Source organism: Pseudomonas sp. IT-93MI4 (genome assembly GCF_949767635.1).
GTDB classification, from domain to species: Bacteria; Pseudomonadota; Gammaproteobacteria; order Pseudomonadales; family Pseudomonadaceae; genus Aquipseudomonas; species Aquipseudomonas putida_A.
Window position 1 is genome coordinate 1 of sequence record NZ_CATKPP010000012.1, and the last position, 57,113, is coordinate 57,113.

At 60.7% G+C, this 57,113-nt stretch carries 53 protein-coding genes (1 of these 53 running past the window's edge); 32 read left to right on the plus strand and 21 right to left on the minus strand.

The genetic code is table 11. From position 1 onward, the window contains the following. Window positions 1–135: 135 nt before the first annotated feature. The 6 genes from ACM6I7_RS10740 to ACM6I7_RS10765 form a co-directional block, all read right to left on the minus strand. On the minus strand, window positions 136–357 hold the full coding sequence (locus ACM6I7_RS10740; protein WP_045122399.1) for a hypothetical protein: 222 nt from the start codon (window positions 355–357) through the stop codon (window positions 136–138). 753 nt (window positions 358–1,110) lie between these two features. Then, entirely contained in the window at window positions 1,111–1,368 is a 258-nt protein-coding gene (locus ACM6I7_RS10745) for a DUF1652 domain-containing protein (RefSeq protein ID WP_096795930.1), read from the minus strand. A 135-nt stretch (window positions 1,369–1,503) separates the two neighbouring features. Beyond that, window positions 1,504–3,000, minus strand: coding sequence for a helix-turn-helix transcriptional regulator (locus ACM6I7_RS10750; protein WP_096795929.1), 1,497 nt, complete (start codon window positions 2,998–3,000; stop codon window positions 1,504–1,506). Window positions 3,001–3,181: 181 nt separating this feature from the next. Further along, window positions 3,182–4,075 carry a LysR substrate-binding domain-containing protein gene (locus ACM6I7_RS10755; RefSeq protein ID WP_115990108.1) on the minus strand — a complete coding sequence of 298 codons (894 nt, stop codon included), beginning with the start codon at window positions 4,073–4,075 and terminating at the stop codon, window positions 3,182–3,184. A gap of 5 nt (window positions 4,076–4,080) precedes the next feature. Further along, the gene (locus tag ACM6I7_RS10760; protein ID WP_414888541.1) at window positions 4,081–6,294 is read right to left on the minus strand and encodes a molybdopterin cofactor-binding domain-containing protein; all 2,214 of its coding nucleotides are present in this window, start codon (window positions 6,292–6,294) and stop codon (window positions 4,081–4,083) included. Further along, a complete protein-coding gene (locus tag ACM6I7_RS10765; RefSeq protein ID WP_103369144.1) occupies window positions 6,294–6,758 on the minus strand; it encodes a (2Fe-2S)-binding protein in 465 nt (154 codons plus the stop codon). The genes ACM6I7_RS10760 and ACM6I7_RS10765 overlap by 1 nt, the downstream gene beginning before the upstream one ends. Window positions 6,759–6,876: 118 nt before the next feature. On the opposite strand from ACM6I7_RS10765, the gene ACM6I7_RS10770 reads away from it, so the two are divergent. The 9 genes from ACM6I7_RS10770 (at window position 6,877) to ACM6I7_RS10810 (ending at window position 16,783) form a co-directional block, all read left to right on the plus strand. After that, a complete protein-coding gene (locus tag ACM6I7_RS10770) occupies window positions 6,877–7,767 on the plus strand; it encodes a LysR substrate-binding domain-containing protein (protein WP_414888542.1) in 891 nt (296 codons plus the stop codon). Between the two features lie 337 nt (window positions 7,768–8,104). After that, complete coding sequence (locus tag ACM6I7_RS10775; protein ID WP_007965237.1) at window positions 8,105–9,034, plus strand: amidohydrolase family protein; 930 nt, start codon at window positions 8,105–8,107, stop codon at window positions 9,032–9,034. A gap of 4 nt (window positions 9,035–9,038) precedes the next feature. Beyond that, entirely contained in the window at window positions 9,039–9,944 is a 906-nt protein-coding gene (locus ACM6I7_RS10780; protein ID WP_003224037.1) for an amidohydrolase family protein, read from the plus strand. A gap of 285 nt (window positions 9,945–10,229) precedes the next feature. Continuing rightward, entirely contained in the window at window positions 10,230–11,615 is a 1,386-nt protein-coding gene (locus ACM6I7_RS10785) for a UbiD family decarboxylase (RefSeq protein ID WP_414888543.1), read from the plus strand. Beyond that, window positions 11,612–12,241: a UbiX family flavin prenyltransferase gene (locus ACM6I7_RS10790; protein ID WP_414888544.1), complete on the plus strand. Its 630-nt coding sequence runs from the start codon at window positions 11,612–11,614 to the stop codon at window positions 12,239–12,241. Before ACM6I7_RS10785 ends, ACM6I7_RS10790 begins: the two co-directional genes overlap by 4 nt. Window positions 12,242–12,307: 66 nt before the next feature. After that, window positions 12,308–13,348, plus strand: coding sequence for a CobW family GTP-binding protein (locus ACM6I7_RS10795; RefSeq protein ID WP_414888545.1), 1,041 nt, complete (start codon window positions 12,308–12,310; stop codon window positions 13,346–13,348). 245 nt (window positions 13,349–13,593) lie between these two features. Further along, window positions 13,594–14,949 (plus strand): nucleobase:cation symporter-2 family protein, encoded by a 1,356-nt coding sequence (locus ACM6I7_RS10800; RefSeq protein ID WP_414888546.1) that lies wholly within the window; start codon window positions 13,594–13,596, stop codon window positions 14,947–14,949. 13 nt (window positions 14,950–14,962) lie between these two features. Further along, on the plus strand, window positions 14,963–16,351 hold the full coding sequence (locus ACM6I7_RS10805) for an amidohydrolase family protein (RefSeq protein WP_096795920.1): 1,389 nt from the start codon (window positions 14,963–14,965) through the stop codon (window positions 16,349–16,351). A gap of 222 nt (window positions 16,352–16,573) precedes the next feature. Further along, window positions 16,574–16,783, plus strand: a complete 210-nt coding sequence (locus ACM6I7_RS10810; protein ID WP_027613195.1) for a hypothetical protein — start codon at window positions 16,574–16,576, stop codon at window positions 16,781–16,783. A gap of 49 nt (window positions 16,784–16,832) precedes the next feature. On the opposite strand, the gene ACM6I7_RS10815 is transcribed toward ACM6I7_RS10810, so the two are convergent. After that, window positions 16,833–18,116, minus strand: a complete 1,284-nt coding sequence (locus ACM6I7_RS10815; protein ID WP_336840232.1) for a Zn-dependent hydrolase — start codon at window positions 18,114–18,116, stop codon at window positions 16,833–16,835. 154 nt (window positions 18,117–18,270) lie between these two features. Then, window positions 18,271–19,755: an NCS1 family nucleobase:cation symporter-1 gene (locus ACM6I7_RS10820; protein ID WP_414888547.1), complete on the minus strand. Its 1,485-nt coding sequence runs from the start codon at window positions 19,753–19,755 to the stop codon at window positions 18,271–18,273. Between the two features lie 623 nt (window positions 19,756–20,378). On the opposite strand from ACM6I7_RS10820, the gene hydA reads away from it, so the two are divergent. From hydA to preA, 3 genes are all read left to right on the plus strand, one after another. After that, window positions 20,379–21,818, plus strand: coding sequence for a dihydropyrimidinase (gene hydA / locus ACM6I7_RS10825; protein WP_204894748.1), 1,440 nt, complete (start codon window positions 20,379–20,381; stop codon window positions 21,816–21,818). Between the two features lie 158 nt (window positions 21,819–21,976). Further along, window positions 21,977–23,344, plus strand: a complete 1,368-nt coding sequence (locus ACM6I7_RS10830; protein WP_414888548.1) for an NAD(P)-dependent oxidoreductase — start codon at window positions 21,977–21,979, stop codon at window positions 23,342–23,344. After that, window positions 23,345–24,619: an NAD-dependent dihydropyrimidine dehydrogenase subunit PreA gene (gene preA / locus ACM6I7_RS10835; protein ID WP_183782773.1), complete on the plus strand. Its 1,275-nt coding sequence runs from the start codon at window positions 23,345–23,347 to the stop codon at window positions 24,617–24,619. It begins immediately after the preceding gene. Between the two features lie 117 nt (window positions 24,620–24,736). On the opposite strand, the gene ACM6I7_RS10840 is transcribed toward preA, so the two are convergent. After that, window positions 24,737–25,357, minus strand: a complete 621-nt coding sequence (locus ACM6I7_RS10840; protein ID WP_027613201.1) for a TetR/AcrR family transcriptional regulator — start codon at window positions 25,355–25,357, stop codon at window positions 24,737–24,739. A 138-nt stretch (window positions 25,358–25,495) separates the two neighbouring features. On the opposite strand from ACM6I7_RS10840, the gene copC reads away from it, so the two are divergent. Further along, on the plus strand, window positions 25,496–25,858 hold the full coding sequence (gene copC / locus ACM6I7_RS10845) for a copper homeostasis periplasmic binding protein CopC (RefSeq protein ID WP_414888549.1): 363 nt from the start codon (window positions 25,496–25,498) through the stop codon (window positions 25,856–25,858). A 3-nt stretch (window positions 25,859–25,861) separates the two neighbouring features. Continuing rightward, window positions 25,862–26,719: a copper homeostasis membrane protein CopD gene (copD, locus tag ACM6I7_RS10850; RefSeq protein ID WP_414888550.1), complete on the plus strand. Its 858-nt coding sequence runs from the start codon at window positions 25,862–25,864 to the stop codon at window positions 26,717–26,719. Between the two features lie 118 nt (window positions 26,720–26,837). Here copD and ACM6I7_RS10855 read toward each other — a convergent pair whose 3' ends face one another. Further along, a complete protein-coding gene (locus tag ACM6I7_RS10855) occupies window positions 26,838–27,980 on the minus strand; it encodes an HlyD family secretion protein (protein WP_027613204.1) in 1,143 nt (380 codons plus the stop codon). Then, window positions 27,977–29,632 carry an MFS transporter gene (locus tag ACM6I7_RS10860; RefSeq protein ID WP_183782766.1) on the minus strand — a complete coding sequence of 552 codons (1,656 nt, stop codon included), beginning with the start codon at window positions 29,630–29,632 and terminating at the stop codon, window positions 27,977–27,979. Before ACM6I7_RS10860 ends, ACM6I7_RS10855 begins: the two co-directional genes overlap by 4 nt. A gap of 267 nt (window positions 29,633–29,899) precedes the next feature. Between ACM6I7_RS10860 and ACM6I7_RS10865 the strand changes: the two genes are divergently transcribed. The 7 genes from ACM6I7_RS10865 to ACM6I7_RS10895 all read left to right on the plus strand — a co-directional run bounded on the left by ACM6I7_RS10865 (window position 29,900) and on the right by ACM6I7_RS10895 (window position 37,262). Then, window positions 29,900–30,850 carry a polysaccharide deacetylase family protein gene (locus ACM6I7_RS10865; protein ID WP_414888551.1) on the plus strand — a complete coding sequence of 317 codons (951 nt, stop codon included), beginning with the start codon at window positions 29,900–29,902 and terminating at the stop codon, window positions 30,848–30,850. 165 nt (window positions 30,851–31,015) lie between these two features. Beyond that, window positions 31,016–32,311: an OprD family porin gene (locus tag ACM6I7_RS10870; protein ID WP_414888552.1), complete on the plus strand. Its 1,296-nt coding sequence runs from the start codon at window positions 31,016–31,018 to the stop codon at window positions 32,309–32,311. A 282-nt stretch (window positions 32,312–32,593) separates the two neighbouring features. Next, window positions 32,594–33,418, plus strand: a complete 825-nt coding sequence (locus tag ACM6I7_RS10875) for an NAD-dependent epimerase/dehydratase family protein (RefSeq protein WP_414888553.1) — start codon at window positions 32,594–32,596, stop codon at window positions 33,416–33,418. A 30-nt stretch (window positions 33,419–33,448) separates the two neighbouring features. Next, on the plus strand, window positions 33,449–34,342 hold the full coding sequence (locus ACM6I7_RS10880; protein WP_414888554.1) for an SMP-30/gluconolactonase/LRE family protein: 894 nt from the start codon (window positions 33,449–33,451) through the stop codon (window positions 34,340–34,342). Between the two features lie 64 nt (window positions 34,343–34,406). Further along, window positions 34,407–35,378 (plus strand): TRAP transporter substrate-binding protein, encoded by a 972-nt coding sequence (locus tag ACM6I7_RS10885; RefSeq protein ID WP_135295485.1) that lies wholly within the window; start codon window positions 34,407–34,409, stop codon window positions 35,376–35,378. A gap of 76 nt (window positions 35,379–35,454) precedes the next feature. Beyond that, window positions 35,455–35,982, plus strand: coding sequence for a TRAP transporter small permease (locus tag ACM6I7_RS10890; RefSeq protein ID WP_098968224.1), 528 nt, complete (start codon window positions 35,455–35,457; stop codon window positions 35,980–35,982). Continuing rightward, complete coding sequence (locus ACM6I7_RS10895; RefSeq protein ID WP_027613212.1) at window positions 35,982–37,262, plus strand: TRAP transporter large permease; 1,281 nt, start codon at window positions 35,982–35,984, stop codon at window positions 37,260–37,262. The genes ACM6I7_RS10890 and ACM6I7_RS10895 overlap by 1 nt, the downstream gene beginning before the upstream one ends. 102 nt (window positions 37,263–37,364) lie before the next feature. Here the strand turns inward: ACM6I7_RS10895 and ACM6I7_RS10900 are convergent, their stop codons facing one another. From ACM6I7_RS10900 to ACM6I7_RS10910, 3 genes are all read right to left on the minus strand, one after another. Continuing rightward, window positions 37,365–38,165 carry a sulfite exporter TauE/SafE family protein gene (locus ACM6I7_RS10900; protein WP_139055931.1) on the minus strand — a complete coding sequence of 267 codons (801 nt, stop codon included), beginning with the start codon at window positions 38,163–38,165 and terminating at the stop codon, window positions 37,365–37,367. A gap of 9 nt (window positions 38,166–38,174) precedes the next feature. Then, on the minus strand, window positions 38,175–39,419 hold the full coding sequence (locus ACM6I7_RS10905; RefSeq protein ID WP_414888555.1) for an FAD-dependent oxidoreductase: 1,245 nt from the start codon (window positions 39,417–39,419) through the stop codon (window positions 38,175–38,177). A 168-nt stretch (window positions 39,420–39,587) separates the two neighbouring features. Then, a complete protein-coding gene (locus ACM6I7_RS10910) occupies window positions 39,588–39,929 on the minus strand; it encodes an ArsR/SmtB family transcription factor (RefSeq protein WP_003224002.1) in 342 nt (113 codons plus the stop codon). Window positions 39,930–40,020: 91 nt separating this feature from the next. On the opposite strand from ACM6I7_RS10910, the gene ACM6I7_RS10915 reads away from it, so the two are divergent. Next, the gene (locus ACM6I7_RS10915; protein ID WP_414888556.1) at window positions 40,021–40,884 is read left to right on the plus strand and encodes an MBL fold metallo-hydrolase; all 864 of its coding nucleotides are present in this window, start codon (window positions 40,021–40,023) and stop codon (window positions 40,882–40,884) included. Window positions 40,885–40,976: 92 nt separating this feature from the next. On the opposite strand, the gene bkdR is transcribed toward ACM6I7_RS10915, so the two are convergent. Continuing rightward, a complete protein-coding gene (gene bkdR / locus ACM6I7_RS10920; protein ID WP_027613216.1) occupies window positions 40,977–41,465 on the minus strand; it encodes a Bkd operon transcriptional regulator BkdR in 489 nt (162 codons plus the stop codon). Window positions 41,466–41,650: 185 nt separating this feature from the next. Here bkdR and ACM6I7_RS10925 point away from each other — a divergent pair, with 185 nt between their 5' ends. The 6 genes from ACM6I7_RS10925 to ACM6I7_RS10950 all read left to right on the plus strand — a co-directional run bounded on the left by ACM6I7_RS10925 (window position 41,651) and on the right by ACM6I7_RS10950 (window position 49,054). Beyond that, window positions 41,651–42,886 carry a 3-methyl-2-oxobutanoate dehydrogenase (2-methylpropanoyl-transferring) subunit alpha gene (locus tag ACM6I7_RS10925; RefSeq protein ID WP_003224001.1) on the plus strand — a complete coding sequence of 412 codons (1,236 nt, stop codon included), beginning with the start codon at window positions 41,651–41,653 and terminating at the stop codon, window positions 42,884–42,886. Window position 42,887: 1 nt separating this feature from the next. Then, window positions 42,888–43,946 (plus strand): alpha-ketoacid dehydrogenase subunit beta, encoded by a 1,059-nt coding sequence (locus ACM6I7_RS10930; RefSeq protein ID WP_003224000.1) that lies wholly within the window; start codon window positions 42,888–42,890, stop codon window positions 43,944–43,946. Then, the gene (locus tag ACM6I7_RS10935; protein ID WP_414888557.1) at window positions 43,947–45,227 is read left to right on the plus strand and encodes a dihydrolipoamide acetyltransferase family protein; all 1,281 of its coding nucleotides are present in this window, start codon (window positions 43,947–43,949) and stop codon (window positions 45,225–45,227) included. Window positions 45,228–45,231: 4 nt separating this feature from the next. Beyond that, window positions 45,232–46,605: a dihydrolipoyl dehydrogenase gene (gene lpdA / locus ACM6I7_RS10940; RefSeq protein ID WP_414888558.1), complete on the plus strand. Its 1,374-nt coding sequence runs from the start codon at window positions 45,232–45,234 to the stop codon at window positions 46,603–46,605. A gap of 234 nt (window positions 46,606–46,839) precedes the next feature. Beyond that, complete coding sequence (locus ACM6I7_RS10945; RefSeq protein ID WP_027613221.1) at window positions 46,840–47,859, plus strand: branched-chain amino acid aminotransferase; 1,020 nt, start codon at window positions 46,840–46,842, stop codon at window positions 47,857–47,859. Window positions 47,860–47,977: 118 nt separating this feature from the next. After that, window positions 47,978–49,054 (plus strand): hypothetical protein, encoded by a 1,077-nt coding sequence (locus tag ACM6I7_RS10950; RefSeq protein WP_143503082.1) that lies wholly within the window; start codon window positions 47,978–47,980, stop codon window positions 49,052–49,054. A 66-nt stretch (window positions 49,055–49,120) separates the two neighbouring features. Here the strand turns inward: ACM6I7_RS10950 and ACM6I7_RS10955 are convergent, their stop codons facing one another. The 3 genes from ACM6I7_RS10955 to ACM6I7_RS10965 form a co-directional block, all read right to left on the minus strand. Then, window positions 49,121–49,984, minus strand: coding sequence for a TIGR03915 family putative DNA repair protein (locus ACM6I7_RS10955; RefSeq protein ID WP_096795900.1), 864 nt, complete (start codon window positions 49,982–49,984; stop codon window positions 49,121–49,123). After that, window positions 49,981–51,201, minus strand: a complete 1,221-nt coding sequence (locus ACM6I7_RS10960) for a putative DNA modification/repair radical SAM protein (protein ID WP_027613224.1) — start codon at window positions 51,199–51,201, stop codon at window positions 49,981–49,983. Before ACM6I7_RS10960 ends, ACM6I7_RS10955 begins: the two co-directional genes overlap by 4 nt. A 150-nt stretch (window positions 51,202–51,351) precedes the next feature. Further along, complete coding sequence (locus ACM6I7_RS10965) at window positions 51,352–52,107, minus strand: ArsR/SmtB family transcription factor (RefSeq protein ID WP_097088022.1); 756 nt, start codon at window positions 52,105–52,107, stop codon at window positions 51,352–51,354. A 78-nt stretch (window positions 52,108–52,185) separates the two neighbouring features. Here ACM6I7_RS10965 and ACM6I7_RS10970 point away from each other — a divergent pair, with 78 nt between their 5' ends. From ACM6I7_RS10970 to ACM6I7_RS10980, 3 genes are all read left to right on the plus strand, one after another. Further along, window positions 52,186–53,289 (plus strand): cytochrome P450, encoded by a 1,104-nt coding sequence (locus ACM6I7_RS10970; protein WP_097088025.1) that lies wholly within the window; start codon window positions 52,186–52,188, stop codon window positions 53,287–53,289. 237 nt (window positions 53,290–53,526) lie between these two features. Further along, window positions 53,527–53,850, plus strand: coding sequence for a type II toxin-antitoxin system RelE/ParE family toxin (locus tag ACM6I7_RS10975; protein WP_027613227.1), 324 nt, complete (start codon window positions 53,527–53,529; stop codon window positions 53,848–53,850). Window positions 53,851–53,853: 3 nt separating this feature from the next. Further along, window positions 53,854–54,165 carry a helix-turn-helix domain-containing protein gene (locus tag ACM6I7_RS10980; protein ID WP_095139682.1) on the plus strand — a complete coding sequence of 104 codons (312 nt, stop codon included), beginning with the start codon at window positions 53,854–53,856 and terminating at the stop codon, window positions 54,163–54,165. Between the two features lie 50 nt (window positions 54,166–54,215). Here the strand turns inward: ACM6I7_RS10980 and ACM6I7_RS10985 are convergent, their stop codons facing one another. The 3 genes from ACM6I7_RS10985 to ACM6I7_RS10995 all read right to left on the minus strand — a co-directional run bounded on the left by ACM6I7_RS10985 (window position 54,216) and on the right by ACM6I7_RS10995 (window position 55,528). Beyond that, window positions 54,216–54,554 (minus strand): FKBP-type peptidyl-prolyl cis-trans isomerase, encoded by a 339-nt coding sequence (locus ACM6I7_RS10985; RefSeq protein WP_247268555.1) that lies wholly within the window; start codon window positions 54,552–54,554, stop codon window positions 54,216–54,218. A gap of 99 nt (window positions 54,555–54,653) precedes the next feature. Continuing rightward, window positions 54,654–55,118, minus strand: coding sequence for a hypothetical protein (locus ACM6I7_RS10990; RefSeq protein WP_115990137.1), 465 nt, complete (start codon window positions 55,116–55,118; stop codon window positions 54,654–54,656). 101 nt (window positions 55,119–55,219) lie between these two features. After that, window positions 55,220–55,528 (minus strand): RcnB family protein, encoded by a 309-nt coding sequence (locus ACM6I7_RS10995; protein ID WP_414888559.1) that lies wholly within the window; start codon window positions 55,526–55,528, stop codon window positions 55,220–55,222. A gap of 423 nt (window positions 55,529–55,951) precedes the next feature. On the opposite strand from ACM6I7_RS10995, the gene ACM6I7_RS11000 reads away from it, so the two are divergent. After that, on the plus strand, window positions 55,952–57,113 hold the 5' portion of the coding sequence (locus ACM6I7_RS11000) for an MFS transporter (protein ID WP_027613231.1). 131 nt of this gene lie beyond the right edge of the window; only the first 1,162 of its 1,293 coding nucleotides appear in the window; it begins with the start codon at window positions 55,952–55,954; its stop codon lies off the right edge, out of view.

Below are 57,113 nucleotides of genomic sequence, written 5' to 3' on the forward strand. Positions count from 1 at the left end.
GTCGGAGTGTCAGGCAGCATTGCCTTGAATGACACACCGCATTCGCGAGCAAGCCCGCTCCCACAGGGGTTATCCGTAAGACAGTGACTTTGGGTAATTGCCTGACAAAGTGCACCGGCAAGCACCCCTACAGCACTACTGCGTGACACACCGGGTGGTGGTGATATGCCGGGTGACCTGCTCGTCAACATACATATCGCCCGACACCTGAGTGTTTTCCAGGGTCTGACAGGTACGCACCGGCGGTGGTGGCGGTGCAGCAGGAGGCGGTGGCGGAGGACTGGCGCAGCCGCTCAATAGCGCGACAGAGAAAGCCAGCGACAACGGCAGATACACGCGTTTCCCAGGATTATTCATAGGACGACCCGCGATGAATGGAAGAGCCACTTCCGCTATCGCGCACGAATACCGCGGATGACGGAAGACCTGACCACTCATTCTTTATAGCCGACTACCCTGCAAGCGCCAGTGAAATGGAGGGAGATGGAGGAATTGGCTGTCGATTTTGCGGGGAGGAAAATCTGTGTGGGAGGGGTACATCAACAAGAGTTTTTTGACTGGAAGGCCGCCATCGCTGGCAAGCCAGCTCCCACAGGGGTTGAGTATTCCTGACTGAAATGGGTCAGCTGTCAGGCCGCCTTCGCGAGCAAGCCCGCTCCCACAGTTGGAATGGGTGTGTTCAGTTGTAAATGGGTCGGCTGTCAGGCCGCCATCGCCAGCAGGCTGACTCCTGCAATTCAGAGAGCGAGCCCCCCATGCGGCGAAGCCGCCCCACTCAACACAATGAGCGTTAGCTCGAGTACCGCTTTTGATCTGAGGGCCTGTCGGCAGGCTGAGTGGAGGGATTTGTCCGGGGGTGGGAGCGCAGCGACCGTTTGGCGCAGCCAAACACAGCGAGAGGAGGTGCAGCGAAGCAAACCGTAGGCGCTGCCCCCCGGATGAATCCCGCAGCGAAGGAACCCGAGCCCAGGCGAGGGCCGAACGTCAGGGTAAAGCCTTTTTGGTTACTTTTTCGGCGTCTGGAAAAAGTGACCCGCCGTAAGGGCGGAACCCTAAGCAGCCATAACCGCAGCAACGGATATACACCCAAAACAAACCAACACCAAAACCCTAGGCCATATCCGGATCCCGAGCAGCCCGCAAAGAATTGCTCTCCAACTCATAGCGCAACTCATCAACCAACGCCGCCACCGACTCCGGCGTACGCAACGCATTGAGCTTCAACCCGCTGATCACCAGATCCACCTGCCCCGAATCCGGGTGATACAACTTCACCGTCAGCGAATGATCCCCATCCACTGAACACTCGCACGCCAATGGCGAAAAACTCTGTTCGAGGCTGGCGCGCAACTGCGCAAGATTCATCATGGAGCCTGTTCCTTTAGCTGTTTCGAAGGGAGACGATCCCAAGCCAAACAGGCTCGTATCGCACCCCAACAGACTAAGAACTGCCCTATCTCACCAGAACCTGCATTTGCACCGCATCAGCTAGTGCATTTGCACCTACCGCTGACCCTTCGCGCCGCGCTCGCCAGAAAACAGACCACGCTCCCGCGCCCAGACAATCGCCTCGCTGCGACTGTGTACATCCAGCTTGGAATACACGGTCGCCACATGATTGCGCACGGTATTCGGCGCCAGCTTCAGGCGGGCGGCGATCTCCTTGTCGGCCAGGCCTTCGCAGATCAGCCCCAGCACGTCGCGCTCACGCGCCGTCAGGTCAGTGAACGACACGCTCGGCAGTTGCGGCGAGTTGACCTTCTTCACATTGGCCAGTTTTTCGATCAGCGTTCGGCTGAACCACGAAGCGTCTTTCATCACCTCTTCAATCGCCGCCACCAGCTCCAGCTCGGTGCGCTTGCGTTCGGTGATGTCCATCAGCACCAGCAGATAGCACGGCGTGTCCTGAATATTCACGGTGTCGGCAGACACCGCGCACTCCAGCAGATCCGCGTCCTTCTTGCGCACCCGCACATCGACCCGATCCACTCGTCCGCTTTTCGCCAAGGCGGTCAGCAGTCGGGTCCGCGCACCATCGTCGTCAATGAAATTCAGCTGCGTCACGGTTTTGCCGACGACGTCGTCACTCTCGTACGCCAGGGTGTCGAGGAACGCCTGATTGACATCGATCACCTGCTGTTCGTCGGCGGTACAGATCAGAATCGGCACCGGAGTCAGGCGGAACGCCTTGGCAAAGCGCTCTTCACTCTGACGCAGCGCGACTTCGGCCTTGTGGCGCAGCTCCATGTCGACGAAGGAAAACAGCATGCAATCCTCATCATTGAGCACCAACGGTTGCCCGGCAACGATCACTTGCTTGCTGCCGCCATCGGGCAGGCGCAGTTGAGCCTGCATCTGCGGAATGGTCGCCACATCGCGCAGGCGCTGGATCGCCAGATCCTTTTTTTCGGCCTGTTCGAAGATGTCGATTTCATAGGCCGAGGTGCCGATCACCTGCTCGCGGGTGTAACCGGTCATCTCCAGAAACCCCGGATTGACCTTGATGTAGCGCAAATCACTGAGGCGGCAGATCACCGCCGGCGCAGGGTTGGCATTGAAGGTCTTTTCGAAACGCTGCTCGGCGTTCGCCCAATCGGTAACATCGCTCATGATCAGCACCAGCGACTCCGGCTGTCCTTCGCGGTCAGTCAGGATCATGCTGCGCACGCTGTGCACCCAAACGTGCTCGGGATCGTTTACGGCAGACACTTCGATCAGCACGTCGTTGAACGCTTCGCAGCGTGCAGCGCGGCTGATCGGGTAGTGCTCCGGGGGCACCGTATGATTGTTGCGATAGCGCAGGCTGAAGCGCTTGGCATACTCGTCGGCATTAGTGCCCAGCTCACCGATCCGGCTGACACCGTGCATCGCCAGCGCCGCCTCGTTGGCCCAGAGAATACTCTGATCGAGCTCCAGCAGAATCACCCCGTCGGACAGCCCGGCAATGATCTGCTGCAGCTGGCGACGGTTGGTTTCAGTGGTCAGGACTTCCTGGCTCATTGGATCTCCACAGGGAATTCGCGTGTGAAGATTACGACCGCAGGCGTTCGTGATCGTGCCGAACTCTTCAACAACACCACAAATCCCTGTAGGAGTGAGCCTGCTCGCGATAGCGGTCTGTCAGCCACATCAACTCTGACTGACACACTGCTATCGCGAGCAGGCTCACTCCTACAGGGGATCAATGGTGATCTGAGGTTTCCACCAACTCCCGCAACGTATCGAGAAACAGCTTGAGCACCGGCGAGGCATCATCCGCCCGGTAAGTCGCATACAACGGCACCTCCGGCAGCGCCGGTGTCAGCTTGCGAAACACCAGCCCTGCCGGCGCCAACTGCTCGATAGAAGCAGGCAACAGCGCCACCCCGAAACCGGCGCGCACCAGACTGAGCAAGGTCTGCACCTCGATCACCTGCTGGCGGATCTGCGGGGTGAATCCGGCCTGAATGCAGCACTGATAAAGGAAGTTGGCGAACCGCGACTGCTTCAGTTCCAGCGCGACAAACGGTTCCTGCGCCAGATCTGCCGGCGCCAATATCTCGCGCCTGGCCAGCGGATGATCGGCCGGCATCACCACATGAATCGGCTCGTAGATCAACAACTCGTTGCGCAGCAACGGATCGTCATAACCCACGCGGAACACGCAGGCATCGATACGTTTTTCCTTCAACGCCTTGACCTGCGCCGCCGGGGTCATTTCATGCAGGCGCCAGTTCACCTGCGGATAGCGCTCACGAAACAGGTGCAGGGCCTTGGGCAGCACGCCGACCATCACCGAGCTGATCATGCCGATTTCCAGCTCGCCAAGCTGCCCGCGCCCGGTCTGGCGCGTCAGGTCCAGCGCCCGTTCAAGTTGTTCGAACACCAGCGGTGCCTGCTCCTTGAGCATCTGCCCCGCCGCTGTCAGTTCGACCCGGTGGTGACTGCGCTCGAACAACGGCGTGCCCAGCTCCTCCTCCAGCAGGCGAATCTGCTGGCTCAGCGGCGGCTGGCAGATGTGCAAACGCTCCGCCGCCCGACCGAAATGCAGCTCATCGGCCAGGGCCATGAAATACCGCAGCAGACGCAGGTCCATGGCGCTTACCCCAGACTCAGCGGCGTTGAGCGCTGGCGCACGCCGGTCAGCGCAAACAAGGCGTTGGCAATCGCCGGCGCCACCGACGGACTGCCCAACTCGCCTACGCCACCGGGCTTGCCCGGCTCGCCATCCAGCAACACGATGTCGGTGGCCGGCATGTCCGACATGCGGGTCACGCGGTAGTCGTGGAAATTGCTCTGCACCACCCTGCCCTGTTGAATGTCGAGGCGATCAAACAACGCATGACCAAGACCCCACATCAAGCCGCCGTAGATCTGCTCCTCGACCCCGCCGGGCGAAACCGCCAGACCGCAATCGACCACGCAGGTCAGCTTCTCCACTTTCGGCTTGCCATCGACCATCGCGACCCGCGCCACCACCGCGATAAAACTGGTGTAACCCTGATGGGTCGCAATGCCCAACGCAGTGCCGGGCGGTAACGGCTGGCCCCATCCGGCGCGTTCGGCAGCCTGTTTGAGCACCGCCACATGCCGTGGCCGCTCCTGCATGTTGGCCAGACGGAACGCCAGCGGATCCGCGCCTGCCGCATGGGCCAGTTCGTCCATGAAACTCTCGACGGCAAACACATTGGGAATAAAGCTCACCGAGCGATACCAGCCGCTGGGCACATGGCTTTCGTGCTTGACCCAGTTCAACTGCAGGTGCGGCGGATGGTAGGCGAAGTCCCACGCGGTGATCGCTTCGGTAGTGCTGTAATCCATGTGATCCGGGCGTTCGAAATAGCCCGGCTCCCACTGCTCCGGCGAGGCCGGTGACACCGCGTGCAGTTGCAGTGCGTTGAGTTTGCCTTGGGCATCCAGCGCGCCTCTGACCCGGTGCAGCGTCGCCGGGTGATTGAACAGTGCGTGCATTTCGTCTTCGCGGCTGTTGAGCAACTTCACCGGCACACCCGTCTGTTGCGCCAGATAAGCCACTTCGAACAACCAGTATTTGGCTTCCCGCGCGCCGAAGCTGCCGCCGGACACCAGCTCATTGATGGTGACCTTGTCCTTGGCGATCCCGCACACGGTTTGCGCCGCTTCCAGCGCCGAGGACGGCACCTGCACGCCGCCCCAATAGGTGATCGCCTTATCCTGCACGTGCGCGGTGATGCAGATCGGCTCGAGCGGGTTCTGCACCTTGTACGGCATGCGGTAATCGGCTTCGATCAGTTGCGCCGCGTGCGGCCATTGCGCGCCGACATCGCCATGCGTCATGGCTTTGATGGTTTGGCTGTTCGGGTCGGAAATAGCGGCCGCTTGCGCCATGCCCAGTTCCGCGCTGTCGAACCCGGCCAGCGGCGAATCGCTCCATTTGATCTCCAGCACTTTGCGCCCCTGCTGCGCCGCCCAGAACGTCTTGGCCAGCACCGCGACGCCTTCCAGATTGCCGCCGAGCACGTCCGGGCGCCCGGGGACTGCAAGCACCTGGCGCACGCCCGGCACCTGCAATGCCGCCGCCGAATTCACGCTGACGACTTTCGCCCCGACCACCGGCGCGCGCTGAATCACTGCCACCAGCATCCCCGGCAACTGCACGTCGATGCTGTACTTGAAGCGCCCGCAGACCTTGGCCGCGGCATCGCGCTTGTGCCGCAGTTTGCCGATGTATTTGAACTGCGTCGGATCCTTCAGCGTGACACTGGCCGGCGCCGGCAAATGCGCCGCCACGCCGACCAGTTCGCCGTAGCCGAGGCTGCGTTTGCTGGGCAGATGAACCACCCGACCTTCTTCGGTGCTGCAGCTGTCGGGGCTGACTTTCCATTGCTGCGCTGCCGCTGCGATCAACAACGCACGGGCCGTGGCCCCAGCCATGCGCAAGCGCTCGTATTCCAGCGACACACTGGTGCTGCCGCCGGTGGAGAACACTTTCCAGATCGGGTGAATGTAGGTGTCGAAGAACGGATCTTCCGGGGTGATCACCTGCACGGTCATCGGGTTCACATCCAGCTCTTCGGCCACACACGCGGCCAACGCCGTTTGCGTGCCGGTGCCGGAATCGTGTTTGTGCACCACCAGTTTCACTGTGCCGTCGGGGAAGATCCGCACCCAGGCGTTGGGCTCGAATTCGGTGGCCGGCGCCGGAGATTTCGGGTCGCTGGCGGCGCTGCCGGAGGGCAGATACAAGGCAATCGCCAGGCCCGAAGCCACCGTCGCCGCTTGCTTGAGAAACACCCGCCGTGACGGTTCGAGCAAGGTGTCGTCGCGCAGGCTCATCACGCCTCCTTCGGCGCGTTCGCCGCACGTTTGATCGCTTTATTGATCCGCCCGTAAGTGCCGCAACGGCAGATATTCCCCGACATCGCATTGCGGATCGAATCGTCAGTCACCGCCGCGCCGGTGTTGAGCAGCGCGGCGGCGGACATGATCTGCCCGGATTGACAGTAGCCGCATTGCGGCACATCTTCGGCGACCCAGGCCAGTTGCAGCGGATGGCTTTCGTTCGGCGACAGACCTTCGATGGTGGTGATGCTGTGGCCCGCGACGGCGGCCAGCGGCAACTGGCAGGAACGCACCGCGACACCGTCCAGATGCACGGTGCAGGCACCGCACAGGCCCATGCCGCAGCCGAATTTGGTGCCGGTGAGTTTCAGTTGATCACGCAGTACCCATAACAAGGGCATGGAGGGGGACGCCTCATCCAGCTCGCGTCGTTCGCCGTTAACCGTGAATGCGATCATTGTCAGGCTCCAAAAGAGCGGCCCGTCTTTGTGCGGGCCTGGTGACCGATTATTGGAAGCCCACGCAACACGCGGCCAGCGACGATTTCTGCCAACCGGTGTAAGCAGGACTAACAACATGTACAAGCGATACCCGTCGGTGCAGTCCATGAGCGCGTTCATCCAAGCGGCGCGCAGCGGCAGTTTCTCCAGTGCCGCGCGCAAACTTGATCTGACTCACAGCGCGATCAGCCAGCAGATCCGCGCCCTCGAAGACTTCATCGGCCAACCGCTGTTCGTGCGTGAAGGCGGCGGCAGCAACCTGACCGACGCCGGGCAACTATTTGCCAGCGTGCTGTCGGATGGGCTGGCGCAGATCGACCGCGCACTGTCCTCGGTAAAAAACCGCTGCGTGGCGCAACGCCTGACCCTGGATATCGACAGTGAACTGGCGCAGAGCTGGCTCAATCCGCGCCTGCCGGAGTTGCTCGACGGACTGCCGGATTACGAGGTGACGCTGCTGTCGATGCCGCGCAGTGATCGCAGCACGTTTGAGCGGGTCGATCTGGCGTTGCGTTACGGCTATGGCGATTGGGATGACTGCGAGATGACGCAGATCTGCGGCGACCGGGTGCTGGCGGTGGCTTCACCGGCACTGCTTGAGCGCTATGGTTTGCAGTTGCCGCTGAGCCCGGCGCAGATTCTTGAATTGCCGTTGTTGGGTTATACGCGGCGCTCGTGGATACCGTGGCTGGATGCGGCCGGAATGCCCCCGGTAGAGCCAGCGGCGCGGGTGATTTTCGATAATGCGGCGAACCTGATTGCGGCTGCCGAAGCCGGGGTTGGTGCCGGGCTGGTACGCGGCTTACTCGCCGCCGATGCGTTGCGCAATGGGCGGCTGGTGGCGTTGAACGAGGCGCAGATTGCTGCGCATTACAACCTGTATGCGGTTTGGCCGCATGGGCAGGCCGAGCGTGTGGCGCCGGTGGTTGAAGCAATCAAACAGTTGGCGCTGCGTACACAGTCCTGACGCCATCGCTGGCAAGCCAGCTCCCACAGGTTTTTGTGGTGTGACACAGATCGGATCAACACTTCGATCACTGTGGGAGCTGGCTTGCCAGCGATGGCGTCGGCACATTCACCCTAAAACCAAAACCATATCGCCCAAGTATCACCACCGCGCCCAATTAATATTGTACGAACCCCTCCGCCCTTTCCAATACTCGCCCTCAGCAACCACCCACCCGGGCCGGATGCGAACAGGCGAGGGAATGCGCGAGTGCTGCGCATAGAAATGGCCGATAGCCCGGGGCGTGGATGCCGAGAGCCGCAAGGCTCCCTTCCCCGCTATCAGGAGATCGACTTCAATGATCATCGATATCAGCTGCTATCCCACGGATCTCGTGGACCTCGCCTGGAGGCATGACGGTGACCCGTTCACCGGCGAGCGTTTGCTGGAGATGATGGATGGCCCGTACATGGTCAACGGCAAACCTCGCCGGATCGACAAAGCCTTCATCCAGCCGCCGCAGGGCAACACCATTTACACCTGGACCGACGGCGAACTCTCGGGCCGCGAATCCATCGACGCCTACATGGCCTACACCCTGAAAATGGTGCAGACCTACCCCGATCGTTTCATCGGCTGCTTCGTCTACAACCCGCGCTGCGGCGTGGAAAACGGCGTCGAGGCGATCGAGCGCTACGTCAAGGAGCACGGTTTCAAGATGGTGCAGATGCAGGCCAACATGCACGCCTACCGGCCTGATCGTGCACTGGACTGGGTGCGCCCGTGCTTCGAGAAATGCGCCGAACTGGGCATCCCGGTCAAGCTGCACACTGGCGACGGGCCGTACAGCATCCCGTCGGAATGGGTGCCGATGATCAAGGAATTCCCCAACGTGAATTTCATCATGGCCCACTTCGGCGTGCAGACCGGCGGGGTCTACGTATTCGAACCGATGCAATGGGCGATGGAGCTGCCCAACGTCTATTGCGAATCCGGCTGGTGCCTGCAATCGCGGATCGTCGAGTTCGCCAAGGTCTTGCCAACGCACAAGATCCTGTTCGGCACCGACACCCCGCCGAACGAACCGGGCATGTGGCTGCGCCTGCTCGAAGTGCTGTGCCACGAGCCGCCGCAGGGCCTGAACCTCGACGAGGACACCCTCGAAGAATATCTGGGCAACAATACCGCGCGGATGATCGGCCTCGAACCGACACCGCCGCCGCGTTCCGTTTCCGAAGCAGAGGCGCAACTCAAGCGCCCCGTCACCACGCAACTGGCCAGGAGCTGAACCGATGATCATCGACACCCATCTGCACCCCACCAATCTGGTCGACGAAGCCTGGCGCCACACCGGCGAACCGTTCACCGGCGAGCGCATGCTCAAACTGATGGACGGCCCGTACATGATCAACGGCAAACCGCGCCGCATCGACATGGGTTTCATCCAGCCGCCACCGGGCAACACCGGTTATCGCGACGGTAACCGCCGGGGCCGCGAGGGCGTGCGTGACTACATGTCGTACGTCGCCGAACTCTGTGTGAAGTACCCGGATCGCTTCATCGGCAACTTCAACTTCAACCCGCGCTGGGGACCGGAAAACGGTGCGGCGGAGCTGGAATTCCACATCAAGGAATACGGTTTCAAGATGCTCAAGCTGCACGCCAACATGCACGGCTATCGCCCGGACCGGGCGCTGGACTGGTTGCGCCCGGCAATGAAAGTCTGCGCCAAGTACAACATCGTGGTGCTGATCCATACCGGCGACGGCCCGTACACCATTCCGACAATGTTCTACCCGATCATCCGTGAGTTCCCGATGGTCAATTTCATCATCGGCCACTTCGGCATCCAGACCGGCGGCAACTACTCGTTCGAGGCGTTCTGGATGGCGATGGACACGCCGAACGTGTACTGCGAATCCGGTTGGTGCTTCCAGTCGCGGATCGTCGAATTCGCCAAGGAACTGCCGCGCAACAAGATCGTGTTCGGCACCGACTCGCCGCCGAACGAACCGGGCATGTGGCTGCGCGAGCTGGAGGTGTTGTGCTCACCGGCACCGCAGGGCTTGGGCATCGATGAGGATCATCTGGAGGACTACCTGGGCAACAACATCGCCCGGTTGTGCGGGATCGAGCCGACGCCACCGCCGAAGGATCTGGTTGAGGCGGATATACGCCTGACGACCACGTACCTCTGACCTGAAGAAATGGCGCACTTTGTGGTGAGGGGATTCATCCCCGATGGGTGACGAAGTCGCCCTCTCTTGATGCTGAGAGTCCAGGCCTGCTGCGCAGTCCATCGGGGATAAATCCCCTCACCACAGTTAATCCCATTCCACAGGGGTTTCTCAGTGTTTCATGTGGGCAACACAGCGACTTTACAGGCACGAAGATGACCCGGCGTTCCCTCGACCGGCAGGCCAACGGCTGCTCGATCGAACGCCCTCTCACCCCTGCGTGCCTGCTTTTTACGAGGTGAAACCATGACCCGTTCGACGCTCGGCGATTCTCAGGATTTTCACGTGTTCATCGACGCCTATCGCCGTGAGTACCCGGACGATGTGCTGACCATCAGCCAACCCGTTTCTGCCGATCAGGACATCACCGCCCTGGTCGATGCCCTCGCCGCACAGGGTCGCGATCCGTTGCTGATCTGCGAAAACGTCGGCGGCCTCAAGGTACCGGTGGCGACCAATCTGTTCGCCTCCCGCACCCGCATTGCCCGGTTGTTCGGTGTCACCCCGGCACAACTGCACGAAACCTTCCAGCGCCGCGCCAACCAGCCCATCGCCCCGCGCTACGTGGAAAGCGGCCCGGTGCTCGATGAAGTGTTCGAAGGCGAAGCCGTGGATCTGGCGCTGCTGCCGATGCTCAAGCACTTCGACAGCGATCGCGGGCCGTACATCACCAACGCGATCATCATCGCCGAGGACCCGCTGACCGGCATCGCCAACATGAGCTACCACCGCTCGATGCGCCACGCTCGCCATTCCCTGGCGACCAGCCTGCACTCGCGCGGACACCTTTGGCGGATGCTGCAGACCGCCCGTGAGCGCGGCGAAGAATTGCGCGTGGCAATGGTGGTCGGCGCGCATCCGTTGTTCATGCTCGCGGCGGCAGCGCGTTTGCCGTATGGCGCCGATGAGCGTGCTGTCGCTGGCGGGTTGTTCGGCGCACCGCTGGAACTGGTCAAGACCCCGCGCTACGGCATTGGCGTCCCGGCATACGCCGAGTTCGTCCTCGAAGGCGCCATTGACCCGACGGCCTACGCCGAGGAAGGCCCGTTCGGCGAGTTCAGCGGTTATTCCTCGGATCGTTCGACCAACAACGTGCTGCGCGTCGACACCCTGTTGCGGCGCAAGGACGCCTGGCTGGTGGACGTGATGGGCGGCCGCTACGCCGAGCATCTGACCCTCGCCCGGCTGCCGCGCGAAGCGGAAATGAGCGAAAAGCTCAAGGCGCGTTTCCCTGCCGTCACCGCCGTGCATTACCCGAATTCCGGCACGCACTTTCATTGCTATGTAGCGCTGGATCAGAGCCGCGACGGCGAAGCGCGGCAGATCATGCTGGCCCTGCTCGGCTGGGATCCGTATCTGAAAAACGTGATCGCGGTGGACAGCGATATCGACATTACTGACGACAGCCAAGTGTTGTGGGCACTGGCCACGCATTTCCAGCCGCATCTGGATATTTTCGTGATCGACGGTTTGCCCGGCAGCCCGCTGGATCCGTCGTCCTCGGTCAACGGCACCACTTCGCGCATGGGCCTTGATGCCACACGCGGTTCCGGCTTCGACGGGATCAAGGCGCAGCTCGATCAGGACGTGCTCGAACGTGCCCGGCAACTGCTCAAAGGGCTGGCATCGTGAACCGCCAGCGGCTGGTGGTTGGCATCAGCGGCGCGTCCGGCTTCATCTACGGCATGCGCCTGCTGCAATTGCTCGCCGAACTGGACATCGAAAGCCACCTGATCATCAGTCGTGCGGCGCTGCTGACCATGGCCCACGAGACCGATTACAAACTGGCCGATGTCACTGCGCTTGCCAGCCACTACCACCGCGCCGATGACGTCGCGGCCGGGATCGCCAGCGGTTCGTTTCGCTGCCTGGGCATGGTGGTCGCGCCGTGTTCGATGCGCACCCTGGCGGAGATCGCCACCGGCACGTCTTCCGGGCTGATCGGCCGCGCCGCCGACGTCACCCTCAAGGAACGCCGCACCCTGGTGCTGATGGCCCGCGAAACCCCGCTGACCCTCGCCCACCTGCGCAACATGACTGCCGTGACCGAGATGGGCGGGATCATCGCCCCGCCGGTGCCGGCGTTCTATGCCCGGCCCGAGAGTCTTGGGCAAATGGTCGATCACAGCCTCGGCCGGGTGCTCGATCTGTTCGGCCTCGATGCCGGCGTTGCCACCCGCTGGAAAGAACACCGAGAACCCTGTGGGAGCGGGCTTGCTCGCGAATGCGGTGGGTCATTCAACAATGATGGTGGCTGAACCACCGCATTCGCGAGCAAGCCCGCTCCCACCCAAAGCAAATCCGCGTCCATCAAGGAGCTGCATATGAACACCCCCTTCAACGCCCCAACCCCCAACACCAAAATCCCCGTGACCATCCTCACCGGCTTCCTCGGTGCCGGCAAAACCACCCTGCTCAACTACATCCTCAAGGAAAACCACGGGCGCAAGATTGCCGTGATCGAAAACGAGTTCGGCGAGGTCGGCATCGACGGCGATCTGGTGCTCAGCTCCGAAACCGAAGAAATCTACGAGATGGTCAACGGCTGCGTGTGCTGCACCGCCGAGGTTCGTGAGGATCTGGTACGCATCGTCCGCGAGCTGGTGGCGCGCCCGGTGCGCCTCGATCACATCCTGATCGAGACCAGCGGGCTGGCCGATCCGTACCCGGTGGCGCAAAGCTTTTTCATCAATGACCCGATTGCCGAAGAAGTCGAACTCGACGCGATCGTGACCATGGTCGACGCCAAGCACATCGCCCAGCACCTGGAGGATCTGCAACTGGATGGCGTCGACAATCAGGCGGTGGATCAGATCGTCTGCGCCGATCGCATTGTCATCAACAAGGTCGATCTGGTCAGCGGCGACGAGGTGGAAATCCTGCGCGGCAAGATCCGTGGTTTGAACGCCACCGCAGATCTGGTGACCTCCACCCATGCGCAGATCGACCTGACGAAAATTCTCGGCATCGGTGCGTTCGAGTGCACGCAGAAGCTTATGGAAATCGGCGCGGAACCTGAGCATCACGACCATGACCACCACCATGAATCAGAAGACCACGAACACGATCCGAGCGTGTCATCGGTGGGCATCGCCGTCGACGGCGCGGTCAATCTGATGGCGTTCCACCGCTGGATCAGCGAGCTGCGCTCGTCCCAGGCCGACAACCTCTATCGCATGAAAGGCGTGCTCGCCGTGGCCAACGAAGACCAGCGCTATGTGCTGCAAGGCGTGCACAGCCTGGTGGAGTTTCGCGCCTCGACCGCATGGGGTACGGAGCCGCGTTCGAGCAAGATCGTGTTCATCGGCCGCGACCTGGACCGCGCGGCGTTGAACCAGGGCTTTACCGCCTGCCTGGCAGGCTGAACAAGGCATCGGAGCCGGTGGATGGCGGCTTCGCAGCACGAATGACTGATGTTCTTTCGCCTGGCGCAGAACATGTGGGAGCGGGCTTGCTCGCGAATGCGGTGGGTCATTGAACAGTGATGTCGACTGACACAACGCTTTCGCGAGCAAGCCCGCTCCCACAGGGTTAGACCGTGTTCTGGCGCTACGCGGCATCAGACGAATACCCCTCTCTACCGCATAAAAACAGCCAGAGGTGATTCCCCATGTCGTCAGCCACTCCTTCCTCCACCGTGCACCCCGTCGACCGCGTTCTGCCGGTGCGACAGATGCTCACCCTCGGCCTGCAACACATGGCCGTCTCGTACATCGGCGCCATCGCCGTGCCGTTGATCGTCGCCAGTGCCCTGAAGATGTCCCACGCCGATACCGTGGTGCTGATCAGCACCACGCTGTTCTGCTCCGGCATCGCCACCCTTTTGCAAACCGTCGGTTTCTGGAAATTCGGCGTGCGTCTGCCGATTCTGCAAGGCGTGGCGTTCAGCAGCGTCGGTCCGGTGATTGCCATCGGCAGCAACCCCGACGCGGGGTTTGCGGGAGTCTGCGGCGCGGTGATTGGCGCCGGGATTTTCACCCTGCTGATGGCGCCGTTCGTGGGCCGATTACGGCGGTTTTTCCCGCCGGTAGTCACCGGTTGCATCGTCACGGTGATCGGTTTGCAGCTGTTCCCGATCGCCTATGAATGGGTCGGTGGCGGGCGCAACGCGAGCAACTTCGGCGCCCCGGCATTTCTCGCGGTGGCGGTGGTGGTGCTGCTGACCATCCTGCTGGTCAATCGCTATGGCAGTCCGCTGCTGCGCAACATGGCGGTGCTGGTGGGCATGCTGGTCGGCGCCGGTCTGGCCTACGGTCTGGGCATGGGCAATTTCCACAGCGTCGAAGAGGCGCCGTGGCTGACCGTGCCCTACCCGTTCTACTTCGGCCTGCCGACGTTCAGCCTGATCCCCATCGCGACCATGGTGGTGGTGATGATCGTGCAGATGGTCGAGTCGATGGGGCTGTTCGTGGCCATCGGCGACATCGCCGACAAACCGGTGGAAGACCAGCAAGTGGTCAATGGCCTGCGCGCCAATGGCCTGGCCAGCACTATCGCCGGGATGTTCGCCGCGTTCCCGTTTATCGCCTTCATGGAAAACGTCGGTCTGGTGATCCTGACCGGCGTGCGCAGCCGCTGGGTGGTCGCCGTCAGTGGCCTGCTGATGTGCTCGATTGCGCTGGTGCCCAAGGCCGGGGCGATTATCGCGTCGATGCCGACCGCGGCGCTGGGCGGCGCCGGTATTGCGATGTTCGGCGTGGTCGCGGCGGCGGGCATCCAGACCCTGGCCAAGGTCGATTACGAGCGCAATCGCTACAACGTATTGATCGTCGGTTTCACCATCGCCGCCGCGCTGGTACCGGTGCTCGCCCCCACCCTGTTCAAACAAATGCCCGAGTGGTCACAGCCGTTCCTGCACAGCAGCGTGGTCATCGCCTGCCTGGTGTCGGTGCTGCTCAACGCGGCGCTCAACGGCGTCAGCGTGCCAGAAACCACACCCGGCAAATCCGCCTCGCACATTCTCTGACTGGAGCCTGCCCATGACTCGACTTCAAAACATCCTGATCAAAAACCCGCTGGCGGTGATGACCGGCCTGCGCGGCCCGCGTGCCCGGGCCGGTGCGGTGGACATTCGCGTGGTCAACGGCCGCATCGCCGAAATGGCCGCCGACCTTCAAGCGCAACCCGGCGAGCGCGTGATCGATGCACGCAACTGCGTGGTCTATCCGGGCTGGATCAACACCCACCATCACCTGTTCCAGAACCTGCTCAAAGCCGTGCCCGAAGGTTTGAATCAGGATCTGCAAGGCTGGCTGGCGAGCGTGCCCTACCCAAGGTTGAACCGCTTCACCCCGCAACTGGCGCGGATTGCCGCCCGTCTTGGCATGGTCGAGTTGCTGTTGTCCGGGGTGACGACCTGCGCCGATCATCATTATCTCTACCACGCCCACGGCACCACCGAGACCGGGGACCTGCTGTTCGATCTGGCCGATGAGTTCGGCCTGCGCTTCGTGCTGTGTCGCGGTGGCGCGCTGGAATCCGCCAGCGCGCACCCGGGTTTCTCGAAAACCGCGCTGCAACCGGAAAGCCTCGAACAAATGGTCGGCGATATCGAGCGACTGAAATCGCTGTATCACCAGGACACCCCGGATGCCCTGCGCCGGGTGGTCGTGGCGCCAACCACACCGACCTTTTCGCTGCCGCCGACCCTGCTGCGCGAACTGGCGCACACCGCGCGCGGCCTCGGTTTGCGCCTGCACACGCACCTGTCGGAAACGCAGAACTACGTGAACTTCTGCCGCGAGAAATACAACTGCCTGCCGGTGGAATTCGTCGCCGAACACGAATGGCTCGGCCCCGACGTGTGGTTCGCCCACGCCGTGCACCTGCAACCCGGCGAAATCCGCATGCTCGCCCAGACCGGCAGCGGCATCTCGCACTGCCCGGTGAGCAACGCGCGCCTGGGCAGCGGCGTCGCGCCCGTGCCGCAAATGTACGAGGCCGGCGTACCGATCTCCCTCGGCGTCGACGGCGTCGCGTCCAACGAATCCGGAAGCATGGTCGGCGAAGCCAACACCGCATGGCTGATCCACCGCGCCGAACAAGGCGCCTCGGCGACCACTGCCGAAGACGTGATCCACTGGGGCACGGCGGGTGGTGCGCAGGTATTGGGACTGGGCGCGGTCGGTACGCTGGAAATCGGGCAAGCGGCGGATCTGGTGATCTACAGCCTTGATCACCCACGCTTCTTCGGTTTCCACGACAGTGCGGTTGCACCGGTGGTCGCGGGAGAACCGATCACGGTGAAGTACAGCCTGGTGGGCGGCCGGATCGTGGTCGATAACGGCGTGATTCCGGGGCTGGATATCGAACGGATGCGCGCCGAGGCATGGGAAGGTGTGCAGGCGATGATGAATATCGACGATTGACCGCGGATCCCCCATGCAACGCAAAACCCTGTGGGAGCTGGCTTGCCAGCGAAGGCGGGCTTTCAGTCAATGCAGCAGTGACTGACCCACCGCTATCGCTGGCAAGCCAGCTCCCACAAAAGAATGGGGTATTCGCGGACTCGAAGATTCTCGACTAAGGTTACCCCCTCATCGGATTGAGCCCCTGCCAGATCCACCGGGCTCTTGATCAAGGAGAGACTGATGACGTCGCGTCGCAACATCGAACAGACTTATCGCACCTGGTCCAGCCCGATTCTGCTGGAGCTGAAAAAGCGCGAACACCAAATGGCGCCGGTCGAGCGTCAGGCGCTGGAGAATGTGTTGGTAGAACGACGGTTGCTGGATATCGGCAATCCAAATGGAAGTGATCGCCGCCAAGGGGGCGCGAACAAAAACGAGCGTCCCGGCTGATCACTTAAAAAAACCTGTGGGAACTGCTCCCACAGGTCATGCCGCGTTTTCAGGCCGCGCGCTGCCCCTCCGCCACCATCGCCGAAGCCGCCAGCATCGCCCGCAACAACACCGCGCACCCGGCCGCCAGATCATCCGGCGCGGCATTCTCGATTTCGTTGTGGCTGATCCCGCCTTCGCACGGTACGAAGATCATCCCCGCAGGACCGAGTTCGGCGAGGAATATCGCGTCATGCCCGGCGCCGCTGACGATGTCCATGTGCGACAGGCCCAGACCTTTTGCCGCGCCGCGCACGGCTTCGACGCAACCCTTCTCGAAGTACAGCGGCGGAAAGTCGGCCGTCGGGGTCAGTTCATAGGTCAGGCCGTGTTCTTCGCAGGTCGCCTCAATGACTTGTTTCACCTCGCTGATCATCGAATCCAGCCGCTCCGGTTGAAGATGGCGGAAGTCGAGGGTCATGCGCACCTCGCCGGGGATGACGTTGCGCGAGCCGGGGTAGGCTTGCAGGCAACCGACCGTGCCGCAGGCGTGGGGTTGATGGCCGAGGGCGGCGCGGTTGACCGCACCAACGATGACCGAGGCGCCGACCAGCGCGTCCTTGCGCAGGTGCATCGGCGTGGGCCCGGCGTGGGCTTCGACGCCGTGCAGTTTCAGGTCGAACCACTTCTGCCCGAGGGCGCCGAGCACCACGCCAATGGTTTTCTGCTCGTCTTCGAGGATCGGGCCTTGTTCGATGTGTGCTTCGAAGTAGGCGCCGACTTGATGCCCGCTGACTTTGCGTGATCCGGCGTAACCAATGGCATTGAGCGCTTCGCCAACGGTGACGCCTTCGGCATCGACTTTGGCCAGAGTTTCTTCAAGGGTGAATTTCTCGGCGAACACCCCAGAGCCCATCATGCACGGGGCGAAGCGCGAGCCTTCTTCGTTGGTCCAGACCACCACTTCCAGCGGCGCTTCGGTTTCCACGCCGAGGTCATTGAGGGTGCGCAGCACTTCGACCCCGGCGAGCACGCCGAAACAGCCGTCGAACTTGCCGCCGGTGGGCTGGGTGTCGATGTGGCTGCCGGTCATCACCGGCGGCAGGTTCATATTGCGCCCGGGACGGCGGGCGAAGATGTTGCCGACTTCATCCACCGTGACGCTGCATCCGGCGCCCTTGCACCAGTGCACGAACAGGTCGCGGGCCTGACGGTCGAGGTCGGTCAGGGCCAGACGACAGACCCCGCCCTTGACCGTCGCGCCGAGCTTGGCCAGTTCCATGAGCGAGGCCCAGAGGCGGTCGCGGTTGATGTGCTGATGGGTGGATTGCAGAACGTCTACGGCTGCGTTCATGTTGATCTCCTCAGGCAGTTTCTTAGGGTATTTCTTTGGTGTTTTCCAGGCCGCCATCGCTGGCAAGCCAGCTCCCACAGGTTTTGAGTGAACTCATGGTTTGTGTACGACTTGATCCTTGTGGGAGCTGGCTTGCCAGCGATGAGGCCCTCCCTCACACCGGTGATTTCACGACCGAAGGCTGCGCCCGCATCACGCACAACCCGTAATAAATCACCCCGCCCAGCGCCGAGCCGGTAAACCAGCCATAGCTGTAAAACCAGCTGAACGCATCGCTGCCCAGCGACAGCAAGGTCAGCACCACCGGCACGCCAAACGCGGTAAACCCGGCCCAGTTCCACGCCGGATACACGTCGTCGCGGTACAACCCGGCCAGGTCCAGCTGCTGTTTCTTGATCAGGAAATAGTCCACCACCATGATCCCGGCGATCGGCCCGAGCAGGCTCGAATAGCCCAGCAGCCAGTTGGAATACACGGTTTCCAGGCTGACATCGGAAACGATCAGCCCCAGCTTTTTCAGCAACTCGTGGGCCATCAACGCCAGCCCGACGAAACCAGTGAGCAACACCGCTTTGGTGCGGTTGATCACCTTGGGCGCGATGTTCTGGAAGTCGTTGGTCGGCGAGACAATGTTCGCTGCGGTATTGGTCGACAGCGTGGCAATGATGATCAGCGCCATGGCCACCGCCACCCACAGCGGGCTCTGGATATGGCCGATCAGGCTGACCGGATCCGACACGGTGACACCGACCAGTTTTACCGACGCGGCAGTCATCACCACACCCAGCGAAGCGAACAGGAACATGGTCAGCGGCAGACCGAAAATCTGCCCGAGAATCTGGTCCTTCTGGCTCTTGGCGTAACGGCTGAAGTCAGGAATGTTCAGCGACAGCGTGGCCCAGAAGCCGACCATCGCCGTCAGCCCGGCGGCGAAGTAACTGACCACACTGGCGCCCTCAGGACGCTTGGGTGGAATCGCCAGCAGCTCGGTCATCGACACATTGGGCATCGCCCACATCAGCAGGCCGATGCCGACCGCCACCAGCAACGGCGCGGACAGGGTTTCCAGCCACTTGATCGACTCGGCGCCGCGGATCACCACCCACAGATTCAGCGACCAGAAGATCATGAAGCCGATCACCTCGCCCGTGCCGCCGAGGGATTTCCAGCCCTCGAATACCGAGCCGAGAAACAGGTGAATCGCCAACCCGCCGAACATGGTCTGAATGCCGAACCAGCCGCACGCCACCAGTGCACGAATCAGGCACGGCACGTTGGAACCAAGCACGCCGAACGACGAGCGCAGCAGCACCGGGAATGGAATGCCGTACTTGGTGCCGGGGAAAGCATTGAGGGTCAACGGGATCAGCACGATGACGTTGGCCAGCAGAATCGCCATCAGCGCTTCGCCGACGGTCAGGCCGAAATACGCGGTGAGCACGCCGCCGAGGGTGTAGGTCGGCACGCACACTGACATGCCGACCCACAGCGCGGTGATGTGCCATTTGTTCCAGGTTCGTTCGCGCACCTTGGTCGGTGCCATGTCGTGGTTGTAACGGGGACTGTCGAGGACGTCGCTGCCGGCTTCGAGTTCGAACAAGCCGTCGCGCTCGGTCACTTGCGATCTGTTCTGTTGCATGGCCGCTCCACTGTTCTTCTGATTATTTTTTTGCTCATCAGGCGGCTGCACACGGGGTGCGAGCCGGACGATGGCCGGAGGAACTGACAACTTTCGTGTACCGGCCATGGTGTCAGCGGCGGCATCAATAAACGTGCCGGGTGCCCCGCTTAACGGTAGGGCCGTGGTTCAAACACATTGCAACTTTCTGATATTGCTCGGTTTTAATTATTCACCGAAAGAGTCCGCGAAAACTTGTCTGCATGCTCAGGCCAAACGCTTGCCAAGTTGTTCGAACTGTCAGGACTCAATCTGGTGCACTGCACTTTTTTTCATCACGGGCGCTCAACCGCAGCTCAACTTCAAGCGGCTGATTTCACATAGGAAATCTTGCTCATATTTCCATCCTGTCAAGTGCGTCAAAATGGTGAACAACCTCACCATTTTGGTGATTTGCAGTTTTTATCGTTATTTTTCATAGAGTTAAAACAGTCATAAGCTTATAAAAAATAATCTTGATCAATTTCAAAACTGCGACTAGCTTCTATTCCTGACAGCGCTGACAGGAATACGCCGATCAGCGTTGTACATCAATAAAACATTTAGAACCGGCACAAGTCGGTCATGCCTGCGAGGAACTCGGAATGTCTCTGTTGATCCGTGGCGCCACCGTTGTTACCCATGATGAAAGTTATCGCGCCGACGTCTATTGCGCCGACGGCGTGATCAAAGCCATTGGTCAGAACCTGGATGTTCCCGCCGGCGCCGAAGTGCTCGACGGCAGCGGCCAATACCTGATGCCCGGCGGCATCGACCCACACACTCACATGCAACTGCCTTTCATGGGCACCGTGGCCAGTGAAGACTTTTACAGCGGCACCGCTGCAGGTCTGGCCGGCGGCACCACGTCGATCATCGACTTCGTGATTCCCAATCCGCAGCAGTCGTTGATGGAAGCGTTTCATCAGTGGCGCGGCTGGGCCGAGAAGTCGGCATCGGACTACGGCTTCCACGTCGCGATCACCTGGTGGAGCGAGCAAGTGCGTGAGGAAATGGCCGAGTTGGTCAGCCATCACGGGATCAACAGCTTCAAGCATTTCATGGCCTACAAGAACGCGATCATGGCCGCCGACGACACGCTGGTGGCAAGTTTTGAACGCTGCCTGGAACTCGGCGCGGTGCCGACCGTGCATGCGGAAAACGGCGAACTGGTCTATCACCTGCAACGCAAGTTGATGGCCCAGGGCATCACCGGGCCGGAAGCGCATCCACTGTCGCGGCCATCGCAGGTGGAAGGCGAAGCGGCGAGCCGGGCGATTCGTATTGCCGAGACCATCGGCACGCCGTTGTATCTGGTGCACGTTTCCACCAAGGAAGCGCTGGACGAAATCACCTACGCCCGCAGCAAGGGTCAACCGGTGTACGGCGAGGTGCTGGCCGGGCATCTGCTGCTCGACGACAGCGTCTACCAGCACCCGGACTGGCAGACCGCCGCCGGTTACGTAATGAGCCCGCCGTTCCGCCCGCGCGGGCATCAGGAAGCCCTGTGGCATGGCCTGCAAAGCGGCAATCTGCACACCACCGCCACTGACCACTGCTGCTTCTGCGCCGAGCAAAAAGCCGCCGGGCGCGACGACTTCAGCAAGATCCCCAATGGCACCGCCGGCATCGAAGACCGCATGGCGGTGCTGTGGGATGAAGGGGTCAACAGCGGACGTTTGTCGATGCAGGACTTCGTCGCCCTCACTTCCACCAATACCGCGAAAATCTTCAACCTCTACCCGCGCAAAGGCGCGATCCGCGTCGGCGCCGATGCCGACCTGGTGCTGTGGGACCCGCAAGGCACCCGCACCATCTCCGCCAAGACCCACCATCAGCAGGTGGACTTCAACATCTTCGAAGGCAAGACCGTGCGCGGCGTACCGAGCCATACCGTCAGCCAGGGCAAAGTGGTCTGGGCCGACGGCGACCTGCGCGCCGAGCGCGGGGCCGGGCGGTACATCGAACGGCCGGCGTATCCCGCGGTGTTTGACTTGCTGAGCAAGCGGGCTGAGCAACATCGCCCGACTGCCGTTAAGCGCTAAAGCGAGGCCTTCGGCCTCATCGCGAGCAGGCTCACTCCTACAGATGTACGCATTCCAATTGTAGGAGTGAGCCTGCTCGCGATAGCGCCAGTTCAGACACCACAAAAACCACTGCCCATCAGAGGCAGAGAACCTCAATAACCGTGAGGCACAAAACCGTGATCGAGACCCTGAACCATCTCCCACATCCGCACGAAAGCGCGGCCGCCCTCGCCGGCCAATTCACTGATCTGGCGCCACCGCTCAACGCCCGGCAGGCGCATTTGGAAGCCTCGCGCTGCCTGTATTGCTACGACGCGCCATGCGTCAACGCGTGCCCAAGCGAAATCGACATTCCGTCGTTCATCCGCAATATCCATCAGGACAACGTCCCCGGTGCGGCGCAGAAAATTCTTTCGGCGAACATCCTCGGCGGCAGTTGTGCGCGGGTCTGTCCGACGGAAATCCTTTGTCAGCAAGCCTGTGTGCGCAACAACGCCCAGGAATGCGCGCCGGTACTCATCGGCCTGCTGCAACGCTACGCCGTGGACAATGCGAATTTCACCGAGCACCCGTTCCAGCGTGCGGCCAGCACCGGCAAGCGCATCGCCGTGGTCGGCGCGGGGCCAGCGGGTTTGTCCTGCGCCCACCGCAGTGCGATGCACGGGCATGACGTGGTGATTTTCGAAGCACGGGAGAAGGCTGGCGGCCTCAATGAATACGGGATCGCCAAGTACAAACTGGTCGACGACTACGCGCAGAAGGAGCTGGATTTCCTCCTGCAGATCGGCGGCATCGAAATCCGTCACGGGCAGAAACTCGGCGAGAATCTGACCCTCAGCGAGCTGCATCAGCAGTTCGACGCGGTGTTCCTCGGCCTCGGCCTCAACGCAAGCAAACAGCTCGGCCTGCCGCACGAAGACGCCCCCGGCCTGCTCGCCGCCACCGACTACATCCGTGAACTGCGCCAGGCCGATGACCTGACGCAACTGCCACTGGCGGAACGCTGCATCGTCCTTGGCGCCGGCAACACCGCGATCGACATGGCCGTGCAAATAGCCCGCCTCGGAGCGCGTGACGTGAATCTGGTATATCGCCGGGGCGCGGCGGACATGGGCGCCACCGGTCACGAACAAGACATCGCCAAAGCCAATCAGGTGCGCCTGCTGACCTGGGCGCAACCGGAGGAAGTGCTGCTCGACGCGCAAGGCAAGGTGCGCGGCATGCGTTTCGCCCGTACACAACTGGTCGACGGTCGCCTGCAAACCACTGGCGAGACCTTCGAACTGGCCGCCGACGCGATCTTCAAAGCCATCGGTCAGGCCTTCGACACCAGCGCCCTCGCCGACCCGCTGGCCCGTGAACTCAAGCGTCAGGGCGAACGGATTCAGGTCGATGACAACCTGCGCACCAGCATTCCCGGCGTGTATGCCGGTGGCGACTGCACCAGCCTCGATCAGGACCTCACCGTGCAAGCCGTACAGCACGGCAAACTCGCCGCCGAGGCGATCAACGCGCAACTGATGCTCAACGTGGAGGCTGCATAAATGGCCGATCTCTCGATAGTCTTCGCCGGCATCAAAGCGCCCAATCCGTTCTGGCTGGCCTCCGCGCCACCGACCGACAAGGCCTACAACGTGGTCCGCGCCTTCGAGGCCGGTTGGGGCGGTGTGGTCTGGAAAACCCTCGGCGAGGACCCGGCAGCGGTCAACGTCTCGTCGCGCTACTCGGCGCACTACGGCAACAACCGCGAGGTGCTGGGCATCAACAACATCGAACTGATCACCGACCGCTCGCTGGAAATCAACCTGCGCGAGATCACACAGGTCAAGAAGGACTGGCCGGACCGTGCGCTGATCGTCTCGCTGATGGTGCCGTGCGTCGAGGAATCGTGGAAACACATCCTGCCGCTGGTGGAAGCCACCGGTGCTGACGGCATCGAGCTGAATTTCGGTTGCCCGCACGGCATGCCCGAACGCGGCATGGGCGCAGCGGTGGGTCAGGTGCCGGAGTACGTCGAGCAGGTGACGCGCTGGTGCAAGACCTATTGCTCGCTACCGGTGATCGTCAAACTGACACCGAACATCACCGACATCCGTGTCGCCGCCCGCGCTGCGCATCGCGGGGGCGCCGATGCGGTGTCGCTGATCAACACCATCAACTCGATCACCAGCGTCGACCTGGAACACATGGTCGCCCTGCCCACCGTCGGCAGCAAGAGCACCCACGGCGGTTACTGCGGCTCGGCCGTCAAACCGATCGCGCTGAACATGGTCGCCGAAATCGCCCGTGATCCGCAGACCCAAGGCCTGCCGATCTGCGGCATTGGCGGCATCGGCAGTTGGCGTGACGCGGCGGAGTTCATCGCGCTGGGCAGTGGCGCGGTGCAGGTGTGCACGGCGGCTATGCTGCATGGCTTCCGGATTGTCGAGGAGATGAAGGACGGGCTGTCGCGCTGGATGGACAGCCAAGGCTACGCCAACATCGCCGAGTTTTCCGGGCGCGCAGTGGGCAATACCACCGACTGGAAGTACCTCGACATCAACTATCAGGTGATCGCCAGGATCGACCAGGACGCGTGCATCGGTTGCGGGCGTTGCCACATTGCTTGCGAAGACACTTCACACCAGGCGATCAGCAGCCTGAAACAGGCTGACGGCACGCGCAAATATGAAGTGATCGATGAGGAGTGTGTGGGGTGCAACTTGTGCCAGATCACTTGTCCGGTGGCGGACTGTATCGAGATGGTGCCGATGGAAACCGGCAAGCCGTTTCTGGACTGGAATCATGATCCGAGGAATCCGTACCATGTCTCAGCTTAGGGCAGGTAGCGTCTGAACTGACGCCTTCGCGAGCAAGCCCGCTCCCACATTTGGAATGCATTTCAAAACGGTGGGAGCGGGCTTGCTCGCGAAGAGGCCAGCCGCTTCACTCATATATCAGGGCTCCAACCCGATCCCGCGCAAGATCACACTGGTCACCGTCTGCACCGCCCGCTCGAACTGCATGTCCGACAGCGGCTGATGCTCGTTCAAAATATTCACCTGATGATCGAAGTCGGCGTAATGCTGGGTCGAGGCCCAGATCATGTACAGCAGGCTCGACGGCTCCACCGGCAAAATCCGTTTGTCCTCGACCCACTGGCGGATCTTCGCCTCCTTCATTTTTGCCCAGTCGTACAGGCTCAGATCCAGCGCTTCACCCAAGGTCGGGGCACCGTGGATGATCTCGTTGGCCCAGACTTTCGAACCATAAGGCCGGCTGCGCGAGTGGTTCATCTTGGCGCGGATGTAGCTGCTGAGCACCACCCGTGGGTCATCGAACATCTCGAAGCACAGTGCATCCTGCTTCCACACTTCCAGCAGGTCGAACAGCACCGCGCTGTACAGTTCGCTCTTGGTGGAAAAGTAGTAATGCAGGTTGGAGCGCGGCAGTTGCACTTCGGCGGCGATGTCGGCCATGGCGGTGCCGCCGAAGCCTTTTTCGGCGAAGACTTTTTCCGCCGCCAGCAGGATTTTCTCGACGTTACTGCGACGGATCTCGATCTTGTGATTGCCCATGAGGGCTCCCTGACAACGACGTTGTTGAAGACTAGCATCCGCTCTGGCCTCGGGGCGACCGCTGCAAACAAAACTTCGTATGAAGGCCGGCGCATGGCTAAACTGGCGCTTCTTTGTCCTGCCTCAGAGGTATCCGCGATGCTGTTCAAGAACGTCCTGACCACCACTGCCCTGCTCGCTTCGCTGTTCGCCGCATCTTCGGTTTTCGCCCACGCCCACCTGAAAAGTGCCACCCCGGCCGCCGACAGCACCGTCGCCACGCCGGTAGATCTGCGCCTGACCTTTTCTGAAGGCGTCGAAGCCAGTTTCACCAAAGTCAGCCTGACCCACGATGGCGCCCCGGTCGCAATCAAACCGCTGACCACCGAAGGCGACAAGAAAACCCTGATCGTCACCCCGGCCGCACCACTCGCCGCCGGTGAATACAAAGTCGAATGGCACGCGGTGTCGGTCGACACACACAAGAGCGAAGGCGCCTACCAGTTCAAGGTTGGCCAGTAATTCATGAGTGAAGCGCTGGTGCTGTGCCGTTTTGTGCATTTCAGCGCGGTGTTGATGCTGTTCGGCGCCTGGTTGTTCCGGCCGTTGCTGCTCAAGGCACCAGTGCCGACATTGGATCGGCATCTGGCGCGACTGGCGCGTTGGCTGACCGCGATTGCGTTGGTCAGCGGTGTCACCTGGGCACTGTTGATCACCGCGAGCATGGCCGGTTCGGCGGCGGCAGCGTTCGATCCGGACACTGTTGGCGTGGTGCTCGGCAACACCTTTTTCGGCCAGGTCTGGCGCTGGCATCTGCTGATCAACGCGCTGTTGCTGGCATTGCTGTTCACGCCGTGGCGTTCGAATGTGCTGCTGCGCCTGGGCTTGAGCGCGCTGCTGTTGGCGACCCTGGCGCCGGTCGGTCACGGCGCGATGCTCGACGGCCTCAGCGGGCAACTGCTGATCCTCAACCAGATCGTTCACCTGACCTGCGTCGCTGCATGGCTCGGCGGTCTGTTGCTGCTGGTATTGATCCTGCGCCAACCCGGCGAAACGATGAGCCGGATCCTGCAACGCTTCAGCGGTGTCGGTTACGCCATTGTTGGCGGGCTGCTGATCACCGGCCTGATCAACGTGCGCGTGCTGACCGGGCAATGGTGGCCGACGCCGCTGTTCAGTGGCTTTGCCCTGATCCTGCTGATCAAGGCCTTGCTGGTGCTGGGCATGCTCGCGCTGGCGCTGTTCAATCGCTTGCGGATTGATGATTGCGAACAGCGGATGGGCGCGCTCAAGCGCAGTGTGGTGCTGGAGTGGTTGTTGGGGATGGGGGCTGTTGCTGCGGTCTCCCTGCTCGGTACCCTGCCGCCGATGATTGCTGGATAAACCCAATCAGACTGTGGGAGCGGGCTTGCTCGCGAAGGCGGTGTATCAGATACGAAAATATCGCCTGACACACCGCTTTCGCGAGCAAGCCCGCTCCCACATTTTTGATCTGCGCAGGTCAATGCGGTTGTGTGTCGCCCGCTGCGGTGTCGATGCTGACCACCACCGACATCCCCGGGCGCAAGCGTTCCTCTTCCTGCTGCCCCTCATCAATGGTGATCCGCACCGGCACGCGCTGGGCGATTTTCACGAAGTTGCCGGTGGCGTTGTCGGCCTGCAACAGGGCGAATTCCGAGCCGGTACCGGGTGAAATGTGCTGCACATGGCCGGTGAACTTGCGGTGGTTCAGCGCATCAACGGTGAAGCGCACCGGCTGCCCGACGCGCACATTGTTCATCTGGGTTTCCTTCATGTTGGCGATCACCCATTTCTGGTTCGGCACCAACGCCATCAGTTGCGCCCCGGAGTTGACGTAAGCGCCCAGGCGCACGCCAATCTGTCCGAGCTGGCCGTCACGCGGGGCGACGATGCGCGTATTCGACAAGTCGATCCGCGCCAGTTGCACCGCTGCTTCAGCGCTGGCCACCGAGGCTTCCAGCGAACCGCGATTGACGATCACCGTCTGCAGATCCTGCCGGGCTATTTCCAGATTGGCCTTGGCCTGCGCCACCGCCGCAATGCTCTGCGCATTGGCCGCGAGCGTCACGTCCATCTCGCGTTTCGACACCGAGCCGTCACTCACCAGCTCCTTGTTACGCCGCAGATCCGCCTCGCTTTTGCGCAACTGCGCCTCGCTGTCGGCCACCACCGCCTGACGCAGTTTGATCGTCGCTTCGGCGCTGTTGCGTTGCTGCACCACGTTGGCCAGCGCGGCTTTCTGCACCGCCAGTTGCGCCAGCGACTGGTCGAGGCGCTGCTGATAAATCCGGTCGTCCAGGCGCACCAGCAGATCACCGGCCTTCACGTACTGGAAGTCCTGCACCGGCACCTCGAACACGTAACCGCTGAGCTGCGGGCCGATGATCGTCACCTGGCCACGCACCAGGGCGTTTTCAGTGGTTTCGACCGCACTGCTGAACGGCGGCAACTGCCAGGCGTAGAGCACGATCAGCACACCGACGATGGCAATCGCGGCAAAGCCCAGCGACGAGATGATCCGCACCCGCAACGAGCGCGGCTCGGTGTTCGGCGAGGACGGCGGTGCCACGCCTTCCGGGGTGGCGGCGATGGCATTGGTGGTTGTGGTGGTGGGTTCGGTCATGAATTGGAAGCACCGTCAGGAGGTACGGAAGGCGCGGGGTCGACGGCTTTGGTGGTGCTCATCAGCCACAGCGCACGAATGGACAGCCAGATCATGGTCAACACCGCAATCACGGCGATCAGCATGAATACATCGTTATAGGCCAGCACGTTGGCTTCGCGAGTGGCCGCGTTGGACAGGCTGCGAATCCCGGCCAGATTGCGCAGGCTCGGGTCGGCCAGCAAGGAACCGTAAGCCGACCCGCCGCTCTGCACACGGGCAGCCACCAACGGATCGGACAACGTCAGATGCTCGACCAGGTGACTGGAATGGAATTTCTCGCGCACGATCTGGAACGTGCCCAACAACGCCGCGCCGAGCAGGCCGCCGAGGTTGTTGCAGATCCCGAACAACACCGAAAAACTCACCAGATTGCGCGGATTGGTCAGCACGTTGCGGGTGCCGAACACCATGGTCGGTCCCAGAAAAAACGTGCTGCCGAAGGCCAGCAGAAACTGGCTGAAATACAGGTTTTGCGGACGGGTCAGGTTGTTGGAAAAACTGTCCATCACCGAACCGGTCGCCATCAGCGCCAGCGAGATGATCAGCGGCATCAGCAGGTGCTTGGGGTCGATGGTCAGGGCGCTGGTCGCCAGCCCGGCGACGCTGCCGATCAGCATCACCACATACAGGCTGTGCAACTGCTCATAACCCATGTTGAGGTTCTGCATGAAACCGACGGCGCCGGTGGATTGCTCCGAAGTGACCATGCGAATCAGGGTCACCGCCAGCGCCAGACGGATCATCGTGCCGCTGCCGAGCCAGCGGGTCATCAGCATCGGGTTGCTGCGATTGTGTTCAATCGCCAGGCCCGCGAGGATCAGGGCAATCGAGGCCGCCAGCGCATAGCCGATCCAGTTGGCCTCCAGCCACCAGTCGATCCGCCCCAGCGAGAGCACCGCGCAAAGCAGTGCCACGCCGCTGGCGAGAATAGCGAAGGTCAGAAAGTCCAGCGGCTCGAAGGTTTTGAAGCGGTCACCGGGCGGCAACTTGAGCAGCAGCACGCAGCCCAGCGACAGCAAGGCCATGCCCAATTCGAACAGGTACAGGCCGCGCCATTCGGCAATCTGCAGCAAGTCTTCGGAGAACAGGCGCGCCAGCGGCAGCGCCAGTTGCGAGGCACCGAGACCCAGCACCAGCGCTTTCAACCGCCATTTGGCCGGAAACGCCTGAACCATGTAATACAGACCCAGCGAACTCAGCGCCGCACCGACCATGCCGTGCGCCGCCCGCACCGCGATGGCCGAGCTCAAGTCGTTGACGAACAGATGACCGAACGTCACTAGCGCATACAGCACCAGAAACACTTCGGTGAATGCACGCAGGCCAAACTGCTGGCGAAACTTCACCAGCAGCAGGTTCATCGACACGTTGGTCATCACGTACGCAGCTGGCAGCCAGGCCATCTCCGCCGTGGTCGCGCCCAGCGCGCCTTGCAGGTAAGGCAGGTTGGCGACCACCAGCGAGTTACCCAAACCACCGGTCACCGCCACCAGCAGCCCGACCAGCGCATAGGCCAGGCGCTTGGGGTTGGAGTGCAGCGGCGTCGAGGGGGAACCGGGCAGACTGGGCTTCTCGTGAGGCTGCCAGTTGCGCGGGGCGTATCGATCCATTGAAAGGCCTTGTGCTTGTGTTGCCGGGAGTTTGCCGCAAATCCTGCGGCAAACCCACAATCCTGTGGGAGCTGGCTTGCCGGCGATGACGGCAGTCGGCTCGGCAACAGGCTGACTGGCAGACCGTTATCGCGGGCACGCCCGCCCCCACAGGGTTCGTGGTGGATTCGTAAATTCTGTTTAAAGGTCCTCTCGCCCGCAACGGATTTTTCCCGCGCCGGGCAACTGCCACCCTTGCAGCCCTTCTCAACCTGCAAGGTGCCCGTTATGACCACGCCCCACTGGCAACGCTCCCCACGCCTGCTGAAAAACCTTTTGGCCGCCGCCCTGTTGCTGCCCGCCCTCGCCTTCGCCCAGGAACGCCCGTGGCCGGACGGTTCGCAACTGGTGATTTCAGTGTCGATGCAGTTCGAAACCGGCGGCCAGCCCGAGGGTGCGGAAAGTCCGTTCTCCGGCAGTCCATTGCCCAAGGGTTACCCTGATCTGCCGGCGCAGACCTGGTTTGATTATGGCTACAAGGAAGGCTTGTGGCGGATGCTCGACCTGTGGGATCGCACCGGGATCAAGGTCACCTCGCATGTGGTCGGCGATGCGGCACTCAAGCACCCGGAACTGGCGAAAGCGATTGCCGAGCGCGGCCACGAACTGGCAGCCCACGGCATGCGCTGGGCCGATTCCTACAACATGAGTTACGACCAGGAAAAACAGTTCATCGGCGACGGTGTCAGCGCGGTCGAGAGACTTACCGGCCAGCGCTCGGTGGGCTACAACGCCAACTGGTTGCGGCGCAGCCCCAACACGCTGAAGGTCCTGCAAGACCTCAACTTCACCTACCACATCGATGATGTCAGCCGCGACGAACCGTTCGTGACCATGGTCCGTGGGCGCAAATTCGCCGTGGTGCCGTATACCTTGCGCAACAACGACATCGTGTTGATCGAGGGTCGGCATTTCTCCGCCGAGCAGTTCTATCAGCAATTGGTGCTGGAATTTGATCGCCTGTACGCCGAAGGCGCGAGCAAGCGGCGGATGATGTCAGTGAGTCTGCACGATCGCATCGGCGGCACCCCGGCGATGGTCGAGGCGATGGAACGTTTTATCCGCTATGCGCAGTCCCATCCGAAAGTGACATTCATGCGCAAGGACCAGATCGCCCGGATCGTCCTGACCGAGAAAAACCCGCTGATCGACAACACAGAGGCGCTCTATAACCGGTAAACCCGCCGAAAACAGCCCTCTTCGCAGCATTTGGAGGGCTGCCACCTCGCGCAAAATAATCGTAAAAAGCCCTGTTGACTTTTACGGAAAACCTCGCAACTATCCGCAACCATGTTGTACGACGACGTATGACAAATAATAAAAACAACAACAGGGAGCGTCACAGTGAGCACACTCGTCTGCAATTCCGTTCGCACGTCCCGTATTTCCTTCCCCCGCCCGTGTTCCACCCTGAGTTTGATCGGCTGCAGCAGCCTCGCCCTGGTTTTGCCGATGAGCGCCGACGCCGAAGGCTTCCTCGAAGACAGCAAAGCCACGCTGAACCTGCGCAACGCCTACTTCAATCGCAACTTCGTCAACCCGAACTACCCGCAGGGCAAGGCTGAAGAGTGGACGCAGAACTTCATCCTCGATGCCAAATCCGGCTTCACCCAAGGAACGGTCGGCTTCGGTCTCGATGTGCTCGGGATGTATTCGCAAAAACTCGATGGCGGCAAGGGCACCGGCGGTACGCAACTGTTGCCGATCCACGATGACGGGCGCCCGGCGGACAACTTCGGTCGCCTCGGCGTGGCGCTGAAGGCCAAGGTGTCGAAGACCGAATTGAAGGTTGGCGAATGGATGCCGGTGCTGCCGATCCTGCGCTCGGACGATGGCCGCTCGTTGCCGCAGACCTTTCGCGGTGGCCAGATCACCTCCACCGAAATCAACGGCCTGACCCTCTACGGTGGGCAGTTCCGTGGCAACAGCCCGCGTAACGACGCCAGCATGGAAGACATGTCGATGAACGGCCGCGGCGCCTTCACCTCCGACCGTTTCAACTTCGGCGGCGGCGAGTACACCTTCAACGAAAAGCGCACCCTGGTCGGCGTGTGGTACGCCGAACTCAGCGACATCTACCAGCAGCAGTATTTCAACCTCAGCCACAGCCAGCCGCTGGGCGATTGGACGCTGGGCGCCAACCTCGGTTTCTTCACCGGCAAGGAAGACGGCAGCGCCCAGGCCGGCGACCTCGATAACAAGACCGCGTTCGCCATGCTGTCGGCCCGCTACGGCGGCAACACCTTCTATGTCGGCCTGCAAAAACTCAGCGGCGACGACGCGTGGATGCGGGTCAACGGCACCAGCGGCGGCACCCTGGCCAACGACAGCTACAACGCCAGTTATGACAACGCCAAAGAGCGCTCCTGGCAGTTGCGGCATGACTACAACTTCGTCGCCCTCGGCATTCCCGGCCTGACCCTGATGAACCGTTACATCAGCGGCGATAACGTGCACACCGGGACGATCACCGACGGCAAGGAATGGGGGCGCGAGTCGGAACTGGGATACACCGTGCAGAGCGGGCCGCTGAAAAACCTCAACGTGAGATGGCGCAACGCGACGATACGCCGGGACTTCAGCACCAATGAGTTCGACGAGAACCGGATCTTTGTCAGCTATCCGATTTCGTTGTTGTAAAGCCAGTCCTCACACCGGGTTTCCCTGTGGGAGCTAGCTTGCTCGCGAAGGCGTCGGGTCAGTCAATTCATCTTTCAATGACACACCGCTTTCGCGAGCAAGCCCGCTCCCACAAGGGGATTGCATTGCAACGAAGGCGTCGCGGTGATTGAAAAGTGAATGAGCCCCTTCCGTCATTTACCCCAAAAGTCGCGTTGACAAGTTCCGGAAACCCTACCGATACTTCAGCGCAGTCATACGACAACCTACAACAAACCTAATAACAACGTGTAAGGGATTGCCATGACGTCTACCTCTATTCCCCGCGCCCCGTTCGACCGTCTGCTGCTGACCGGCGCTGCCGGTGGCCTGGGCAAAGTCCTGCGCGAACGTATGCGCCCTTATGCCCATGTCCTGCGCCTGTCGGACATCGCCGCCCTCGCCCCAGCCATTGATGATCGCGAAGAAATCGTCCCCTGCGACCTTGCCGACAAACAGGCGGTGCACCAACTGGTCGAAGGCGTCGACGCGATCCTGCATTTCGGCGGTGTCTCCGTGGAGCGGCCCTTCGAAGAAATCCTCGGCGCCAACATCTGCGGCGTATTTCACATCTACGAAGCTGCACGCCGCCATGGTGTGAAGCGAGTGATCTTCGCCAGTTCCAACCACGTCATCGGCTTCTACAAACAGGACGAGCCGCTCGACGCCAGTTGCGCCCGCCGCCCCGACGGCTACTACGGATTGTCCAAGTCCTACGGCGAAGACATGGCCAGTTTCTACTTCGATCGCTACGGCATCGAGACCGTCAGCATCCGCATCGGCTCCTCATTTCCCGAGCCGCAGAACCGCCGAATGATGCACACCTGGCTGAGCTTCGACGACCTCACTCAATTGCTCGAACGCGCGCTGTACACGCCAAACGTTGGCCATACCGTGGTCTATGGAATGTCCGCCAACAAGGACGTCTGGTGGGACAACCGCTTCGCCAGTCACCTCGGTTTTGAAGCCAGAGACAGCTCCGAAGTGTTCCGCGAAAAAGTCGAAGCGCAGCCTATGCCCGCCGCCGATGACCCGGCGCGGGTCTATCAGGGCGGCGCATTCGTCGCGGCCGGCCCCTTCGGCGACTGAACACTCTGCCAACGACGCAAAGGAATGAGTATGCAAGCCGAATTGATCGTCGATGCGCGCAACGCCGTGGGCGAAAGCCCGGTCTGGGTGCCGCAGGAAAACGCGCTGTATTGGGTCGATATTCCCAACGGCGGACTGCAACGCTGGAGCGCTGACACCGGCCATGTGCATGCCTGGAAAACCCCGCAAATGCTCGCCTGCATCGCCCGTCACAGCAGTGGCGGCTGGGTTGCCGGCATGGAGAGCGGCTTTTTTCATCTGCACCCGCACAGCGATGGCAGCCTCGACAGCGAATGGCTCGCCACCGTCGAGCACAGCCGAGCAGACATGCGCATCAACGATGGTCGCTGCGACCGCCAGGGCCGTTTCTGGGCCGGCAGCATGGTGCTGAACATGGGCCTGAACGCGTCCGAAGGCCGCCTCTACCGCTACGGCGCCGGGCAGTCTGGTGTGATCGAAGCGCGACTCGACGGTTTCATCGTGCCCAACGGCCTCGGCTTCAGCCCTGACGGCAAGACGATGTACCTGTCCGATTCACATCCGCACGTGCAATTGATCTGGGCCTTCGATTACGACACCGAGACCGGCACACCATCGAATCGGCGGATCTTTGTTGACATGAACCACTTCCCCGGCCGACCGGATGGCGCTGCCGTGGATGCCGAAGGCTGCTACTGGATCTGCGCCAACGACGCCGGACTGATTCACCGTTTTGCCCCGGACGGCCGCCTCGATTTCTCGGTTGAAGTGCCGGTGAAGAAACCGACGATGTGTGCCTTCGGCGGCAGCCGCATGGACACCCTCTTCGTGACCTCGATTCGTCCCGGCGACGACCGCGATCCGCAATCCCTGGCCGGCGGCGTGTTCGCCCTCAATCCCGGAGTCAAAGGCCTGGAAGAACCGCTGTTCGACGATCCCCTGTAACACCCGCCTCTGCTGCACCGCTGCGCCTTGAACACAACAATAACAAGACTGGAGACTCACCCCCATGAACTTCAAACGCACCTTGCTGGCCGCTGCACTCCCGCTGATGTTCACCTTCACTGGCGCCGCCCAGGCCCTGCAACTCAAATTCGCTGACATCCATCCCGCCGGTTATCCCACCGTGGTGGCCGAAGAAAACATGGGCAAGACCCTGACCCGGGAAACCAACGGCGAGCTGACCTTCCAATACTTCCCCGGCGGCGTGCTGGGTTCTGAAAAGGAAGTCATCGAGCAGATGCAAGTCGGCGCGGTACAGCTGTCTCGCGTCAGCCTGGGTATCGTCGGCCCGGTAGTGCCGGACGTGAACGTGTTCAACATGCCGTTCATCTTCCGCGACCATCAACACATGCGTAACGTCATCGACGGCGCAGTGGGCGACGAGATCCTCGACAAAATCACCAACTCCGAATTCGGCCTCGTGGCCCTGGCCTGGATGGACGGAGGCACACGCAACGTCTACACCAAGAAACCGGTACGCAAGCTCGAAGACCTCAAAGGCATGAAGATTCGTGTCCAGGGCAACCCGATGTTCATCGACATGATGAACGCCATGGGCGGAAACGGTATCGCCATGGACACCGGGGAAATCTTCAGCGCCTTGCAGACCGGCGTGATCGACGGCGCGGAAAACAACCCGCCGACCCTGCTCGAACACAACCACTTCCAGAACGCCAAGTTCTACAGCCTGACCGGTCACCTGATCCTGCCAGAGCCGATTGTGATGTCGAAAATCACCTGGGAAAAACTCACCCCGGATCAACAGGCGCTGGTCAAGACCGCCGCCAAGGCTGCCCAGGCTGAAGAGCGCGTGCTGTGGGACAAGAAGTCCGCTGCCAGCGAAGAAAAACTCAAGGCCGCTGGCGTCGAGTTCATCGAGGTCGACAAGAAACCCTTCTACGACGCCACCGCACCGGTGCGGGAAAAGTACGGTGCGAAGTACGCCGACCTGATCAAGAAAATCGAAGCCGTTCAGTAACGCCTCCCGCTCCGTCCTCATTAACCAGGCCCGGCGCACCTGATCACTCAGGCGCGCCCGGTTACGGTGGAACCCGATGAAGAATCTACTGCTGCGTATCAACGACAAGATCTACATGACGTGCATTTGGGTCGCCGGCCTTTCCGTCCTGGCGATTTCCCTGATGATTCCCTGGGGCGTGTTCGCCCGCTACGTGCTGGGCACCGGTTCGAGCTGGCCAGAGCCTACGGCGATCCTGCTGATGATGGTGTTCACCTTCATCGGTGCCGCCGCCAGTTACCGCGCCGGTGCGCACATGGCCGTGGCCATGCTCACCGACCGTATGCCACCCCGGCTGAGATCTGCGGCGGCGATATTCTCGCAACTGCTCATGGCGTCGATCTGCATTTTCATGACCATCTGGGGCGCCAAGTTGTGCCTGTCCACCTGGAATCAGTTCATGGCAGCCCTGCCCGATCTGCGGGTTGGCGTGACCTATCTGCCGATTCCCGTGGGCGGCTTGCTGACGCTGGTTTTCGTCCTGGAAAAACTCTTGCTCGGTGACCAGAGCAAACGGCGGGTCGTGCAGTTCGATCTGGTTGAAGAAAGTGAAGGTGGCGCTTAATGGACGCTCTGATTCTGCTAGGCAGTTTTATCCTGTTGATCCTGATCGGCATGCCAGTCGCCTATGCGCTGGGCGCCGCCGCGCTGATCGGTGCATGGTGGATCGACATCCCGTTCCAGGCGGTGATGATCCAGGTCGCGTCGGGGGTGAACAAGTTCTCGCTGCTGGCCATTCCGTTCTTCGTCCTGGCCGGTGCGATCATGGCCGAGGGCGGCATGTCCCGGCGTTTGGTGGCGTGTGCCGGGGTGCTGGTGGGTTTCGTGCGCGGTGGCCTGTCGCTGGTCAACATTGTTGCTTCGACCTTCTTCGGCGCGATCTCCGGTTCCTCGGTGGCCGACACCGCGTCGGTGGGTTCGGTGCTGATTCCGGAAATGGAACGCAAGGGCTATCCTCGGGATTTCTCCACCGCGGTGACCGTCAGCGGCTCAGTGCAAGCCCTGCTCACGCCACCCAGCCATAACTCGGTGCTCTACTCCCTGGCCGCCGGTGGTACGGTTTCGATTGCCTCGCTGTTCATGGCGGGCATCGTGCCGGGGTTGCTGATGAGCGCCTGCCTGATGGTGCTGTGCCTGATTTTCGCGAAAAAACGCGACTACCCCAAGGGTGAAGTCATCCCGATGCGCCAGGCGTTGAAAATCGTCGGAGAAGCCCTCTGGGGCCTGATGGCGATGGTGATCATCCTCGGCGGCATCCTCTCGGGGATCTTCACCGCTACGGAATCGGCGGCCATCGCCGTGTTGTGGTCGTTCTTCGTGACCATGTTCATCTACCGCGACTACAAGTGGCGTGAACTGCCGAAGCTGATGCACCGCACGGTACGCACCATTTCCATCGTGATGATCCTGATCGGTTTCGCCGCGAGCTTCGGCTACATCATGACCCTGATGCAGATTCCGGCGAAAATCACCACGCTGTTCCTGACCCTGTCGGACAACCGCTACGTGATCCTGATGTGCATCAACGTCATGCTGCTGTTGCTCGGCACGGTGATGGACATGGCGCCGCTGATTCTGATTCTGACGCCGATCCTGATGCCGGTGATTCTCGGCATCGGTGTCGATCCAGTGCAGTTCGGCATGATCATGCTGGTCAACCTCGGGATCGGGCTGATAACACCGCCGGTGGGCGCGGTGCTGTTTGTCGGCTCGGCGGTGGGCAAGGTCAGTATCGAGAGCACCGTGAAGGCGCTGCTGCCGTTCTACGCGGTGCTGTTCCTGGTGTTGATGCTGGTCACTTACATCCCCGCCATTTCCCTGTGGCTACCGCATTTGGTGTTGTAACAACCTGAAAGATCGCAGCCTCGTTTCACTCGACAGCTCCTGCATGGGAATGCGATTCCTGTAGGAGCTGCCGAAGGCTGCGATCTTTTGATCTGCCAACATTCAGGCACGCAACAACATATACCCCGCCACCAGCAGACACACGCTGGCAAACCCCACCTGCAACGTCCGCGCCGGCACCCGGGCGCAGAGTTTGCGGCCGATGATCATGCCGACGATGCTGGCCACGATAAACGCCGCGCCCTGAGCGTCGATGCGCACTCCGGCATGGAAGGAGCCGATCACGCCAATCGCCGAAATCAGGCTGATCACCATCAGCGACGTCGCGACAATTCCGCGCATTTGCACATCGGTCAGTTGCTTGAACGCCGGCACGATCAGGAAACCACCGCCAACGCCGAGCAAGCCCGAAACCACACCGGTCACAGCACCCAAAGCAGCGAGGGTCGCGGTGCATTTGGCGGTCCAGTCGAAACGCCCGGTCTGCTCATTGAGCATGCAGTTTTTCTGCCCCCAGCTCGCGTGGCCGTGGTCGCTCGGCCCCGTTTGCGCACGCTCACGGCGCAGCATGCGCCAGGCCACCATGACCATCAGCAGGCTGAAGAGGATCATCAGGATCTTCTCCGGCAACTGGTGCGCAAAATAGATGCCCAGCGGCGAAAACACCGCGCCAAGCGCGGCTATCAGCAGCGCCGCGCGGTAACGCACCAGACCATGACGCAAACCGTCGATCGCCCCGACTGCCGCCGCACTACCGACGGCGAACAACGCCACGGGCGCGGCCTGGGTCATGCTCCAGCCGAGACCAAGCACCAATGCCGGCACCGCGAGAATCCCGCCGCCCGCCCCGGTCAGCCCGAGAATCAGCCCCATCAATACGCCAAACAGACTTGCCAGCAGCATAGGGAGTTCTCAGTCGACTTTGGACAAACCGGTCAGCCACTCGCGGCCCTTGAGCATGCCGTTCCAGTAGAACCACGGCAGCAGCGTCGCCTTGAGGAACCACGCCGAGCGGCGCGGCACGGTCGCATCGAGGGCGAAGGTCGGCAGCAACTTCCCGCCGTAACCAAACTCGGCGAGGATCACCTTGCCCTTCTCCACCGTCAGCGGGCACGAACCGTAGCCGTCGTACTTCAGTGGCAGCGGTTGTTGCTTGCGCACGGCCAGTAGATTTTCCGCGACCACCACAATCTGCTTGCGCACCGCCGCAGCGGTTTTCGCATTGCTGGTGCCGCAGATATCACCGAGGCCGAACACCTCGGGGTAACACGGATGTTGCAGGCTGTGCGGATTGACTTCGCACCAGCCAGCAGCGTCGGCCAGCGGGCTCTGGGCGATGAAATCCGGCGAGACTTGCGGCGGCACCACGTGCAGCAGATCGAAGGTTTTCGCCTGTGTGGTGAGGTTGCCGTCGGCGTCCTTGATCTCGAACCACGCGGTTTTCGCCGGGCCGTCGACCTTGACCAGGTTGGAGTTGAAGGCCAGTTGCGCGTTGTACTTTTCGATGTACTTCATCAGTGGCGGGACGAAGGTCGCGACACCGAACAACGCGGCGCCGGCCAGGTTGAATTCAACCTCGACCTTGTTCAGGACGCCGGTTTTACGCCAGTGATCGCACGACAGGTACAACGCCTTCTGCGGCGCGCCGGCGCATTTGATCGGCATCGCCGGCTGCGTGAACAACGCCTTGCCGCCGCGCAGTTTCTGCACCTGATCCCAGGTGTACTGCGAGTGCTGATAGCTGTAGTTGGACGTTACGCCGTGCTGACCGAGGCTTTCCTGCAGGCCTTCGATCTTCTCCCAGGCCAGCCGCAGGCCGGGGCAGACGATCAGGTTTTGGTAAGTGACGCGGCGTTGATCGTTGAGCGTGAGCTGACGTGCGTCGGGATCAACCGCAGTCACTGCCGCCTGAATCCAGGTGGCCTGACGCGGCATCACTTTGCTCATCGGCCGCACGGTGTCCTTGACGTCGTAGGCGCCACCGCCGACCAGCGTCCACGCCGGTTGGTAGTAGTGCTGGGCGCTTGGCTCGATCACGGTGACTTTTAGAGTGGGATCACGCTTGAGCAGACTGGCGACGAAGCCGATGCCGGCGGTGCCGCCGCCGATGACCACGATATCGGCACTGATGGATGGGCCCCAGTGTTGATCGTTCATTGCTTGTTCCTTATTGCTGCATGCAAGGATTTCTTGGCCTTCACATAAAACCAATGTGGGAGCGGGCTTGCTCGCGAAAACGGTAGATCATTCAACATTAAAGTCGACTGATACGACGCCTTCGCGAGCAAGCCCGCTCCCACAGGGGATGGAGGTGTTGGCTGACATTTATGGGTGACCCCAGCTCTTGAGCACCGCTCCGCAATACAACCCGGACAGGGTCTTCATCACCTGAATCACTTCAGGACTGGCCAGACCGTAAAAGATGTATTTGCCTTCGCGACGGGTCGCCACCAGGCCTTCATCACGCAGGATGCCCAGTTGCTGGGACAGGGTCGGCTGGCGCACGCCGGTCATTTTTTCCAGCTCGCCGACGTTGCGCTCGCCCTGGGTCAGCTGGCACAGGATCAACAGGCGATCCTCATTGGCCAGCGCCTTGAGCAGCGCGCAGGCCTTGGAGGCGGACGCCCGCAACTGGGCGACTTCACATTCGGTCAGACTGGATTGCATTTGCACGATGCCTTCAACGTCACTTAAGCTGCGAACATTATGTTTTTAGATAAAGTGTTGCAACCCATTTCCCTGGTTCAGGTTGGTGACCATGCCCGCGCAGATTGAAGCTTTCCTCGACCCCGCCTCCTCGACCTACAGCTACGTGGTCTATGAAGCCGATGGCGGGCAGTGTGCAATCGTCGATCCGGTCCTCGATTACGACGGCGCTGCCGGTCGCACCTGCACCGCGCAGGCCGACAAAATCATCACCTTCGTCCGAGAACACCACTTGCAGGTGCAATGGCTGCTGGAAACCCACGCCCACGCCGACCACCTGTCCGCCGCGCCGTACCTGCGCCGCGAGCTGGGCGGCAAAATTGCGATCGGCCAGTCCATCAGCAAGGTGCAGAACGTATTCAAGGCGCTATTCAATCTGGAACCGGAATTCTGCGTCGACGGCTCGCAGTTCGATCACCTGTTCGCGCCGAACGAGTCGTTCATGATCGGTAACCTCAAGGCCACCGCCCTGCACGTCCCCGGCCACACTCCGGCAGACATGGCCTACCTGATCGACGGCGAACAGATTCTGGTCGGCGACACGCTGTTCATGCCCGATGTCGGCACCGCCCGCTGCGACTTCCCCGGCGGCAACGCCCATCAACTGTTCAACTCGATCCACAAACTGCTGGCCTTCCCGGCCAGCGTCAAACTCTACGTCTGCCACGACTACCCGCCGGAAGGCCGCGAGTCACAGTGCCAGACCACCGTCGGTGAGCAGCGCCTGAGCAATATTCATGTGCATGACGGGATTGATGAGGCGGCGTTTGTCGAGATGCGCACCAAACGTGACGCCGGGTTGGGCATGCCGACGCTGTTGCTGCCGGCGATTCAGGTGAATGTGCGGGCGGGGAACATGCCGCCGGCCGAGGACAATGGTGTGGTTTACTTGAAAGTGCCGATCAACAAGCTTTAAAGCAAAAGATCGCAGCCTGCGGCAGCTCCTACACAGGGCACACATAAACGGTGTCCCTGTAGGAGCTGACGAAGGCTGCGATCTTTTGATTTTCAGGACCCGAGGGTCAACCCATTCGCCGGCAACGGCAACGCCGTCTTGTAGCGCACCTGCTTCAAGGCAAAACTCGACCGAATATTCGCCACCCCCGGTACCTTGGTCAGAAAGTCCATCATGAACCGCTCCAGCGCCTGAATCGTCGGCACCAGCACCCGGATCAGATAGTCCGGGTCGCCGGCCATCAGGTAGCACTCCATCACCTCGGGGCGGTCGGAGATCGCCTCTTCGAAATGCTGCAACGCCTCCTCCACCTGTTTCTCCAGGCTGACATGAATGAACACGTTCACGTGCAGGCCCAGCAGATCGGCATCCAGCAGCGTCACCTGCTCGCGAATCAGCCCTAATTCCTCCATCGCCTTGACCCGGTTGAAACACGGCGTCGGCGACAGGTTCACCGAGCGCGCGAGGTCGGCGTTGGTGATGCGCGCATTCTCCTGAAGGCTGTTGAGAATGCCGATGTCGGTACGGTCCAGTTTGCGCATGAGACAAAACAACCTGTTTTTTATGTTTATGCAGAATTTCTATCTGCAAATCGTCTCCAGCGCAACGAAACAGAGAGAAATATTCTTCTGGCCCGGGCCTATGATTGTTGTAGGACAAGATTTCTTTCACCCAAGAATGATTGCCAGCTCACTACAAGAAATTCACAAGATCGAGCGTAGAAGCCATGACCCAAGCGTATGAACCGCTGCGTCTGCACGTCCCTGAACCCTCGGGCCGCCCAGGCTGCAAAACCGACTTCTCCTACCTGCATCTGACCGATGCCGGCACGGTGCGCAAACCCTCCATTGACGTAGAACCCGCCGACACCGCCGACCTGGCGCGTGGGCTGATTCGGGTGCTCGACGATCAGGGCAACGCCCTCGGCCCCTGGGCTGAAAACGTGCCGGTCGAGATCCTGCGCAAGGGCATGCGCGCCATGCTCAAGACGCGAATCTACGACAACCGCATGGTGGTCGCCCAGCGCCAGAAAAAAATGTCGTTCTACATGCAAAGCCTTGGCGAAGAAGCCATCGGCAGCGCCCAGGCCCTGGCCTTGAACATCGACGACATGTGCTTCCCGACCTACCGCCAGCAAAGCATCCTGATGGCCCGCGAAGTGCCGCTGGTCGACCTGATCTGCCAGTTGCTGTCCAACGAGCGCGATCCGCTCAAGGGCCGACAGTTGCCGATCATGTACTCGGTCAAGGACGCCGGTTTCTTCACCATCTCCGGCAACCTTGCCACCCAATTCATTCAGGCCGTCGGCTGGGGCATGGCCTCGGCGATCAAGGGCGACACGAAAATCGCCTCGGCCTGGATCGGTGACGGCGCCACCGCCGAATCGGACTTCCACACCGCCCTCACCTTCGCCCACGTTTACCGTGCGCCAGTGATCCTCAACGTGGTCAACAACCAGTGGGCGATCTCGACCTTCCAGGCCATCGCCGGGGGTGAGGCCACCACTTTCGCCGGACGCGGCGTCGGTTGCGGCATCGCCTCGCTGCGGGTTGATGGCAACGATTTCTACGCGGTCTACGCCGCCTCCGCCTGGGCTGCCGAACGCGCCCGGCGCAACCTTGGCCCGACCATGATCGAATGGGTCACCTACCGCGCCGGCCCGCACTCGACCTCCGACGATCCGTCGAAATACCGTCCTGCCGATGACTGGAGCCACTTCCCGCTGGGCGACCCGATTGCCCGCCTGAAACAGCACCTGATCAAGGTCGGCCACTGGTCGGAAGAAGAGCACGCCGCGGTCAGCGCCGAGCTCGAAGCCGAAGTGATTGCCGCGCAGAAACAGGCCGAACAGTACGGCACCCTCGCCGGTGGGCAGATTCCAAGCGCCGCAACCATGTTCGAAGACGTCTACAAAGAGATGCCGGAGCACTTGAAGCGCCAGCGTCAGCAGTTGGGGATCTGACATGAACGATCACAACAACAATATTCAGTTGGAAACCGCCATGACCACGACCACCATGACCATGATCCAGGCCCTGCGCTCGGCCATGGATGTGATGCTTGAGCGTGACGACAATGTGGTGGTGTTCGGTCAGGACGTCGGCTACTTCGGCGGCGTGTTCCGTTGCACCGAAGGCCTGCAGACCAAGTACGGCACCTCGCGGGTATTCGACGCGCCGATCTCCGAAAGCGGCATTGTCGGTGTTGCGGTGGGCATGGGTGCTTACGGCCTGCGCCCGGTGGCCGAGATTCAGTTCGCCGACTACGTCTACCCGGCTTCCGACCAGATCATTTCCGAAGCGGCGCGCCTGCGTTATCGCTCGGCCGGCGAGTTCACCGCGCCGATGACCCTGCGCATGCCGTGCGGCGGCGGGATCTACGGCGGCCAGACCCACAGCCAGAGCATCGAGGCGATGTTCACTCAGGTCTGCGGCCTGCGCACCGTGATGCCCTCCAACCCGTACGACGCCAAGGGCCTGCTGATCGCCTCCATCGAAAACGATGACCCGGTGATCTTCCTAGAGCCGAAACGCCTGTACAACGGCCCGTTCGACGGCCACCACGACCGTCCGGTAACCCCGTGGTCGAAACACCCGCAGGCCCAGGTGCCGGACGGTTACTACACCGTGCCGCTGGACGTCGCCGCGATCACCCGTCCGGGCAAGGACGTGACCGTGCTGACCTACGGCACCACCGTTTACGTCTCGCAAGTTGCCGCTGAGGAAAGTGGCGTGGATGCCGAAGTCATCGACCTGCGCAGCCTGTGGCCGCTGGATCTGGAAACCATCGTCAAGTCGGTGAAGAAAACCGGCCGCTGCGTGGTGGTACACGAAGCCACCCGCACCTGCGGTTTTGGCGCCGAGCTGGTGTCGCTGGTGCAAGAGCATTGCTTCCATCACCTGGAAGCGCCGATCGAACGCGTCACCGGTTGGGACACCCCCTACCCGCACGCGCAAGAGTGGGCGTATTTCCCAGGGCCGTCCCGAGTGGGCGCGGCGTTGAAACGGGTCATGGAGGTCTGAATGGGCACGCACGTTATCAAGATGCCGGACATCGGCGAAGGCATCGCAGAAGTAGAGCTGTCGCAGTGGCACGTCAAGGTTGGCGATCTGGTGGTTGAAGACCAGGTGCTGGCGGACGTGATGACCGACAAGGCAATGGTCGATATTCCGTCGCCGGTTCACGGCAAGGTGATTGCCCTCGGCGGTCAGCCGGGTGAAGTGATGGCGGTCGGCAGTGTGCTGATCAGCATCGAAGTTGAAGGCGCCGGAAACCTGAAGGAATCCGCCGCACCAGCACCGGTTGCTGCGAAAGAAGCACCTGCTGCGCCGAAAGTTGAAACAGCTGTCGAGAGCAAACCTGCCGCCGCTGCCGCGCCGCGTCCGGCACCGGTTTGCCAGGGACCGATGGTTGCCCGTGAAGCTGATGAGCGTCCGCTGGCCTCCCCGGCCGTGCGCAAACATGCGCTGGATCTGGGCATTCAGCTGCGTCTGGTACGCGGTTCCGGCCCGGCCGGTCGCGTATTGCACGAAGACCTTGAGGCCTATCTGGCGCAAGGTCAGTCGAACGCTTCGGCACCGACAGCCGCCGCTTACGCCCAGCGTCACGATGAAGAACAGATTCAAGTAATCGGGATGCGCCGCAAGATCGCCCAGCGCATGCAGGACGCCACCCAGCGTGCCGCGCACTTCAGCTACGTCGAGGAAATCGACGTCACCGCCATCGAAGAACTGCGCGCGCATCTGAATGAAAAACACGGTGCCAGCCGGGGCAAGTTGACCTTGCTGCCATTCCTGGTCCGCGCACTGGTCGTCGCCCTGCGCGACTTCCCGCAGATGAACGCCCGTTACGACGACGAAGCCCAGGTCATCACCCGCCTCGGCGCAGTGCATGTCGGTGTCGCCACGCAAAGCGATGTGGGCCTGATGGTGCCGGTGGTGCGTCACGCCGAAGCACGCAGCCTGTGGGACAGCGCCGCGGAAATCTCGCGTCTGGCCAATGCCGCACGCAATGGCAAGGCCAGCCGCGACGAATTGTCCGGCTCGACCATCACCCTGACCAGCCTCGGTGCGCTGGGCGGCATCGTCAGCACGCCGGTGCTGAACCTGCCGGAAGTGGCCATCGTCGGCGTGAACAAAATCGTCGAACGGCCAATGGTCGTCAAAGGCCAAGTGGTGATCCGCAAGATGATGAACCTCTCCAGCTCCTTCGATCACCGCGTGGTCGACGGCATGGACGCGGCGCTCTTCATCCAGGCCATTCGTGGCTTGATCGAACAACCCGCGACCCTGTTTGTGGAGTGATGCAATGCAAACCTTGAACACCACGCTGCTGATCATCGGCGGCGGCCCCGGCGGTTACGTCACGGCGATTCGCGCCGGGCAACTGGGCATTTCGACGATTCTGGTCGAAGGCCAATCGCTGGGTGGCACTTGCCTGAACATCGGCTGCATTCCGTCCAAAGCGTTGATTCACGTGGCCGAGCAGTTTCACCAGACACGACATCACAGTCAGCATTCTGCGCTGGGTATCAGCGTCTCGGCGCCAACCCTCGACATCAGCAAGAGCGTCGAGTGGAAGGACGGCATCGTCGATCGCCTGACCACCGGCGTCGCCGCACTGCTGAAAAAGAACAAGGTCCAGGTCATCAATGGCTGGGCCAAAGTCATCGACGGCAAAACCGTGGAAGTCGGCGATACGCGGATCCAGTGCGAACATCTGGTGCTGGCCACCGGTTCGACCAGCGTCAACCTGCCGATCCTGCCAATTGGCGGGCCGATCATCTCCTCCACCGAAGCGCTGGCACCGAAGTCCGTGCCCAAGCGCCTGGTGGTGGTGGGCGGCGGTTACATCGGTCTGGAGCTGGGCATCGCTTACCGCAAGCTCGGCGCCGAAGTCAGCGTGGTCGAGGCGCAGGATCGTATCCTGCCAGCCTACGACGCCGAGTTGACCCAACCGGTGCACGAAGCGCTGAAGCAACTGGGCGTGAAGCTCTATCTCAAGCACAGCGTGCTGGGTTTCGACGGCACCTTGCAGGTGCGTGACCCGAACGGCGACACCCTCAATCTGGAAACCGATCAGGTGCTGGTGGCGGTCGGCCGCAAGCCGAACACCCAAGGCTGGAACCTCGAAGCGTTGAATCTGGACATGAACGGCTCGGCGATCAAGATCGACAGCCGCTGCCAGACCAGCATGCGCAACGTCTACGCCATCGGCGACCTGAGCGGCGAGCCGATGCTCGCCCATCGCGCCATGGCTCAGGGCGAAATGGTTGCCGAGCTGATCAGCGGCAAATCCCGCGAATTCAACCCGACCGCCATCGCCGCCGTGTGCTTTACCGACCCGGAACTGGTGGTGGTCGGCCAGACCCCGGACGAAGCCAAGGCTGCCGGGCTGGACTGCATCGTTTCCAGCTTCCCGTTCGCTGCCAATGGCCGGGCGATGACCCTGGAATCAAAAAGCGGCTTCGTGCGGGTGGTAGCGCGGCGCGACAATCATGTGATTGTCGGCTGGCAGGCGGTCGGGGTTGGCGTGTCGGAGTTGTCGACCGCATTCGCGCAAAGCCTGGAAATGGGTGCGCGCCTCGAAGACATCGGCGGCACCATTCATGCGCATCCGACCCTGGGTGAAGCGGTGCAGGAAGCGGCGTTGCGGGCGTTGGGGCATGCGTTGCACCTGTGATGGTGGGTGGCTGTAATGGCCCCTTCGCGAGCAGGCTCGCTCCCACAATGGGAATGCATTTCAAATGTGGGAGCGAGCCTGCTCGCGAATTCTCAGGCGCAACCGGAATTATCTGTCTGTCATCCGATAGTCCGGGCTGCGAAACCGCTCAAGAATGAAGTATTGTTGTGCCCATCCAAAAAAACGTCAGAAGCCTTGAACCGTTTCGACGGTTGTTCAGTGATAGAGGGTGTCATGGGTAACGAAAGCATCAATTGGGACAAGCTGGGTTTTGACTACATCAAGACCGACAAACGCTATCTGTCGTACTTTCGCAATGGCGAGTGGGACAAAGGCACCCTGACCGAAGACAACGTGCTGCACATCAGCGAAGGCTCGACTGCCCTTCACTATGGCCAGCAGTGCTTCGAAGGCCTGAAGGCTTATCGTTGCAAGGACGGCTCGATCAACCTGTTCCGTCCTGACCAGAACGCCGCGCGCATGCAGCGCAGCTGCGCCCGCCTGCTGATGCCGCACGTGTCGACCGAGCAGTTCATCGAAGCGTGCAAGGAAGTGGTTCGCGCCAACGAGCGCTTCATCCCGCCATACGGCACCGGCGGCGCGCTGTACCTGCGTCCGTTCGTGATCGGCGTGGGTGACAACATCGGCGTGCGTACCGCGCCGGAGTTCATCTTCTCGGTATTCGCGATCCCGGTCGGCGCCTACTTCAAGGGCGGCCTGACTCCGCACAACTTCCAGATCTCCAGCTTCGACCGCGCCGCCCCACAAGGCACCGGTGCGGCCAAGGTCGGTGGCAACTACGCCGCCAGCCTGATGCCGGGCTCGCAGGCCAAGAAAGCGCACTTCGCTGACGCCATCTACCTGGATCCGCTGACTCACAAGAAGATCGAGGAAGTCGGTTCGGCCAACTTCTTCGGGATCACCCACGACAACAAGTTCATCACCCCGAACTCGCCATCCGTGCTGCCAGGCATCACCCGTCTGTCGCTGATCGAACTGGCGAAAACCCGTCTGGGTCTGGAAGTGATTGAAGGCGACGTGCTGATCGACAAACTGTCGGACTTCAAGGAAGCCGGCGCCTGCGGTACCGCGGCGGTGATCACCCCGATCGGCGGGATCAGTTACAACGACCACCTGCACGTGTTCCACAGCGAAACCGAAGTCGGCCCGGTCACCCAGAAGCTCTACAAAGAGCTGACTGGCGTGCAGACCGGCGACATCGAAGCGCCAGCGGGCTGGATCGTCAAGGTTTGATCCTCTCGCGTTAATCGCTAGAAATGTGTGCCCCCTAAAGGGCACACATTTCTTCTGCACCCGTTTTACTCGCGATCAAGTAATGACTCGTGAAGTCCTCTTGCACGGAAGCCCCATCATGGAACGATACATCTTACCGAGTGTTGTAAATCGCGGCCTTCATCGTCTAGTTACGGGTTCATTGGGCTTTGGAAATCTTCTGCCACCTCAAGCAATTTGTTTGGGAACAGTACCTCAGAGCGAACAGATTCGTGAAGTTGCGGAGCTGCTCAGCCATGAACTAAAAATCCCACTCTCAGATGGCTTATTGAAAAAAATAGCGGGAATCCCGCCCTGCGCCTGCTACTTGCTGGGCGAATCCAGAGAGGCAAGCGAAGATTATTTATGGGGCCACAAAGCAACTAATAATGTTTTTATCAGAGGAATATTCTCTGCATTGGCATTTGCCGAGCTGGAATTTTGTGAGCGTGACTTACCTCAAAACTCACACGAGGAAAGGTTAACAGGGCATTTACTAAGCAAAATGTACTCCAGCGTACTTTTTTGCTCTGACTCGCTGACTTCATTTTCAAAAGAACTTTATGGCGAGGAGGTGCCCGTAAACGTCGCCTATCACGACCTTTCGGCAAACAATAGAGAAAAGGTAACAGGCAGTGACTTTGGCATCATTGTTCATACCAACCTACCTGGAGAGAGGGAGCGCGTACAGGCTGTGGCTTTTCAAGCAAAAAAACTTTATGACAAAAAGGCGTACTTGCCTATTGCACAAGCCTCCGCGCAGACCAACTACTTTGCCGACGGCGCTTATACCTGCCTGTATGATGTAAGTCAAAAAAAAGATCTTCTCAAACTCCCTCCTGCAATTCTCCAAACGAAACACGCTAGCCGAGCGCCTAAAACTCAACATAACTACGCGATAAATCGCAAAGACCTTCCGCCAGCGACAACCGCACTGTCGTTATTTTTGATAAAAATAATTCAAAACGAAAACATGAACATTGGGGCGAAAACCTTCAATTCTCTAGCGCAAGCAGCGGCATTTATGAGAGGAACGCCAGCCAGCAGAGAAACAAACGATATATCAAGAGTTCTTACCATCTCAATTGGACGGATGACAAACCAACAAGAGTTAAATAGCCTGACTGATCTTTTCCCGCCTACCCCTTCAGAAGAGCCACGCTTGAATGATCTCTGATCCTGACAGTTTTTTCAGGCTCTTAGTTTGTTCATGCTAATCGTGAGATTGACTGAGGCTAAACACTCATCCGGGACCTCGCTCCTCTAGCGACGAGCGAGTTTCAATGCTCTTTAGTACAACCCGCTTGCCTCCTCGCCCCGCAATACCGCTCGCCTGTCCGTTCTGCTGCTTGCCCGTGCGCGCCTGGGTAATCAGCCCGGGAATCAACTCCCCTTCCGGCAGATTCTTCCAGAACCGCACCGGCAAATGCCCTTGCATGACCTTCTCGTTCAACCGCGCCGGATTGAAGATGTGGCTGTAATAGGTCAGCCATAGCTCGCCATGCGGGTCATCGACGTTCTGCGCCAGTTGCTGCCATTCCACCGGGCACTGGCGCTGATGAATCAACTGTTCGCCATCGTAATAAACCCCGTCACGCGGCGTGGCGATCAACCAGCGATGCCGGCCCATGCGTCCGATGAAATGTTCGCTGGCACTGTGCAGGATGTCGTGGGCAGGTTCGTGCCACGCGACGTATTGCGGGCCTGGCTGATCCTGCGGGCGTTCGATGAAACGCACGAACGCATGCAAATGGTGGGCTTCGCGCTGCACCTGCTTGATCCGCCGCTGCAACTCGCTGCCAAGCTTGTCGCCGGCCATCATCGCCGTGCGGTCGCCATGGCTGACTCGCCACAGCACTTCATACAACAGACTCCAGCGCTGGTCGCCCCGGTAGCGCGCGGCTTGCTCCAGGGTATCGAGCAGTGCACGGGGGATACGTGCCTGAAACGGCCCCTGCCCCTCCGGTACCGAGACGTCACTGGCAAACAGATCGCTCACCCCTTCCGACGCCCAGCTCACCAGACTCGGGTCGACTTCATGGCTGAGCAGCCAGCGTGCCTGCTGGCGCCAGGTGTCGAACAGGTCGTCGCAATCGAGATTGATCATCCCCACAACCCCATCTGCTGCGGCTGCGGCCGGTCGCGCAGTTGCTGATAGAGCATGTGGCTGGTGACTTCGGCCTGTTGCGGGTGGTAGTCGCTGGTGATGATGAACGGCTTGGCCTTGGCCAGCACACAACGCATGCGCGCCACATCTTCGTAGCGGATGCGCCGTTGCTGGCGCAATTGCACCAGACGTTCGGTGGTACGCAGACCGATGCCGGGGATTCGTGCGATCAGCGACGGCTCGGCGCGATTCAGGTCCAGCGGAAACACCTCGCGATTCTGCAGCGCCCAAGCCAGTTTCGGGTCGATGTCCAGCGCTAGATTACCCGGGCCCTTGAGCAGCTCATCGGCGCTGTAGCCGTAACTGCGCAAGAGGAAATCGGCCTGATACAACCGGTGTTCGCGCATCAGCGGTGGCGCGGCCAGTGGCACGCTTTTCGGGCTGTCGGGAATCGGGCTGAAGGCCGAATAGTAGACGCGCCGCAAGCGGTAGTTGCCATACAGCGACTGAGCGCTGTGCAAAATCGTGCTGTCGTCGGTGTCATCCGCGCCGACGATCATTTGCGTACTTTGCCCGGCCGGGGCGAACTTCGCCGAACGCGGTTCGTTGAGCACCGTTTGTACGCCGGTGTAAATGGTGTTCATTGCCTGCTTGATCGAACCAATCTGCTTCTCCGGCGCCAGGGTTTGCAGACTGGCGTCGGTGGGCAGTTCGATATTGACGCTGAGGCGATCGGCGTAGCGCCCGGCCTCCTCGATCAATGCCGGATCGGCCTCGGGAATGGTCTTGAGGTGAATGTAGCCGCGAAACTCATGCTCTTCGCGTAACAGCTTCGCCACGCGCACCAGTTGTTCCATGGTGTAGTCCGCCGAGCGGATGATCCCCGAGCTGAGAAACAGCCCGCTGACGCAGTTGCGCCGGTAGAAATCCAGGGTCAGCGTCACCACTTCCTCGGGGGTGAAGCGTGCACGCGGCACATCGCTGGAGCGGCGGTTGACGCAATACTGGCAGTCGTAGAGACAGAAGTTGGTCAGGAGGATTTTCAGCAGCGACACGCAACGACCGTCCGGCGTGTAGCTGTGGCAGATGCCCATGCCATCGGTCGAGCCCAACCCACTCTTGCCTTCGGAGCTGCGCTTGGGCGCACCGCTGCTGGCGCAGGAGGCGTCGTACTTGGCGGCGTCGGCGAGAATGCTGAGCTTGTCGATGATTTGCATGGCGCGGGCTCTTTACTGTGTGGATATACAGTATAGGTCCGAGCACGGGGTTACAAGGTGCCAGAAGCGCACCTCGTCGGGCAGAAGCTCAAGATCAAAGGATCGCAGCCTTCGGCAGCTCCTACATTAATTCGCAACAGTCGACATTTTTCAAATGTGCACACTTCCTGTAGGAGCTGCCGCAGGCTGCGATCTTTTGATCTTCGCGTCTAAAGGCAACTCAAGACCAAACCGCATACCCATTTCCTTTCGCCCCGCCACGGTGAGCGCCAACGCCCGACTATCAAGATCCTGCGTCACCCACTTGCGTTTCAATGCCATCTGCAACAACGCCGCGCCCAACGAACCGCCCAGATGCGGCCGGCGCATGCTCCAGTCCAGGCACGGGCAAGCAAACTTGCGGCGCAAGGTACTCAAGTCCTGCACCTCAATTCCCAAGCTCGCAAACAACGCGTCGCCGGTGCCGCTCAAGCGATAAACCCGCTCGTCGGTTTCCACCAGCCACCCCGCCTCGAGCAAACGGTCGTGGAGCAACACCGCCAGCGTGCCGGCCATGTGGTCGTAGCAGGTGCGGGCGAATTGCAGGCGATCCGGGGTGTGCGGCTTGAAGCTAGGTGCGGCGTTCTGTCCGATCACCATCAACGCTTCCAGCGCCTGAGCCACGCGCTGATCGGCGAGGCTGTAATAACGATGGCGGCCCTGCACGTGCAGGCGCACCAGTGCCAGATCCTTGAGCTTGGCCAGATGTGCACTGGCGGTGGAGGCGCTGACTTCCGCCACGGCCGCTAATTCAGTGCTGGTGCGGGCGTGGCCGTCCATCAGCGAGCAGAGAATTTTCGTGCGTGCCGGTTCGGCGATGGCGGCCGCCACCTGCGAAACGCCGATGTCTTGATGTTCTGCGTGCATATTTCGCTCCCCGACGAATCGTCGTCGCTGCGGACTGAAGATACTCGCATCACTTTCCCGACGACAAGGCTGTGAACCATGGACCCGATCATCGCTGCGACGCATGCCGATCCCTACCCCTACTACGCCAAACTGCGCGCCGAGGGCGGACTGACCTTTGATCATGGATTGAAGCTGTGGGTCGCCAGCAGCGCCCGAGCGGTGCGTGCGGTGCTGACGCATGCCGATTGTCGGGTGCGACCGTTGCAGGAACCGGTGCCCAAGGCGATTGCCTCGGGGCTGGCCGGCAAGGTGTTCGGGCAGTTGATGCGGATGAACGATGGCGAACGTCAGCGCTGTCCGCGTGCGGCAATCGAGCCGTCACTGCAGTTGATAGATGAGGAGCAAGTACGCGCACTGGTGGCCGCGCGTTTGATTACAGCGGACGCCGACGGCTTATATAAGGCGATGTTTCGCGGCCCGGTGTGCGTGGTCGCGGCGCTGCTCGGCTTCTCCCCGGCGCAAGGCCGGGCAATCAGTGAGCTGACCGCGGATTTCGTCGCCTGCCTGTCGCCGCTGAGCAATGACCTGCAACTGGCGGCGGCGCATGCGGCGGCGGAGCAATTGCACGGCTATTTCATCGAGTTGCTGGCCGAAGCCGATAGCGAGTTGCTCAAGGCGATCGAGCAGCGATTTACAGGAGACGAAGAAACCCTGATCGCCAACCTGATCGGTCTCTGTTCGCAGACGTTCGAGGCCAGTGCGGGACTGATCGGCAATGCACTGATTGCGCTGCGACGTCAGCCCGAATTGCGCCATGCCTCAGTGGACGCACTGTTGGCCGAGGTTCAGCGCTTTGATCCGCCAGTGCAGAACACTCGGCGCTTTGTCGCGCAGACTTGCGAGATCGATGGCGTGCGGCTCGAGGCCGGAGAGGTGATTCTGGTACTGCTGGCCTCGGCCAACCGCGATCCATTGTTGAATGCAGAGCCCGAGCGGTTTCTGCTGGATCGTCCTGACCGGGGCAGTTTCAGCTTTGGCAGCGGCCGGCATCAGTGTCCGGGGCAGACGCTGGCGCTGAGCATTGCCGCTGCGACTGTCAGAGAAATCCTTGATCAGGGTGTGAATCTGCAACAACTGACGTGGCATTACCGCCCATCGCTCAATGGGCGGATTCCACTGTTCAGCGCGGCACAGCCTTAGGCACTGTGGCTCAGCGCTTGGGGTTGAGGCTCATGATACGCGTGCCCTGCTCTAATCCCCTGTAGAAGCAAACTGGCGATGTCGATACCGAATATCAGATAAAGAAAATCAAGCTTGATTTATATCGGTTTCGATATAGCCTGCTGATAGGTGACCTCTGCCACTCTTTGCAACACACCGCCGCAACGCATTTTCGTCGGAGCCATTACGCTTATCCTTTCAACAAAGGAGAAGTCGATGCCAAGACACAAGGATGTGGTGTTTGTCGCAAGTGCACTCAAGGATCTGAGAGCTTTTCCTTTGGATGCTCGCAGAGCTGCGGGATTTCAATTGGATCTGTTGCAACAGGGCGACGAGCCTTTTGATTGGCGCCCCATGAAAACCGTAGGACGGGGTGTCAATGAAATCAGAATCACCGAAGACTCAGGAGCGTTTCGAGTGTTTTATGTGGTCAATCGGCCTGACGCGATTTATGTGCTGCACGCCATGCAAAAGACCACTCGCAAAACTGAAACGCGAGATATAGAACTGGCACGCGCCAGATACCAGGAAATAGGTTAAGCCATGAAGGATCATCAACACCCTTCCCAGCATTTCTCAAGCATCTGGGACGCGCTGGAAGACACGCCGCAGGACGCGGCCAACATGCGCCTGCGGGCCAAACTCATGCGCACGCTTTGCGAGACGGTTCGTGCCTGGGAGCTTCCTCAGAAGGAAGCCGCCAAGCGCTTGGGGATTACTCAGCCACGCCTCAATGACGTACTCAACGGTAAAATCGACAAATTTTCTCTGGATGCGCTGGTCAATCTGTCGGCCGCAGCGAAACTGGAAGTAGACATCTGTTTCCCCCAGGCCGCACCGCTGCACTGGGCTTGAAGGCAGCTCGGATTCTTAGGCCAAGAGGCGATGTCGTTACTGCATCCGCCTCAATCCTCCCGCGTCAAAACCTCCAACAATTCAATCTCAAACACCAGATTCGAATTCGGCGGAATCTTGCCCATCGTCCGCTCGCCGTACCCCAAATGCGCCGGCACCAGCAGTCTGCGCTTGCCGCCCACTTGCATGCCCATCAGCCCCTGATCCCAACCCTTGATCACCCGGCCCGTGCCAATCACGCACTGGAAAGGTTTGCCACGGCTGTGAGAAGAATCGAACTCGCTGCCGTCTTCCAGCCAGCCGGTGTAATGGGTGGTAATCAGCGCGCCTTTGACGGCAGCCTTGCCCTCGCCCACCTGAAGATCGATTACCTGCAATTCATCATTCATGACATTCACTCAATTGCTTAACTGGCGGGCGTTTTCCCAGAAATGGCAGCTGTTCGCAACTCATTAACCAATGATTGGCGGTTTATCGAGTGGAAACACTCAATCAGGAGGCAAGCCAAACACAACGCCATTGAAAGTATGGGTGCAACACTGGCAATGGGGTTTCATCTCCTCGGCCTTCAAGTCCGGGTTGACGATTTGCAGACGCTTTTGCTCATCGACGTACAGGCCATTGAAGTAGCTCGACTCACCCAGTCGCACAATGTCCTCGCGATCATCTTCATGGATGGACACCATCCAGAACACTGGCTCCGGACGATCAAGGCGCGCCAGCGCCTCACTGTAAATCTCATCCCAGTTACCTCCGACGCGAGATAACAGAAAGCGAAATAATGGCGTGTAATCGTAGCCGTGATGCTTGATTCCATGCATCGAACCCCGCGTCGCCTCGCTACGCCTCTCGGCTTTGGTATTACGCTCATTCCGATAGTGACTGCCCTGATTGTTGCGCCAGACATTGTGAGCAGTGGTATTTACTTTGCGATAAAGCGGTTTCTTTTCCAACGATTGCTCCTGACATCCAGTCACTCGAAACGCCCTTCGCGTTTTACCCGAATAGCGCCCGAATGCAATCGACCGTCCATGGCCAATTGTTACCGAAGTGCTTAACGCTCGACAGGTTGCATCTCGACAATGGTGCCATTGGTGATCATGACCATCACGTACTTGTCATTGATCTGCACCCACTGCGCCTGATCGACCGGTGCTTTCAAGCCTTTCTGTTTCCAGTTTTTCAACGCTTTGTCGCTGCGCTGATAAATGTCTGGAGCCCGGTCGTTGACCTTCAATTCGCGGTCGCTGGTCGGCGACTGGACCGTGGGTTCGCTTGAGGTTTGCGCCGCTTGAACAAGTGGGCTGATCCCGACAATGCCGGCGACCAGGGCCAGGCTGGCGATTAGGGTTTTGCTGTTCATCGGTGAACCTCCTTCAGATGTGTGATACCTGAACTCCGACTGCGGAGGACTGGAATCATTCCTTGTTTTTGCGTGGACTGGCCAGGGATTGTAGTTGTCTGTGAGGCCGCTATCGCTGGCAAGTCAGCTCCCACAGGTTTGCTTGGTGTTGCAGGGACAACGGGTACACCGCAAAAACTGTCGGAGCTGGCTTGCCAGCGATGACATCGGTACATGCAGCATTTTCATTACCTGAACCACCGCTTTCGCGAGCAGGCTCGCTCCCACAGGAAGTGGTGTTTCAGGGAATTGATCCGTTTTGCACATCAATCCATGCCAACAATGCAATTAACATCCTGTTACAGCTGCGCGACCATCCGCCGCAATAACAACCGTGCGCCGCTTCCACGTCGCGCACGTCATAAAAGCGGTGGAGATTTTTCTATGACAGCCTCAATCCCACACGGCGGCTCGCGGGCCGGCGCCATTTTCCGGGTCACCTCGGGCAACTTCCTCGAACAGTTCGACTTCTTTCTGTTCGGCTTCTACGCCACGCAGATCGCGGCGGTGTTCTTCCCGGCGAGCAGTGAGTTCGCTTCCCTGATGATGACCTTTGCCGTATTCGGCGCAGGCTTTCTGATGCGTCCACTGGGCGCCATCGTGCTGGGTGCGTACATCGATGACGTCGGTCGGCGCAAAGGGTTGATCGTCACCCTGTCGATCATGGCCAGCGGCACGATCCTGATTGTGCTGGTGCCCGGATACGAGACCATCGGTCTGTTTGCGCCAGCGCTGGTGTTGATCGGACGGCTGTTGCAGGGCTTCTCCGCCGGTGCGGAACTGGGCGGTGTTTCGGTGTACTTGTCGGAAATCGCCACCCCTGGCCGCAAGGGCTTTTTCACCGCTTGGCAGTCCGCCAGTCAGCAAGTGGCGATCATCGTCGCGGCAGCCTTGGGCTATGCGCTGAACGCGTGGATGGCGCCGGATGTGGTTGCCGATTGGGGCTGGCGCATTCCGTTTTTCGTCGGTTGCATGATCGTGCCCTTCATCTTTTTCCTGCGGCGTAACCTGGCGGAAACTGAAGAGTTCGCCGCACGCAAACACCGCCCGAGCATGAAGGAAGTGTTCCGCACGCTTGGCCAGAACTGGGGCGTGGTGCTCGGTGGCATGTTGATGGTCGCGCTGACCACCACCGCGTTCTACCTGATCACCGTGTACGCGCCGACCTTCGGCAAGACCGTGCTGCACCTGAGCACTTCCGATGCGTTGCTGGTGACCTTGCTGGTTGGCGTGTCGAACTTCTTCTGGCTGCCGATTGGCGGCATGTTGTCCGACCGTGTCGGCCGGCGCCCGGTGCTGATCGCCATGGCGCTGCTGGCACTGGCCACCACCTATCCGGCCCTGTCGTACCTGGTGCAGGCGCCGAGCTTCAGTCACATGTTGCTGTCGCTGCTGTGGCTGTCGTTCATCTACGGCATGTACAACGGCGCGATGATTCCGGCGCTGACCGAGATCATGCCGGTGGAAGTGCGAGTAGCCGGTTTCTCCCTCGCCTACAGCCTGGCGACCGCGATTTTCGGCGGTTTCACCCCGGCGATGTCGACCT

Bases quoted from the DNA above. Each gene is read 5' to 3' on its own strand.
- ACM6I7_RS10740 (WP_045122399.1), bottom strand. From the start codon at position 357: ATGAATAATCCTGGGAAACGCGTGTATCTGCCGTTGTCGCTGGCTTTC.
- ACM6I7_RS10745 (WP_096795930.1), bottom strand. From the start codon at position 1,368: ATGATGAATCTTGCGCAGTTGCGCGCCAGCCTCGAACAGAGTTTTTCG.
- ACM6I7_RS10750 (WP_096795929.1), bottom strand. From the start codon at position 3,000: ATGAGCCAGGAAGTCCTGACCACTGAAACCAACCGTCGCCAGCTGCAG.
- ACM6I7_RS10755 (WP_115990108.1), bottom strand. From the start codon at position 4,075: ATGGACCTGCGTCTGCTGCGGTATTTCATGGCCCTGGCCGATGAGCTG.
- ACM6I7_RS10760 (WP_414888541.1), bottom strand. From the start codon at position 6,294: ATGAGCCTGCGCGACGACACCTTGCTCGAACCGTCACGGCGGGTGTTT.
- ACM6I7_RS10765 (WP_103369144.1), bottom strand. From the start codon at position 6,758: ATGATCGCATTCACGGTTAACGGCGAACGACGCGAGCTGGATGAGGCG.
- ACM6I7_RS10770 (WP_414888542.1), top strand. From the start codon at position 6,877: ATGTACAAGCGATACCCGTCGGTGCAGTCCATGAGCGCGTTCATCCAA.
- ACM6I7_RS10775 (WP_007965237.1), top strand. From the start codon at position 8,105: ATGATCATCGATATCAGCTGCTATCCCACGGATCTCGTGGACCTCGCC.
- ACM6I7_RS10780 (WP_003224037.1), top strand. From the start codon at position 9,039: ATGATCATCGACACCCATCTGCACCCCACCAATCTGGTCGACGAAGCC.
- ACM6I7_RS10785 (WP_414888543.1), top strand. From the start codon at position 10,230: ATGACCCGTTCGACGCTCGGCGATTCTCAGGATTTTCACGTGTTCATC.
- ACM6I7_RS10795 (WP_414888545.1), top strand. From the start codon at position 12,308: ATGAACACCCCCTTCAACGCCCCAACCCCCAACACCAAAATCCCCGTG.
- ACM6I7_RS10800 (WP_414888546.1), top strand. From the start codon at position 13,594: ATGTCGTCAGCCACTCCTTCCTCCACCGTGCACCCCGTCGACCGCGTT.
- ACM6I7_RS10805 (WP_096795920.1), top strand. From the start codon at position 14,963: ATGACTCGACTTCAAAACATCCTGATCAAAAACCCGCTGGCGGTGATG.
- ACM6I7_RS10810 (WP_027613195.1), top strand. From the start codon at position 16,574: ATGACGTCGCGTCGCAACATCGAACAGACTTATCGCACCTGGTCCAGC.
- ACM6I7_RS10815 (WP_336840232.1), bottom strand. From the start codon at position 18,116: ATGAACGCAGCCGTAGACGTTCTGCAATCCACCCATCAGCACATCAAC.
- ACM6I7_RS10820 (WP_414888547.1), bottom strand. From the start codon at position 19,755: ATGCAACAGAACAGATCGCAAGTGACCGAGCGCGACGGCTTGTTCGAA.
- hydA (WP_204894748.1), top strand. From the start codon at position 20,379: ATGTCTCTGTTGATCCGTGGCGCCACCGTTGTTACCCATGATGAAAGT.
- preA (WP_183782773.1), top strand. From the start codon at position 23,345: ATGGCCGATCTCTCGATAGTCTTCGCCGGCATCAAAGCGCCCAATCCG.
- ACM6I7_RS10840 (WP_027613201.1), bottom strand. From the start codon at position 25,357: ATGGGCAATCACAAGATCGAGATCCGTCGCAGTAACGTCGAGAAAATC.
- copC (WP_414888549.1), top strand. From the start codon at position 25,496: ATGCTGTTCAAGAACGTCCTGACCACCACTGCCCTGCTCGCTTCGCTG.
- copD (WP_414888550.1), top strand. From the start codon at position 25,862: ATGAGTGAAGCGCTGGTGCTGTGCCGTTTTGTGCATTTCAGCGCGGTG.
- ACM6I7_RS10855 (WP_027613204.1), bottom strand. From the start codon at position 27,980: ATGACCGAACCCACCACCACAACCACCAATGCCATCGCCGCCACCCCG.
- ACM6I7_RS10860 (WP_183782766.1), bottom strand. From the start codon at position 29,632: ATGGATCGATACGCCCCGCGCAACTGGCAGCCTCACGAGAAGCCCAGT.
- ACM6I7_RS10865 (WP_414888551.1), top strand. From the start codon at position 29,900: ATGACCACGCCCCACTGGCAACGCTCCCCACGCCTGCTGAAAAACCTT.
- ACM6I7_RS10875 (WP_414888553.1), top strand. From the start codon at position 32,594: ATGACGTCTACCTCTATTCCCCGCGCCCCGTTCGACCGTCTGCTGCTG.
- ACM6I7_RS10880 (WP_414888554.1), top strand. From the start codon at position 33,449: ATGCAAGCCGAATTGATCGTCGATGCGCGCAACGCCGTGGGCGAAAGC.
- ACM6I7_RS10885 (WP_135295485.1), top strand. From the start codon at position 34,407: ATGAACTTCAAACGCACCTTGCTGGCCGCTGCACTCCCGCTGATGTTC.
- ACM6I7_RS10890 (WP_098968224.1), top strand. From the start codon at position 35,455: ATGAAGAATCTACTGCTGCGTATCAACGACAAGATCTACATGACGTGC.
- ACM6I7_RS10895 (WP_027613212.1), top strand. From the start codon at position 35,982: ATGGACGCTCTGATTCTGCTAGGCAGTTTTATCCTGTTGATCCTGATC.
- ACM6I7_RS10900 (WP_139055931.1), bottom strand. From the start codon at position 38,165: ATGCTGCTGGCAAGTCTGTTTGGCGTATTGATGGGGCTGATTCTCGGG.
- ACM6I7_RS10905 (WP_414888555.1), bottom strand. From the start codon at position 39,419: ATGAACGATCAACACTGGGGCCCATCCATCAGTGCCGATATCGTGGTC.
- ACM6I7_RS10910 (WP_003224002.1), bottom strand. From the start codon at position 39,929: ATGCAATCCAGTCTGACCGAATGTGAAGTCGCCCAGTTGCGGGCGTCC.
- ACM6I7_RS10915 (WP_414888556.1), top strand. From the start codon at position 40,021: ATGCCCGCGCAGATTGAAGCTTTCCTCGACCCCGCCTCCTCGACCTAC.
- bkdR (WP_027613216.1), bottom strand. From the start codon at position 41,465: ATGCGCAAACTGGACCGTACCGACATCGGCATTCTCAACAGCCTTCAG.
- ACM6I7_RS10925 (WP_003224001.1), top strand. From the start codon at position 41,651: ATGACCCAAGCGTATGAACCGCTGCGTCTGCACGTCCCTGAACCCTCG.
- ACM6I7_RS10930 (WP_003224000.1), top strand. From the start codon at position 42,888: ATGAACGATCACAACAACAATATTCAGTTGGAAACCGCCATGACCACG.
- ACM6I7_RS10935 (WP_414888557.1), top strand. From the start codon at position 43,947: ATGGGCACGCACGTTATCAAGATGCCGGACATCGGCGAAGGCATCGCA.
- lpdA (WP_414888558.1), top strand. From the start codon at position 45,232: ATGCAAACCTTGAACACCACGCTGCTGATCATCGGCGGCGGCCCCGGC.
- ACM6I7_RS10945 (WP_027613221.1), top strand. From the start codon at position 46,840: ATGGGTAACGAAAGCATCAATTGGGACAAGCTGGGTTTTGACTACATC.
- ACM6I7_RS10950 (WP_143503082.1), top strand. From the start codon at position 47,978: ATGGAACGATACATCTTACCGAGTGTTGTAAATCGCGGCCTTCATCGT.
- ACM6I7_RS10955 (WP_096795900.1), bottom strand. From the start codon at position 49,984: ATGATCAATCTCGATTGCGACGACCTGTTCGACACCTGGCGCCAGCAG.
- ACM6I7_RS10960 (WP_027613224.1), bottom strand. From the start codon at position 51,201: ATGCAAATCATCGACAAGCTCAGCATTCTCGCCGACGCCGCCAAGTAC.
- ACM6I7_RS10965 (WP_097088022.1), bottom strand. From the start codon at position 52,107: ATGCACGCAGAACATCAAGACATCGGCGTTTCGCAGGTGGCGGCCGCC.
- ACM6I7_RS10970 (WP_097088025.1), top strand. From the start codon at position 52,186: ATGGACCCGATCATCGCTGCGACGCATGCCGATCCCTACCCCTACTAC.
- ACM6I7_RS10975 (WP_027613227.1), top strand. From the start codon at position 53,527: ATGCCAAGACACAAGGATGTGGTGTTTGTCGCAAGTGCACTCAAGGAT.
- ACM6I7_RS10980 (WP_095139682.1), top strand. From the start codon at position 53,854: ATGAAGGATCATCAACACCCTTCCCAGCATTTCTCAAGCATCTGGGAC.
- ACM6I7_RS10985 (WP_247268555.1), bottom strand. From the start codon at position 54,554: ATGAATGATGAATTGCAGGTAATCGATCTTCAGGTGGGCGAGGGCAAG.
- ACM6I7_RS10995 (WP_414888559.1), bottom strand. From the start codon at position 55,528: ATGAACAGCAAAACCCTAATCGCCAGCCTGGCCCTGGTCGCCGGCATT.